This window comes from Chromobacterium sp. CCUG 30098 (assembly GCF_059916605.1).
This window is the reverse complement of the sequence record NZ_JAUCGS010000007.1, coordinates 60831-117887: the sequence shown is the minus strand read 5'-3', so window position 1 is coordinate 117887 and position 57057 is coordinate 60831. Positions and strand designations below refer to the sequence as shown.

The 57057-nt window shown below is 65.2% G+C and carries 48 protein-coding genes (2 of these 48 running past the window's edge); 33 read left to right on the top strand and 15 right to left on the bottom strand.

The window, feature by feature from the left end; genetic code table 11:
* A protein-coding gene (locus QUG03_RS16390; protein WP_019100570.1) for an ArsR/SmtB family transcription factor crosses the window boundary here: on the top strand, positions 1-142 show its final stretch. Its footprint begins 155 nt before the window's first position; only the last 142 of its 297 coding nucleotides appear in the window; the start codon falls outside the window, past its left edge; its stop codon occupies positions 140-142.
* 125 nt (positions 143-267) lie between these two features.
* On the opposite strand, the gene QUG03_RS16385 is transcribed toward QUG03_RS16390, so the two are convergent.
* The 3 genes from QUG03_RS16385 to QUG03_RS16375 form a co-directional block, all read right to left on the bottom strand.
* Positions 268-498: a hypothetical protein gene (locus QUG03_RS16385; RefSeq protein WP_199225815.1), complete on the bottom strand. Its 231-nt coding sequence runs from the start codon at positions 496-498 to the stop codon at positions 268-270.
* A gap of 149 nt (positions 499-647) precedes the next feature.
* Entirely contained in the window at positions 648-1520 is an 873-nt protein-coding gene (gene ubiA / locus QUG03_RS16380) for a 4-hydroxybenzoate octaprenyltransferase (protein ID WP_235087302.1), read from the bottom strand.
* Positions 1517-2044, bottom strand: coding sequence for a chorismate--pyruvate lyase family protein (locus QUG03_RS16375; RefSeq protein WP_227104441.1), 528 nt, complete (start codon positions 2042-2044; stop codon positions 1517-1519). Before QUG03_RS16375 ends, ubiA begins: the two co-directional genes overlap by 4 nt.
* 133 nt (positions 2045-2177) lie before the next feature.
* On the opposite strand from QUG03_RS16375, the gene QUG03_RS16370 reads away from it, so the two are divergent.
* The 3 genes from QUG03_RS16370 to QUG03_RS16360 all read left to right on the top strand — a co-directional run bounded on the left by QUG03_RS16370 (position 2178) and on the right by QUG03_RS16360 (position 3813).
* On the top strand, positions 2178-2534 hold the full coding sequence (locus QUG03_RS16370; RefSeq protein WP_486635641.1) for a CidA/LrgA family protein: 357 nt from the start codon (positions 2178-2180) through the stop codon (positions 2532-2534).
* A complete protein-coding gene (locus tag QUG03_RS16365; RefSeq protein WP_235087306.1) occupies positions 2527-3243 on the top strand; it encodes an LrgB family protein in 717 nt (238 codons plus the stop codon). The genes QUG03_RS16370 and QUG03_RS16365 overlap by 8 nt, the downstream gene beginning before the upstream one ends.
* Before the next feature lie 111 nt (positions 3244-3354).
* Entirely contained in the window at positions 3355-3813 is a 459-nt protein-coding gene (locus QUG03_RS16360; protein ID WP_107798500.1) for a SixA phosphatase family protein, read from the top strand.
* 64 nt (positions 3814-3877) lie between these two features.
* On the opposite strand, the gene metE is transcribed toward QUG03_RS16360, so the two are convergent.
* Complete coding sequence (gene metE / locus QUG03_RS16355) at positions 3878-6169, bottom strand: 5-methyltetrahydropteroyltriglutamate--homocysteine S-methyltransferase (RefSeq protein ID WP_500820407.1); 2292 nt, start codon at positions 6167-6169, stop codon at positions 3878-3880.
* Between the two features lie 92 nt (positions 6170-6261).
* Between metE and QUG03_RS16350 the strand changes: the two genes are divergently transcribed.
* Positions 6262-7194 (top strand): LysR family transcriptional regulator, encoded by a 933-nt coding sequence (locus QUG03_RS16350; protein ID WP_199225816.1) that lies wholly within the window; start codon positions 6262-6264, stop codon positions 7192-7194.
* A gap of 114 nt (positions 7195-7308) precedes the next feature.
* Here QUG03_RS16350 and QUG03_RS16345 read toward each other — a convergent pair whose 3' ends face one another.
* The 5 genes from QUG03_RS16345 to glnA all read right to left on the bottom strand — a co-directional run bounded on the left by QUG03_RS16345 (position 7309) and on the right by glnA (position 12796).
* On the bottom strand, positions 7309-8049 hold the full coding sequence (locus tag QUG03_RS16345; RefSeq protein ID WP_500820406.1) for a substrate-binding periplasmic protein: 741 nt from the start codon (positions 8047-8049) through the stop codon (positions 7309-7311).
* A gap of 29 nt (positions 8050-8078) precedes the next feature.
* Complete coding sequence (ntrC, locus tag QUG03_RS16340) at positions 8079-9536, bottom strand: nitrogen regulation protein NR(I) (RefSeq protein ID WP_107801688.1); 1458 nt, start codon at positions 9534-9536, stop codon at positions 8079-8081.
* A 72-nt stretch (positions 9537-9608) separates the two neighbouring features.
* Positions 9609-10661, bottom strand: coding sequence for a nitrogen regulation protein NR(II) (glnL, locus tag QUG03_RS16335; RefSeq protein ID WP_500820405.1), 1053 nt, complete (start codon positions 10659-10661; stop codon positions 9609-9611).
* Between the two features lie 122 nt (positions 10662-10783).
* A complete protein-coding gene (locus QUG03_RS16330) occupies positions 10784-11266 on the bottom strand; it encodes a DUF4124 domain-containing protein (protein ID WP_107798504.1) in 483 nt (160 codons plus the stop codon).
* Positions 11267-11377: 111 nt separating this feature from the next.
* Positions 11378-12796 carry a glutamate--ammonia ligase gene (glnA, locus tag QUG03_RS16325; RefSeq protein ID WP_107798505.1) on the bottom strand — a complete coding sequence of 473 codons (1419 nt, stop codon included), beginning with the start codon at positions 12794-12796 and terminating at the stop codon, positions 11378-11380.
* A gap of 349 nt (positions 12797-13145) precedes the next feature.
* On the opposite strand from glnA, the gene QUG03_RS16320 reads away from it, so the two are divergent.
* The 6 genes from QUG03_RS16320 to QUG03_RS16295 all read left to right on the top strand — a co-directional run bounded on the left by QUG03_RS16320 (position 13146) and on the right by QUG03_RS16295 (position 18640).
* Positions 13146-13598: a rhodanese-like domain-containing protein gene (locus tag QUG03_RS16320; protein ID WP_107798506.1), complete on the top strand. Its 453-nt coding sequence runs from the start codon at positions 13146-13148 to the stop codon at positions 13596-13598.
* 193 nt (positions 13599-13791) lie between these two features.
* Positions 13792-14613 (top strand): shikimate dehydrogenase, encoded by an 822-nt coding sequence (gene aroE / locus QUG03_RS16315; RefSeq protein ID WP_500820404.1) that lies wholly within the window; start codon positions 13792-13794, stop codon positions 14611-14613.
* A 111-nt stretch (positions 14614-14724) separates the two neighbouring features.
* Entirely contained in the window at positions 14725-15411 is a 687-nt protein-coding gene (gene mtgA, locus QUG03_RS16310; RefSeq protein WP_199225817.1) for a monofunctional biosynthetic peptidoglycan transglycosylase, read from the top strand.
* Positions 15412-15612: 201 nt separating this feature from the next.
* Complete coding sequence (mgtE, locus tag QUG03_RS16305) at positions 15613-17052, top strand: magnesium transporter (protein WP_107798508.1); 1440 nt, start codon at positions 15613-15615, stop codon at positions 17050-17052.
* An 8-nt stretch (positions 17053-17060) separates the two neighbouring features.
* On the top strand, positions 17061-17879 hold the full coding sequence (gene prmC / locus QUG03_RS16300; RefSeq protein WP_500820469.1) for a peptide chain release factor N(5)-glutamine methyltransferase: 819 nt from the start codon (positions 17061-17063) through the stop codon (positions 17877-17879).
* Entirely contained in the window at positions 17879-18640 is a 762-nt protein-coding gene (locus tag QUG03_RS16295; protein WP_474454219.1) for a phosphatase PAP2 family protein, read from the top strand. The genes prmC and QUG03_RS16295 overlap by 1 nt, the downstream gene beginning before the upstream one ends.
* A 123-nt stretch (positions 18641-18763) precedes the next feature.
* Here the strand turns inward: QUG03_RS16295 and QUG03_RS16290 are convergent, their stop codons facing one another.
* The gene (locus QUG03_RS16290; RefSeq protein ID WP_107798510.1) at positions 18764-19243 is read right to left on the bottom strand and encodes an FKBP-type peptidyl-prolyl cis-trans isomerase; all 480 of its coding nucleotides are present in this window, start codon (positions 19241-19243) and stop codon (positions 18764-18766) included.
* Positions 19244-19383: 140 nt separating this feature from the next.
* Here QUG03_RS16290 and QUG03_RS16285 point away from each other — a divergent pair, with 140 nt between their 5' ends.
* Complete coding sequence (locus QUG03_RS16285; protein ID WP_107798511.1) at positions 19384-20517, top strand: ribosomal protein uL16 3-hydroxylase; 1134 nt, start codon at positions 19384-19386, stop codon at positions 20515-20517.
* Positions 20518-21212: 695 nt separating this feature from the next.
* On the opposite strand, the gene bamC is transcribed toward QUG03_RS16285, so the two are convergent.
* Positions 21213-22340, bottom strand: a complete 1128-nt coding sequence (gene bamC / locus QUG03_RS16280) for an NlpB/DapX family lipoprotein (protein WP_107798512.1) — start codon at positions 22338-22340, stop codon at positions 21213-21215.
* A 31-nt stretch (positions 22341-22371) separates the two neighbouring features.
* Positions 22372-23247 (bottom strand): 4-hydroxy-tetrahydrodipicolinate synthase, encoded by an 876-nt coding sequence (gene dapA, locus QUG03_RS16275; RefSeq protein WP_107798513.1) that lies wholly within the window; start codon positions 23245-23247, stop codon positions 22372-22374.
* A gap of 175 nt (positions 23248-23422) precedes the next feature.
* On the opposite strand from dapA, the gene QUG03_RS16270 reads away from it, so the two are divergent.
* A complete protein-coding gene (locus QUG03_RS16270) occupies positions 23423-25054 on the top strand; it encodes an ABC-F family ATPase (RefSeq protein ID WP_107798514.1) in 1632 nt (543 codons plus the stop codon).
* Between the two features lie 254 nt (positions 25055-25308).
* Positions 25309-26049, top strand: a complete 741-nt coding sequence (fabG, locus tag QUG03_RS16265; protein WP_043638508.1) for a 3-oxoacyl-ACP reductase FabG — start codon at positions 25309-25311, stop codon at positions 26047-26049.
* Between the two features lie 67 nt (positions 26050-26116).
* On the opposite strand, the gene cysB is transcribed toward fabG, so the two are convergent.
* The gene (gene cysB / locus QUG03_RS16260; RefSeq protein ID WP_107798515.1) at positions 26117-27061 is read right to left on the bottom strand and encodes an HTH-type transcriptional regulator CysB; all 945 of its coding nucleotides are present in this window, start codon (positions 27059-27061) and stop codon (positions 26117-26119) included.
* A gap of 112 nt (positions 27062-27173) precedes the next feature.
* Here cysB and QUG03_RS16255 point away from each other — a divergent pair, with 112 nt between their 5' ends.
* From QUG03_RS16255 to greB, 16 genes are all read left to right on the top strand, one after another.
* Complete coding sequence (locus tag QUG03_RS16255) at positions 27174-27878, top strand: phosphoadenylyl-sulfate reductase (protein ID WP_107798516.1); 705 nt, start codon at positions 27174-27176, stop codon at positions 27876-27878.
* 19 nt (positions 27879-27897) lie between these two features.
* Complete coding sequence (locus tag QUG03_RS16250) at positions 27898-29556, top strand: nitrite/sulfite reductase (protein ID WP_227104418.1); 1659 nt, start codon at positions 27898-27900, stop codon at positions 29554-29556.
* A complete protein-coding gene (locus QUG03_RS16245; RefSeq protein ID WP_227104416.1) occupies positions 29540-30052 on the top strand; it encodes a DUF934 domain-containing protein in 513 nt (170 codons plus the stop codon). Before QUG03_RS16250 ends, QUG03_RS16245 begins: the two co-directional genes overlap by 17 nt.
* A gap of 238 nt (positions 30053-30290) precedes the next feature.
* The gene (locus QUG03_RS16240; RefSeq protein ID WP_107798519.1) at positions 30291-30968 is read left to right on the top strand and encodes an OmpA family protein; all 678 of its coding nucleotides are present in this window, start codon (positions 30291-30293) and stop codon (positions 30966-30968) included.
* A gap of 173 nt (positions 30969-31141) precedes the next feature.
* Positions 31142-32077 (top strand): bifunctional riboflavin kinase/FAD synthetase, encoded by a 936-nt coding sequence (locus tag QUG03_RS16235; RefSeq protein WP_107798520.1) that lies wholly within the window; start codon positions 31142-31144, stop codon positions 32075-32077.
* The gene (ileS, locus tag QUG03_RS16230; RefSeq protein WP_107798521.1) at positions 32074-34851 is read left to right on the top strand and encodes an isoleucine--tRNA ligase; all 2778 of its coding nucleotides are present in this window, start codon (positions 32074-32076) and stop codon (positions 34849-34851) included. The genes QUG03_RS16235 and ileS overlap by 4 nt, the downstream gene beginning before the upstream one ends.
* 132 nt (positions 34852-34983) lie before the next feature.
* Positions 34984-35472: a signal peptidase II gene (gene lspA, locus QUG03_RS16225; protein WP_048412579.1), complete on the top strand. Its 489-nt coding sequence runs from the start codon at positions 34984-34986 to the stop codon at positions 35470-35472.
* Positions 35473-35500: 28 nt separating this feature from the next.
* Positions 35501-36442: a 4-hydroxy-3-methylbut-2-enyl diphosphate reductase gene (ispH, locus tag QUG03_RS16220; protein WP_107798523.1), complete on the top strand. Its 942-nt coding sequence runs from the start codon at positions 35501-35503 to the stop codon at positions 36440-36442.
* 161 nt (positions 36443-36603) lie between these two features.
* Positions 36604-38499 carry a molecular chaperone HtpG gene (gene htpG, locus QUG03_RS16215; RefSeq protein ID WP_500820403.1) on the top strand — a complete coding sequence of 632 codons (1896 nt, stop codon included), beginning with the start codon at positions 36604-36606 and terminating at the stop codon, positions 38497-38499.
* Between the two features lie 128 nt (positions 38500-38627).
* Positions 38628-40133 (top strand): cyclic-di-GMP receptor FimW-related protein, encoded by a 1506-nt coding sequence (locus tag QUG03_RS16210; protein ID WP_107798525.1) that lies wholly within the window; start codon positions 38628-38630, stop codon positions 40131-40133.
* Positions 40134-40197: 64 nt separating this feature from the next.
* Entirely contained in the window at positions 40198-41046 is an 849-nt protein-coding gene (locus QUG03_RS16205; protein WP_474454212.1) for a segregation and condensation protein A, read from the top strand.
* 77 nt (positions 41047-41123) lie between these two features.
* Positions 41124-41657: a GNAT family N-acetyltransferase gene (locus tag QUG03_RS16200; RefSeq protein ID WP_107798527.1), complete on the top strand. Its 534-nt coding sequence runs from the start codon at positions 41124-41126 to the stop codon at positions 41655-41657.
* 67 nt (positions 41658-41724) lie between these two features.
* A complete protein-coding gene (gene scpB, locus QUG03_RS16195) occupies positions 41725-42357 on the top strand; it encodes an SMC-Scp complex subunit ScpB (RefSeq protein ID WP_500820402.1) in 633 nt (210 codons plus the stop codon).
* A gap of 354 nt (positions 42358-42711) precedes the next feature.
* Entirely contained in the window at positions 42712-43803 is a 1092-nt protein-coding gene (locus tag QUG03_RS16190) for a pseudouridine synthase (protein WP_371926296.1), read from the top strand.
* Positions 43804-43805: 2 nt separating this feature from the next.
* Entirely contained in the window at positions 43806-44306 is a 501-nt protein-coding gene (locus QUG03_RS16185) for an NUDIX domain-containing protein (RefSeq protein ID WP_158274240.1), read from the top strand.
* A gap of 32 nt (positions 44307-44338) precedes the next feature.
* Positions 44339-44893 carry a transcription elongation factor GreB gene (gene greB / locus QUG03_RS16180; RefSeq protein WP_107798531.1) on the top strand — a complete coding sequence of 185 codons (555 nt, stop codon included), beginning with the start codon at positions 44339-44341 and terminating at the stop codon, positions 44891-44893.
* 69 nt (positions 44894-44962) lie between these two features.
* Here the strand turns inward: greB and QUG03_RS16175 are convergent, their stop codons facing one another.
* Both QUG03_RS16175 and QUG03_RS16170 read right to left on the bottom strand, forming a co-directional pair.
* Positions 44963-45226: a TFIIB-type zinc ribbon-containing protein gene (locus QUG03_RS16175; RefSeq protein WP_107798532.1), complete on the bottom strand. Its 264-nt coding sequence runs from the start codon at positions 45224-45226 to the stop codon at positions 44963-44965.
* Positions 45227-45323: 97 nt separating this feature from the next.
* The gene (locus QUG03_RS16170) at positions 45324-45791 is read right to left on the bottom strand and encodes a MarR family winged helix-turn-helix transcriptional regulator (protein ID WP_199225819.1); all 468 of its coding nucleotides are present in this window, start codon (positions 45789-45791) and stop codon (positions 45324-45326) included.
* Positions 45792-45877: 86 nt separating this feature from the next.
* Between QUG03_RS16170 and QUG03_RS16165 the strand changes: the two genes are divergently transcribed.
* The 3 genes from QUG03_RS16165 to QUG03_RS16155 all read left to right on the top strand — a co-directional run.
* Positions 45878-47035, top strand: coding sequence for an aminotransferase-like domain-containing protein (locus tag QUG03_RS16165; protein ID WP_500820401.1), 1158 nt, complete (start codon positions 45878-45880; stop codon positions 47033-47035).
* A gap of 1090 nt (positions 47036-48125) precedes the next feature.
* Positions 48126-53213, top strand: a complete 5088-nt coding sequence (locus tag QUG03_RS16160) for an acyl carrier protein (RefSeq protein WP_500820400.1) — start codon at positions 48126-48128, stop codon at positions 53211-53213.
* On the top strand, positions 53213-57057 hold the 5' portion of the coding sequence (locus tag QUG03_RS16155) for an SDR family NAD(P)-dependent oxidoreductase (RefSeq protein ID WP_500820399.1). The gene runs 823 nt beyond the window's last position; 3845 of the gene's 4668 nt are visible here — the first part of the coding sequence; it begins with the start codon at positions 53213-53215; its stop codon lies beyond the right edge, outside the window. The genes QUG03_RS16160 and QUG03_RS16155 overlap by 1 nt, the downstream gene beginning before the upstream one ends.

The following is a 57057-nucleotide window of genomic DNA, read 5'->3' as shown; positions in this document are numbered from 1 at the left end:
TCAGCATTTGGCCATTATGCGCGACAAGGGCGTGTTGCGCACGCGTAAGGACGCCAACCGCGTTTATTACCGCGTCGGCGACATCCGCACGCTGGAAGTCTTGAAGATGATGCGCGAGGTGTTCTGTGGCTTCGGCGAATAATTCTCCGCCCGGCTGACGCCCGCCGCCGGCCTCCGGCCGGCCTTTGATCGTACCCGGATATGAAAACGCCGCGGCGCATGGCGAGCCGCGGCGTTTTTGCGTCGGGCCCTCGGCCCGGCGATCAATTACTTGGCGGCGGAAGCCGCTTTGTGTTCAGCTTTCTTTCCCGAATGCTTGTGGCCGGATTTCTTGTGGTGCGCGGCGCCCGAAGCATGCTTCTTGTGGTGCTTTTTGCCGGCCTGCTTGTGTTCGGCCTTATGCTCCATTTTCTTTTCGGCGGCGGGCGCGGACGCCGGGGAGGCGGCCAGGGCGCTAGTGGCGAAAGCAGCGGCGATCAGAGCGGAAATCAGTTTCATGATATGTCCTTTCTTGTGTGAAGCCGGTGGTGCATGTCGGCTGCAATTCCAAATGGGTGGAATATGCCTTCTCTGGGATTGAACCCTTCTCGAAAAGTTCACAGGAATTCACAAAGTATCGCTGCGCCGCAAAATGATGACATTGGGTTTTACGGCAACCAGTAGCTGAGCGCCACGCCGACGAGGATGGCCGCGCCTACGCGATTATTGTCGAGAAAGGCTTTGAAGCAGGCGGCGCGGTCGCGTTCCCTGATGTCCTGATATTGCTTGGCCATCAAGACGACGGCCACGAGCAAGGACAGGTAAAAAGGCCAGGCCAGCGCCAGATGCAGGCCGATACCGGCCATCAGCGCGAGGAAGACGGCGTGGAACAGCATGATGGCCAGCACGTCGTAGTCGCCGAAGGTGATCGCCGAGGTCTTGATGCCGATCTTGAGATCGTCCGGCTTGTCGCTGATCGCGTAGGCGGTGTCGTAAGCCAGCGTCCAGCTGGCGTTGGCCAGCAAGAGCAGCCAGGCCAGCGCCGGCACCTCGCCGGTCTGGGCGGCGAAGGCCATCGGGATGCCGAAGGAGAAGGCCAGGCCCAGATAGGCTTGCGGCACCGGGAAGAAGCGCTTGGTGAACGGATAGCTGGCGGCGATGAACAGCGCCGGCACGCTCAAGAGCAGGGTCAGGCCGTTCAGCGGCAGGATCAGCAGCAGCGACAGCAAGGCCAGACCTGCTGCCAGCAGCAAGGCCTCCTTCTTGCCGACCGCGCCGCGGGCGAACGGCCGTTGCCGGGTGCGCGCCACGTGGCCGTCGAAGTCGCGATCCGCGTAGTCGTTGATCACGCAGCCGGCCGAGCGCATCAGAAAGGTGCCGACGACGAAGATCAGCACGATCAGCGGGTCGGGCCGGCCCTGGCCGGCGATCAGCAGCGCCCACAGCGTAGGCCACAGCAGCAGGAAAGTGCCGATGGGCTTGTCCATGCGCATCAGTTGCATGTAAACCGTCAAACGTTCATTGAGGCGGGTGGCGTTCATCGCAGGAAATTCTCCAGCTCCGGCAAAAAGAGTTCGCAAACCAGCAAGGGCGCCTGCCGCAGCAGAAAGCGGCAGCGCCGCGCCGGGTAGCTGGCGTGCGGGCTGAGTCGGGCCGCCGGCGCGAACAGCGGATGATCGGCGGCGATGAGGCGGTAGCGCAGCGGGTCGCGGAGCAAATCGGGCAGACCGCCGAACAATGTCAGACCCAGCGAGCGGCTGCCGCGGTCTAGAATGGGCTGCCAGGCCGCGCAGTCCAGACGGGTGACGCTGCGGGCGAACACCACCGGGGTGTCGTCCAGAGTCAGCGCCACCTCGCGGGCCTGCAGCGGCGCGCCGGCGGCCAGGCCGAGCGGCTGCGCCTCGTCTTCCAGGCAGGCGTCGGGGCCTTGCCGCAGCACGCGCACGGCGAAGCGGCGGCCGGTGCTTTGCAGCCGTTCGGTCAGCGAGCCGGCTTCGGTGAGACAGGATTGCGCGGCGGCGGACAGCGCCGGCGGTTCCGGCAGCCAGATTGGGGGATTGGGCATGGCGCGCATTATGCCAAAGCCGGCGGGGGCTTGTCCCGCCCCTTCTGCGACGCGACGCGCGCCCATCTGTCTATCCCCAAGCGCAAGCCGGCGGATTATCATGTCGTCATCAAGGGGAAGGAGGAATGATCGCATGATGGAGACTGCGCTGTGGCTGCTGGGCTATCAATTGGCGGGGGAGGTCTTGTCGCGCGGTTTGGGCGTGCCGGTGCCGGGACCGGTTCTGGGCATGCTGCTGCTGTTCGTCACCTTGTGCGCGCGCCGCGGGGCGCCGGCGACGCTGCAGACCCATGCGCCGCGTTTTCTGGCGCATATGTCCTTGCTGTTCATCCCGGCCGGCGGCGCGGTGCTGGCGTATCAGGCCTTGCTGGCCGATTACGGTGCGCGCCTGGCGGCGGTGCTGGTCTTGTCGACCTTGATCACCTTGCTGGTGCCGGGGCTGGCCTTGCATTGGATGCTGGCGCGGCGGCGAGGAGGCGGGCATGACTAGCGTCGGCGTATTGTCCGCGCTGAGGGAGTCGCCGCTGACCGGGGTGTTCATCACGCTGCTGGCTTACCGGCTGGCCTTGGGGTTTAATCGCCGTTGCCGCGGCCATCCGCTGTCCAACCCGGTCTTGATCGGGGTGTTGCTGGTGCTGGGCTGGCTATTGCTGACGCGCACCGATTACCGGCAGTACATGCAGGGCGCGCAGTGGATACAGATGTTGCTGGGGCCGGCGACGGTGGCTTTGGCGGTGCCCTTGTACGGCAATCTGAGCCGGCTCAAGCGCGCGGCCGGGCCGCTGGCGCTGAGCATCGCCTTGGGCGGCGTCACCGGCGTCGTCAGCGCCGTGGGCCTGGGCTGGCTGTTCGGCTTGCCGCGCGAGGTTTTGCTGTCGCTGAGCACGCGGGCGGCGACCACGCCGATCGCGATGAGCGTGTCGCAAAGCATAGGCGGGGTGCCGGAGTTGGCGGCGATGTGCGTGATCCTGTCCGGCGTTTTCGGCGCGGTGGCGGCGCGGCCCTTGTTCAACGGTCTGCGCCTGCGCGACGATATGGCGCTGGGCGTGGCCGCCGGCATTTCCGCGCACGGGATTGGAACGGCGCGGGTGTTTCAGCTGTCGGAGACTGCGGGCGCCTTCGCCGGCCTGGCGATGGGCTTGAACGGGGTGCTCACCGCCTTGTTGGTGCCCTTGCTGCTGGCGCTGTTCCCGTTGTAGCGCGCCGGCGGTTTTCATTTCGCAGTCGCGCCAAGCCGCGCATCCCGCCCTGGGCGGGTGCCCGACTTGGCTCGCTTGCGCCGAATTAAAAATATTTGACGAGGGGTGTGTATGGATTTGATTTTGTGGCGCCACGCCGAGGCCGAGGACGGCTCCGATGATCTGGCTCGCGCGCTGACGCGGCGCGGACAGCAGCAGGCCAGCCAGATGGCGTCCTGGCTGCGGGTGCGCCTGCCGCGCGATTATCTGCTGCTGGCCTCGGAGGCCAAGCGTTCGCAGCAGACGGCGGCCTTGCTGGCGAAAAGCTTTCAGACCTTGCCGGCGCTGAACCCGACGGCGTCGCCGGAGGAGGTGCTGGAGGCGATAGGCTGGCCGGAGACGGACCGCACCGTGGTGCTGGTCGGCCATCAGCCCTATATCGGCTGGCTGGCGTCCAGCCTGTTGTCCGAGCAGCAGCAGTTGTGGAGCGTGAAGAAGGGCTCGATCTGGTGGTTGAGCCACCGCGAGCGCCACGGCATAGAGCAGACGCGTTTGAAGGCGATGATGACGCCGGGCATGTTGCAGCCTTGAGTCGGAACGAAAAAAGGCCCCTCGATCGAGGGGCCTTTTCTATTGTGCCGACAGATTGAACGCTTCAAACGACGGCGTCGGCCTCCTGCGCCAGACGCCGGCGCAGCGTCTTGCTGACCTTGACCATGCTGGAGAGCGCGGCCTCCACCTCCGGCCAGCCGCGGGTTTTCAGGCCGCAGTCGGGGTTGACCCACAGTTTTTCCGGCTCGATCACCTGTAGCGCCTTTTCCAGCAGCTGCTGGATTTCCGCTTCCGGCGGCACCCGCGGGCTGTGGATGTCGTAGACGCCGGGGCCGATGGCGTTGGGATAGCGGAAGTGGCCGAAGTCCTGCAACAGCTCCATGTCCGAACGCGAGGTTTCGATGGTGATCACATCGGCGTCCAGCGCGGCGATGGCCGGCAGGATGTCGCCGAACTCCGAATAGCACATATGGGTGTGGATCTGGGTGGCGTCGGCCACGCCGTGGCAAGACAGCCGGAACGCCTCGCCGGCCCAATCCAGATAGGCGGCGCGGTCGGCGCGCTTCAGCGGCAGGCCTTCGCGGATGGCCGGTTCGTCGATCTGGATCACGCGGATGCCGGCGGTCTCCAGGTCGCGCACCTCGTCGTTCAGCGCCAGGGCGATCTGGCGGCAGACTTCGCCGCGCGGCAGGTCGTCGCGGACAAAGCTCCATTGCAGGATGGTGACCGGGCCGGTCAGCATGCCCTTGACCGGACGCGGGGTCAGGCTTTGCGCGTACTCCGCCCATTCCACGGTCATTGCTTGCGGCCGCGCCACGTCGCCGAACAAAATGGGCGGCTTCACGCAGCGGCTGCCGTAGCTTTGCACCCAGCCGCCCGCTGTGAACACGAAGCCGGACAATTGCTCGCCGAAGTACTCCACCATATCGTTGCGTTCGGCCTCGCCGTGCACCAGCACGTCGATGTCCAAAGCCTCCTGACGGCGGATCGCCAGCTCGATTTCCTGCCGCATCGCCTGGCGGTAGGCGTCGGCGGACAGCTCGCCGCGTTTGAAGGCGGCGCGAGCGCCGCGGATGGAGGCCGTCTGCGGGAAGGAACCTATGGTGGTGGTGGGCAGCAGCGGCAGCTTGAGCCAGGCTTGCTGCGCGGCGGCGCGCGCCGGATAGGCGCTGTGGCGGCGGTCGGCGTCGGCCGGCAGCGTGGCCAGGCGCTGTTGGACTTCGGGGCGGTGGATCAGCGGGCTGGCGGCGCGCTGCTGACGGGCGTAGTCGCTGCCGGCCAATTCATTGGCGATGGCTTCGCGGCCTTGCTCCACGCCGCGTTTCAGCACTTTCAGCTCATTGAGTTTTTGCACCGCGAAGGCGAGCCAGGTTTTGACGTCGACGTCGAGCTGGGTTTCCGCGGCCAGGTCGAAGGGCGCGTGCAGCAGCGAGCAGCTGGGGGCGATCCACAGACGCTCGCCCAGATCGGCGGCCAAGGGTTGCAGGCTGGCCAGCACGCGGGACAGATCGGCGCGCCAGATATTGCGTCCGTCGATGACGCCGGCGGACAGCACCTTGTCCTGCGGCCAGCCGTCGGCGAAGGCCGCCAGTTGCAGCGGCGCGCGCACCAGGTCCAGGTGCAGGCCGGCCACCGGCAAGCGTTGCAGCAACTCGGCGTGTTCGGCGACGCTGCCGAAGTAAGTCGCCAGCAGCAGGTTCAAGGAACCGTCCTGCAATTGCCGGTAGGCGGGTTCGAAGGCGGCCAGCCATTCCGGCGGCAGGTCCAGCGCCAGGATGGGCTCGTCGATCTGCACCCATTCCACCTTGGCCGCCGCCAGCGCGGCCAGCACGTCGCGATAAGCCTGCAGCAGGGCGGGCAGCAAGGACAGCCTGTCCAGGCCGGCGTGCTTGGCCTTGCCCAGCCACAGCAGCGACAGCGGTCCCAGCAGCACCGGCTTGGCGCGCAGGCCCAGGGCCTGGGCTTCGCGCACTTGCGCCAGCAGGCGCTCCGGCTGCGCCTGGAAGGCGGTGTCCTCATGCCATTCCGGCACCAGGTAGTGGTAGTTGGTGTCGAACCATTTGGTCATTTCCAGCGCTGGCTGGCCGGCGTTGCCGCGCGCCAGTTGGAAATATTGCTCGGTGCTCAGCCGGGCGGCGTCGAAGCTGAAGCGCGGCGGAATAGCTCCCACCAACAGCTGTGCGTCCAGCACGTGGTCGTACAGGGAGAAGTCGCCGACCGGGGACAGTTCCACGCCGGCGCCTTTTTGCAGCAGCCAGTGGCGCTGGCGCAGTTCGCGCGCGCCGCTTAGCAGCGCGGCTTCGTCGATTTCGTTTTTCCAGTAGTTTTCCAGCAGGGTCTTCAGTTCGCGCTTGGCGCCGATGCGGGGAAAGCCGAGCAGGTGCAGGGTGGTCATGGCGGACTCCTTGGTTCGTGATGTCCCTAGCATTGCGCAAGCTGTTGTATGATACAAACTCATTATTTTGCCAGTTAACATGAAATGAATTCATGATGAGCTTTTTGGAGATCCGACATCTGCGCACCCTGCTGGCGCTGGCCGAAACCGGCAGCGTGTCTTTGGCGGCCAGCCGCCTGTTCCTGACCCAGTCCGCGCTCTCGCACCAGTTGAAACAATTGGAGCAGGGCTATGGCATGAGCTTGTTCGAGCGCAAGACCCAGCCGTTGCGCTTCACCGCCGCCGGCGAGCGGCTGCTGGCGCTGGCGCACGACCTGAACGCCCGGGTGGCGTCGGCGGAGCGCGATCTGGCGCGGCTGCGCCAGGGGGAGGCCGGCGAGTTGCGGGTGGCGGTGGAGTGCCATACCTGCTTCGATTGGCTGATGCCGGCGATGGACGCATTCCGCCAGCATTGGCCGGGCGTTGAACTGGACATCGTGTCCGGCTTCCACACCGATCCGGTCAGCCTGCTGTTGAGCCATCGCGCCGATCTGGCCATCGTGTCGGAGGCGGAGCCGCAGGCCGGCGTCGATTACCAGCCGCTGTTCGCTTATGAGATGGTGGGCATCGTGGCGCGGGATCACCCGCTGGCGAACAAGCGCTGCTGGCTGGCGGAGGACTTCGCCGGGGAAACGCTGATCCATTACCCGGTGCCGGACGAGATGCTGGATCTGGTGCGCAAGGTTTTGCGTCCGGCGGGCGTCAACCCGGCGCGGCGCAGCAGCGAGCTGACCATCGCCATCATCCAGCTGGTGGCCAGCCGCCGCGGGGTGGCGGCCTTGCCCTACTGGGCGGTCAAGCCCTATCTGGAGCGCGGCTACGTGGTGGCGCGGCCGATAGGCGAGAGCGGTTTGAGCAGCGAGTTGTACGCGGCGGTGCGCAGCGACGACGGCGGCCTCGCCTATATGCAGGATTTTCTGGTCACGGTGAGAGAGCAGAGCTTCGCCACCTTGCCGGGGCTGACGCCGCTGGGCGCGGCCGCCTGACTGGGAAGCGGTTTACGATCGGCTGCGCGCCGTCTGCGACATGCTCATGCGCCACGAGTAGATTCCGCTTTCTCCGCTGGTCTCGCCCTTGCTCAAGAGACTGTGAACCGGCTCTTAGGGCAGGTCCAATTGCCGGCGCAGCGACGGCAATTGATTCCAGACGCAGCGCATGCGTTCCGGATGCGCCTGGCCGTAAGCCTTGCCGAACACCAGATAGCTGTTTTCGGTCTTCAGCGGCGGCAGCAGCTTTTTCATGCGCAGCTGCGGGTGTTGCGCCAGGTAAGCGTCGCCGCCGGGTTCGTGCATGGCGAAGGCGGCGATGCGGCCCGCCTGCAGCTTGGCGAAATTTTCTTCCAGATCGGCGCCGGCCTCGGTGGGAATCCGGCGGGCTTTCAATACGCGGATGACCGACCAGCCGCGATTGACGCCGACGCTGTCGTCCTCGGGCAGGTCCAGCCGGTGGCCGTCCCAACGCAGTGTTGAAGCTTGCGGAACGTAGAGCACGTAGGACAGCGCGGTCAGCCTCAGCCGGCTGTCCGCCAGCTCGCCGCGCATCGGATAGAGCATCTGCTTGGCGCGGTCAGTCTGGAAGGAGAGCATGGCGGCGGCGTCGGCCTGGTTCAGCGCCAGGCTGCGCAGCAGGCGTCGCGCCGGCAGCTGTCGGAACTGGGCGTGCAGGCCGCAGTGTTCCGCCGCTTGCCGGGCGAGGTCGATGACGGGGCCGGACAGTTGCGAGGAGGTCTGTTGGATGAAGGGCGCCGGTTCGGCGCTGCCGACGACGATGCGTAGGACGGGAGCGGCGTGGACCCACCCGCCGGCCAGCAGGGTGAGCAGCGCCAGCGCGGATTTGGACATGGGCGGGTCCTTGCGGAATGATCATGGATTCATTTTATGAGCCCGAGATCGGCCTTGTCATGGCTTTCATCGGCATGGGCTTCCAAACCCAGTTCCTGGATCTTGCGGGTCAGGGTGTTGCGGCCCCAGCCCAGCAGGTGGGCGGCCTCCACTTTGCGGCCGCCGGTATGGGTCAGGCCGCTGCGGATGCAGCTGGTTTCGAAGCGCCGGGTCAGCTCGTCGATGATGCCGGCCTCGCCGGCGCGCAGGCGGCGGCTGACCTCTTCGGCCAGCAGCTGCGGCCAGTCAAGCTGTCCCGCTTCCGCGCCGCCGGCATGGCGCGCGCCGGCGGCCGGGTCGCGCAGTTCCTGCGGCAGATCGGCCACTTCCACGGTCTGGCCGGGCGCCATCACGCTGATCCACTGGCACAGGTTTTCCAGTTCGCGCACATTGCCGGAGAACAGGCTGTGCTTGACCACGTCCATGGCGGCGTCGCTGAGCCGCTTGGGTTCCACGCCCAGCTGGGTGGCGCTCTTGGCCAGGAAGTGGCGGGCCAGCAGCGGGATGTCCTCGCGCCGTTCGCGCAGCGGCGGCAGCCGCAGGCGGATTACGTTCAGGCGGTGGTAGAGGTCTTCGCGGAACTGGCCGTCGCGCACGCGCTGTTCCAGGTTTTGATGCGTGGCGGCGATGACGCGGACATTGGCCTTGATCGGGGTGTGGCCGCCGACGCGGTAGAAGTGCCCGTCGGACAGCACGCGCAGCAGCCGGGTTTGCAGCTCGGTGGGCATGTCGCCGATCTCGTCCAGGAACAGCGTGCCGCCCTCGGCCTCCTCGAAGCGGCCGCGACGGGTGGCTTGCGCACCGGTGAACGCGCCTTTTTCATGGCCGAACAGTTCCGACTCCAGCAAGTCCTTGGGAATGGCGGCGGTGTTCAGCGCGATGAAGGGTTTGCCCGCGCGCACCGAGTGGCGGTGCAGGGCCTCGGCCACGCGCTCCTTGCCGGTGCCGGATTCGCCGGTGATCAGCACGGTGACGTTGGATTGGGACAGCCGGCCGATGGCGCGGAACACGTCCTGCATCGCCGGCGCCTGGCCCAGCAGCACCGGCATCGCTTCCGGATGATCGCTGACCGCGATGTCCGGCCGGCTTTCCGCCAGCGCGCGCTCGATCAGCAGCACCGCCTGATCGACGTCGAAGGGTTTGGGCAGGTATTCGAAGGCGCCGCCCTGGAAGGCCGCCACCGCGGAATCCAGATCGGAGTGCGCGGTCATGATGATGACGGGCAGCGTCGGGTGCTCGGACTTGACCTTGGACAGGAATTTCAGCCCGTCGGTGCCCGGCATGCGGATGTCCGAAATGATGACTTGCGGGGCGCGGTCGTAGAGCGCGTTCAGCGCGTCGTCGGCGCTGGCGAAGCTGTCGAAGCCGATGCCGGCGCGCCCCAGCGCCTTTTCCAGCACCCAGCGTATCGCCTTGTCGTCGTCAATAATCCATACCGCTTGGTTCATCGCGAAATCCTTGTGCTCGGCGCCGCCGGCGTGAGCGGGCGGCGGCAATGTGTTTGGGGTGGACGGGTCCGCTCAATCCGTGGCGAAAGGCAAGGTCACGGTGAAGCAGGTCTGTCCCGGCCGGGAGTCGAATTCGATATTGCCGCCGTGCTGGTGGACGAAGGCCTGGGCCAGGGTCAGCCCCAGGCCGGTGCCTTCGGCGCGGCCGGTGACCAGCGGGTAGAAAATATGGTCCTTGATCTCGTCGGGGATGCCGGGACCGTCGTCGATGATCTGCAATTTCAATGCCAGGGTGTGGCGCTTGCGCGCCAGCGTCACCTGGCGCGCCACCCGGGTGCGCAGAATCAATTGGCCGCGGCCCTTCATCGCCTGAACGGCGTTCTTGACGATGTTGAGCGCCACCTGGATCAGCTGTTCCTTGTCGGCCACCAGCTGGGGCAGGCTGGTGTCGTAGTCGCGGCGAATCTGCAGGCCCTGCGGATATTCGGCCAGCGCGATGCTGCGCACGCGTTCCAGCACTTCGTGGATATTGATCTCGCCGCGCACATGGCTGCGGTGCGGCGCCAGCAGCCGGTCGACCAGCGATTGCAGCCGCAGCGCCTCCTCCTTGATCACCGCGGTGTATTCCTTCAGCTCCGGGCGGTCCAGCAACTCGTGCTCCAGCAATTGCGCCGCGCCGCGGATGCCGCCCAGCGGGTTCTTGATCTCATGGGCCAAGTTGCGGATCAGCTCCCGATTGGCCTGGTGTTGCAGCAGCAGCCGTTCCTCGTTGGCGATCTTCAACTGCTGATCCAGCGGCCGCAGTTCGATCAGCGCCAGTCCGCCGTCCGCGTCCACCGGCGCCACCGACAGCGCGATGTGCAGCGCCTGCTCGCTGTGCTGCGGGATCAGTTCCAGATCGTGCTCGATGAAGCTGGCGTTGTGGCGCAGCGCGGTGGACAGCGCCTGGCGCAGCGCCGGGCAGGGCTGGAACAGATCGAACAGGCTGTGGCGGCGCAGCTCGCGGCAGCCCAACGCCAGCAGGTTCTCGCATGCGGGATTGACGAAATGCAGCGCGCCGTCGGCGTCGACGATCAGCACGGGGGTGTCCAGCAGTTCTAGTCCGGCAAAGCTGGTCGGCGGCATGGTGCGGTGTGTCCTGTAGGCTGAGGCGGAGGGCTTGCGCAGGCTGAGCAAAATTCGGGCCATGCCCGCGCGCCCGGGAATGGCCCATTTCTTTTCAGTATGCACCATGATGGTGCGTCAAACTAGTTCTGCCCCAGCTCGCGGCGCAAGGCTTCCACGTTTTTCTGGCGGTCGGTGACTTCGTCCTGCAGCTTCTGCACCCGGTTCAGGTATTTCTGGTAATTGCGGGTTTCGTCGCCGTTGCGCGTGGCCTTGCCGTCGGTCAGCGCCTTTTCCGCCTCGCTCAGCGCTTTTTGCTCATTGGCCAGCTCCTGCTCCAGGATCTTGCGGCGGCCGTTGTCGCGCTGCTTCTGGGTGCCGGGGTCGACGCTGGGGTAGCTGCCGGAGGGCTTGGCGTCTCCGTTGCCGCCGCTGCTGTTGGCGGGGGAGGCGCTTTTCTTGTGCTGGCTGGGATAGGAGGAGAGCGGGTTGAGCCGGATCGCCTGCGCGCCGCGTATCGGCACATTGGTGAAAGTGACGTTGCCGTCTTTGTCCACGTACTTGTAAACGGTGGCGTGAGCGGAGGCGCTCAGCAACAGCAAGAGACAAAGCGATAGAGTTTTCATGGGCGGCGTGTCGAGTTCCGGGTTTCAGCTCTGCAATGATATGCAAATCCGCCGGACAAGTCATATATGAAAACGGCAGCCCGGAGGCTGCCGTTTTTCCATGCGCCGGTATTACAGCGAGTAATACATCGCGAATTCCACCGGATGGGTGGTCATGCGGGTCAGGTTGACCTCCTGCATCTTCAGCTCGATGTAGGCGTCGATCCAGTCATTGGAGAACACGCCGCCGCGGGTCAGGAACTCGCGGTCCTTGTCCAGAGCGGCCAGCGCCTCGTCCAGGCTAGCGCACACGGTCGGGATCAGCTTGTCTTCTTCCGGCGGCAAATCGTACAGGTTCTTGTCCGCGGCGTCGCCCGGGTGGATCTTGTTCTGGATGCCGTCCAGGCCGGCCATCAGCAGAGCGGAGAAGCACAGATAGGGGTTGGCCAAGGGGTCCGGGAAGCGCGCTTCGATGCGGCGGCCTTTGGGGCTGGCCACATGCGGAATGCGGATGGAGGCGGAGCGGTTCTTGGCGGAGTAGGCCAGCTTCACCGGCGCTTCATAGTGCGGCACCAGGCGTTTGTAAGAGTTGGTGCCCGGGTTGGTGATCGCGTTCAGCGCCTTGGCGTGCTTGATGATGCCGCCGATGTAGTAGAGCGCGGTTTCGGACAGGCCGGCGTAGCCGTCGCCGGCGAACAGGTTCTTGCCGTCCTTCCAGATGGACTGGTGCACGTGCATGCCGGAGCCGTTGTCGCCGACGATGGGCTTGGGCATGAAGGTGGCGGTCTTGCCGTAGCTGTGGGCCACGTTGTGCACCACGTATTTCAGGATCTGGGTCCAGTCCGCGCGCTGGGTCAGGGTGCTGAACCTGGTGCCGATCTCGTTCTGGCCGGCGGTGGCCACTTCGTGGTGGTGCACTTCCACCGGGATGCCCAGCTCTTCGAGCAGCAGCACCATGGCGGAGCGGATGTCTTGCGAGGAATCCACCGGCGGCACCGGGAAGTAACCGCCCTTGATGCCCGGGCGGTGGCCCATATTGCCGCCTTCGAACTCTTCGGCGGACGCCCAGGCGGCTTCTTCGGCCTTGATCTTGACGAAGCAGCCGGACATGTCGGTGCCCCAGGTCACGCTGTCGAAGATGAAGAATTCCGGTTCCGGGCCGAAATAGGCGGTATCGCCCAGGCCGGAAGCCTTAAGATAGGCTTCGGCGCGTTTGGCGATGGAGCGCGGGTCGCGGTCGTAGCCCTTGCCGTCGGCCGGATCGATCACGTCGCAGTGCAGGAAGACGGTGGGTTCGTCGTAGAACGGGTCGATGCGGGCGGTGGCCGGGTCGGCCATCAGCAGCATGTCGGATGCCTGGATGCCTTTCCAGCCCGCGATCGAGGAACCGTCGAAAGCGTGGCCGTGTTCGAACCATGCGTCCGGATCGTCCAGCAGCACATGGGCCGGAATCGACACGTGTTGTTCTTTGCCGCGGGTATCGGTAAAGCGCAGGTCGATGAACTTGACATCATTTTCGGTAATCAGCTTGACTACGTCTGCAACCGCCATGGTTTTCTCCTGAAAGGCTACATGCATCATGTGCGAATGAGTGGATGGCAGGCTCTTAAGCATTAAGCGTGCCAGCTTTGAAATCGCTGAGATTCCATTGTGTCATAGCCCAAAACCGGGCGCTAGCGGAGTTGAATGAACCAGGGTGGTGCCTGGATTCGGCTTATGCACCAAAACAGGGCGTTGACGGCATTGCGGCCGTCTTCGTCGATATGGATAATCCGTATATACCGTATATAAGGTAACGAGAGCGGCTGACAAAACCCCGCTAAGACGCTGAGGCCGGCCGGCGCAGCGTCAAGGGGTGTCGGCGGTTCGACAAGGCGGCCGGGCCGCGGGGAGAGCTTGCATGGATCAGATGACGCGGCTATTGCAACAGGCGCGGCGCCGGGCGGAAGAACAGGGCCTGCCCTATCGCGGTGCCTTGACGCCGCAGGAAGCGCACCAGCTGAAGCAGGCGATGCCGGAAGCGGTGCTGCTGGACGTGCGCAGCGCGGCGGAATGGCAGTTCGTCGGCGTGGTGCCCTATGCCCAGCGGCTGGAGTGGCGGAGCTTTCCCGGCATGCAGCCCAATCCGCGTTTCATCGAGCAATTGCAGGACATGCTGCCCAAGGACGGCGTGCTGATGCTGATGTGCCGTTCCGGCGTGCGCTCGGACGAAGCGGCGCGCATGGCCGCCGCCGCCGGTTACACCGAAGCCTACAACGTGCTGGAGGGGTTTGAGGGCGACAAGGACGCCGACGGCCACCGCAACACCGTGGGCGGCTGGAAAGCGCGCGGCCTGCCCTGGCAACAAGGCTGAGCCGGGGCCGGCGCGGCGACGTCGTGGTTGAAGTTTGGCGTATTCCACGGCAAAGTGTCATAGCGCCGCCGGCAGGGCGGCGCGGACGCGACGAGAGCCGCCAACAAAGCCAAGCGCGACGCGGCGCCGGGGCTTTATTAGCCACTCTCTATCCGAATACCGAAAACATAGCCAAATCTTGGAAAGCTGACTCATGACCGACCGTTACGCCGTTATCGGCAACCCTGTTTCGCACAGCCAGTCGCCGTTCATCCATAACGAATTCGCGACGGCCACCGGCCAGGATATCGCTTACGACAAGTTGTTCGCCGAACTGGGGCGTTTCAACGAGGTGGTGGCCGAGTTCGTCTCCGCCGGCGGCAAGGGCCTCAATATCACGCTGCCGTTCAAGGGCGACGCCTACCGTTTCGCCAATGAGCTGACCGAGCGCGCCCGCGCGGCGGAGGCGGTCAACACCCTGTGCTTCCGCGACGGCAAGATCTACGGCGACAATACCGACGGCGTGGGCCTGGTGCGCGACATCGTGGACAATCTGGACTACCCGATCGCCGGCGCCAAGGTGCTGATCCTGGGCGCGGGCGGCGCGGTGCGCGGCGTGCTGGAACCCATCCTGGCGCAAAAGCCGGCCTCCTTGACCATCGCCAACCGCACGCTGATCAAGGCTGAGGCGCTGGCGCATCACTTCGCGCCCTGGGGCAAGGTGGAGGCCATAGGCTACGAGCAATTGAAGGGCCGCAGCTTCGACATCGTGATCAACGCCACCTCGACCAGCCTCAGCAATGAATTGCCGCCCATCCCCTACGGCCTGTTCACCGCGCGCACCCTGGCTTACGACATGGTGTACAGCAAGGGCCTGACGCCTTTCTTGCAACGCGCGCAGGCGGAAAACGCCGGCATGCTGGCCGACGGCCTGGGCATGCTGGTGGAGCAGGCGGCGGAGTCCTTTGCCATCTGGCGCGGCGTGGAGCCGACCACCCGCAAGGTGACCAATATGCTGCGGGAAGTGCTGGCCTGACGCTCGCCGGGTCCGGCGGGTCCGGACCCATCAACAAGGCGTCGCTTTCCCCTCCCGCGGTTTGAATCCCAATCCCCCTTGCTCTGCGAGGGGGCTCGCTTCGCGAGTCAGATGATGCGTCTCTTCCTGAAAGTACTGGCGGCCCTGATGGCCGCCTTTCTGCTGTATAACCTGTGGATCTTCGGCCATATCGTTTATTGGCGCGGCCACAATCCGTCGGCCAGCGCCTTCATGAACGAACAGCTGGCCAAGCTGCAGCAGGACGATCCCGAGGCGGAGCTGCGCCACAAATGGGTGAGTTACGAGCAGATCTCGCCCAATCTGAAGCGCGCGCTGATCGCGTCGGAAGACGCCAAGTTCGTCGATCACGAAGGTTTCGATTGGGACGGCATCGAGGCCGCTTTCGAAAAAAATCTGAAGAAGGGCAAGATCGTCGCCGGCGGCTCCACCATCAGCCAGCAGCTGGCCAAGAATTTGTTCCTGTCCAGCAGCAAGACGCCGTGGCGCAAGGTGGAGGAAGCCTTGATCACGGTGATGCTGGAAACGGTGTTGGACAAGCGGCGCATTTTCGAGATTTACCTGAACGTGATCGAGTGGGGCAACGGGGTTTTCGGCGCGGAGGCGGCCTCGCGCTATTACTACCGCTCCAGCGCGGCGCGGCTGTCTTCGTCGCAGGCGGCCAAGCTGGCGGCGATGGTGCCCAATCCGCGCTATTACGACAGCCATCGCGGCGCGCCGGGCCTGGCGCGCAAGACCCGCATCATCCAGCGGCGTATGGGCTATGTGGAACTGCCGTGAGCGCCCGGGGGCCGGATTGGAGCGGCGCAGGCGGCATGTTACAATCGCGACTTTCTTTGAGTGCGCCATGCGCGAGGCATGGCGGCTACGCAATGGACTTACCCAGTTACCCCGTAATCCAATCCCGATTTACCGTTAGAGAATAACGCCCGCCTCAGACCGCCCGCGCCGCGCGCGCCATCTGGGCGGAAGGAGACGTGCATGACGGTTGCCTTCAAGCAACAATCCGCCGATCGTCTGCAAGAAAGCCTGGCCCTGGTGCAGCGCCTGATCGAGCGCCAGCGGCAGTTGGAAGATCTTGTATCCCGTCAGGAGGCGTCCGAGCCGCCGACGGACCCGCTGGCCCCGCATTACAATCTGGAAGCGCTGCGGCTGAAGCTGGAGCAGCTGCACCCGGCCGACGTCGCCCATATCCTGGAAGCCTTGCCGCTGGAAGACCGCCTGCTGGTCTGGGACCAGGTGGGCGGCGCGCGCGACGGCGCCATCCTGCTGGAAGTGTCCGACGCGGTCAGGGAATCGCTGATCGAAGTGATGGAGCACGGCGAGCTGGTCAACGCCGCCGAGCAACTGGACGCCGACGAACTGGCCGAACTGGCGCCGGACATGCCGCGCCAGGTGGTGTACGAAGTGATGGGCGGCCTGGACGAGGAAGAGCGCGCCCAGCTGCAATCCGCGCTGTCCTACGATGAGGACAAGGTCGGCGCGCTGATGGACTTCGACCTGGTCAAGATTCGCGCCGACGTCAGCTGCGAAGTGGTGCTGCGCTATCTGCGCCGTTTCGACGAACTGCCGGCGCATACCGACAAAATCTTCGTCATCGACGACTTGGGCCTGCTCAAGGGCGTGCTGTCCATCCGCAAACTGCTGGTGTCCGACCCCGACGCCTTGGTGGCCGAAGTGATGGCCACCGAGCTGGTCAGCTTCAGCCCGGACGAGGACGCCGCCGACGCGGCGCTGGCCTTCGAGCGCTACGACTTGATCACCGCGCCGGTGGTGGACGAGGCCGGCAAGCTGATCGGCCGGCTGACCGTGGACGAGATGGTGGACGTGATCCGCGAGGAATCCGACAGTGAAGTGCTGAATCTGGCCGGCTTGAAAGAGGAAGAAGACCTGTTCGCGCCGGTGATCGACTCGGTGAAGAACCGCTGGGCCTGGCTGGCGATCAATCTGTGCACCGCCTTCATCGCCTCGCGGGTGATCGGCGTGTTCGAACATTCCATTTCCCAATTGGTGGCCCTGGCCGCGCTGATGCCCATCGTCGCCGGCATCGGCGGCAACTCCGGCAATCAAACCATCACCATGATCGTGCGGGCGCTGGCCATGGGGCAGATGCAGCTGAGCCAGGCCTGGCGTTTGTGGCGCAAGGAGTTGCGAGTCAGCATGATCAACGGCGTGCTGTGGGGCGGGGTGATAGGCAGCGTGGCCTGGCTGTTGTACGGCAGCTTTTCGCTGGGTCTGGTGATGCTGGGCGCGATGCTGCTCAATCTGATGCTGGCCGCCACCATGGGCGTGTTGATTCCCTGCCTGATGCAGCGCTCCGGCCGCGACCCGGCGCTGGGCTCCAGCGTGCTGATCACCGCCTGCACCGACTCCGGCGGCTTTTTCATTTTCCTGGGTCTCGCCACCCTGTTCCTGTTGTGACGACCATGCTGACGATAGCCGAGGCGCTGCGCCTATACCCCTTGCCCCGCCTGGAAGCCCGCATGTTGTTGCAGCAGGCGGCGCCGGAGCTGACTCACGCCCGCATCGCGGCCTACCCGGAACAGACGCTGAGCGCGGAACAGGAGGCGTGTTTCCGCGCGCTGGCCGCCCGGCGCGCCGCCGGCGAGCCGGTGGCCTATCTGATCGGCCGGCGAGAATTCTACGGCCGCGATTTCACCGTGGGCCCGCAGGTATTGATCCCCCGGCCGGAAACCGAGCACTTGATCGAGGCGGCCTTGCAGCGGTTTGGCGACCGCGCCGCCCGCGTCGTCGACCTGGGCACCGGCAGCGGCGCCATCGCCGCGACGCTGGCGCTGGAGGCGCCGGCATGGCGGGTCTGCGCCGTTGATCTGTCGCCGGAGGCGCTGGCCATCGCGCGCGGCAACGCGGAACGCCTGGGCGCGCGCGTCGATTTTTATCAGGGCAGCTGGTATCAAGCCTTGCCCGAGAACGCGGTCTTCGATCTCATCGTGTCCAATCCGCCGTATATACAGCGTAACGACGAACACCTGGGGCAGGGGGATGTGCGCTTCGAGCCGCGGATGGCGCTGACCGACGAGGCCGATGGGCTGGACTGTCTGCGCGCCATCGCCGCCGACGCGCCGCGACGGCTGGCGCCGGGCGGCGGCTTGATCGTCGAGCACGGCTACGACCAGGGCGCGGCGGTGCGCGGGCTTTTCGCCGACGCGGGTTTGCTGCAAGTGGAAACCATTGTCGATCTGGCGGGTCTGGATCGAATCACCCTTGCAACGATGAAAGCTGACTGATGTGGTTTAAGTTGTCCTGTTTGCGCCGGCTGTGGCCGGCGTTGTTGTTATTGCCGCTGGCGATTCCGCTGGCGGCGTCTCCGGTCTTCAATCGCGATTTATTCCTGATTTTGCATGAAGCCGGCCGCGTCGCGCCCGGCGCGTTCTGGCGTCTGTTGAGCGTGCTGGGCGACTGGCCCACGGTGCTGGCCCTGCTGCTGGCCTTGAGCTGGCGGCGGCCGGACAAGCTGCCGGCCTTGTTGGCGGGCTGCGGCGTCGGCGTGTTTCTGGCCATCGCGCTCAAGGCGGGCTTCGCCGTGCCGCGACCGCCGTTGGCGCTGCCGCCGGGCTCGGTGCAATTGCTGGATGATTTGCCCGGCAACGGCTCTTTCCCCTCCGGCCATGCGATGGCATCCGCCACGCTGGCGAGCTTTCTTTATTATTCAGGCGTCTTGCGCCGCGGAGCCTTGCTGACGGCGGCCGTGGCCTTGGTGATGCTGTCGCGCTTGGCGATAGGCGTGCACTGGCCGCTGGATGTGACGGTGGGCGCCTTGCTGGGATGGGCGTCCATGAGCGCCGCTTGCCGCTGGGCCTGGCCTCGGGGATGGCCGGCGGGCTTGAGCGCGCGGCTGCAGTCGCTGATGCTGCCGGCCTTGGCGCTGCAGCTGCTGTGGCTGTTGTACAAGCCGGGCAGCCATGAGGAGTACGGCCTGAGGCTGGCGGTGTGCGCGCTGGTGCTGGCCGCAGGTTGTTGGCGCTGGCGGCGCGCGCGCTTGGGATAGCGCCGGAGCGTTCGCGCTCAGGCATGACAAAGGCGGCCCAATGGGCCGCCTTTGTCGAAATCAGGCCGGCGCGCCGGCAAAAGCATTACAATGACGCCGGTGCCGGCAGGGCCGGATGCCTGATCAATGGTGGTGGCCGTGCTCGCCGTGGGCGTGACCATGGCTGACTTCATCGGCGCTGGCGGCGCGGATTTCCACTACCTTGGCGGTGAAGCGGATGCTCTGGCCGGCCAGCGGGTGGTTGGCGTCGACCACGGCCTTGCCGTCGGCGATGTCGGTGACGCGGAACAGCAGCACGTCGCCGGTTTCCGGATCGTCGGCTTCGAACATCATGCCGACTTCGACGTCAGCCGGGAACACGTCCAGGTCTTCCAAGCGGATCAGTTCTTCTTCCGGGTCGCCGAAAGCGTCGTCCGGCGTCATCTTGACGTCGATGGCGTCGCCAACGGCCTTGCCTTCCAAAGCTTCTTCCACCAGCGGGAAGATGCCGTCGTAGCCACCGTGCAGATAGCTGATCGGCTCTTCGGTCTTGTCGAGGAGGTTGTTGTCAGCGTCGAACATCTCGTAGTGGAGGGTCACGACGGTGTTTTTGGAGATTTGCATGAGTGCGGATCCGTGAAGGAAGGTAAATAAAGCGGATGGCGGCGCAAGCCGGCCATCGAAAACGATTTTCAGATGCGCCGCCAATTGCGCGCATCCCATATTGTAAACCATTGCCGGGCGTTTCAGCCCGTGAAACTGCCATGAACACAACAACTTTGCTGGGCGGGATGTCGCCCGAACAGTTCCTCGCCGAGTACTGGCACAAGAAGCCTTTGCTGATCCGCGGCGCCCTGACCGAGGTGGGGCCGCTGGCGGATTTTTCGGTGCTGTCGCAACTGGCGACCCGCGAAGACGCGGAGTCGCGTCTGATTGAATGCCGCAACGGCCGCTGGAGCCTGGAGCGCGGTCCGTTCCGCCCGGCGCGTTTCCGCCGGCTGCCGGAGACGGACTGGACCTTGCTGGTGCAGGGCGTTAACCAGCATCTGCCGCATATCGACGAGCTGCTGTGGCGTTTCAATTTCATTCCCTATGCGCGGCTGGACGATCTGATGATCAGCTACGCGCCGCCGGGCGGCACCGTGGGGCCGCATTTCGACGCCTATGACGTGTTCCTCTTGCAAGTGGGCGGGCGCAAGCGCTGGCAGATCTCCACCCAGCACGACGACGACTTCATCGAAGACGCGCCGATCCGGGTGCTGAAGGACTTCCGTTGCGAGCAGGAGTTCGTGCTGGAGCACGGCGACATGCTCTATCTGCCGCCCAAGTGCGCGCATCACGGCGTGGCGCTGGACCCGGGCATGACTTATTCGATCGGCTTCCGCGCGCCGCCGGCGCAGGAACTGGCGACGCAATTCCTGGTGCATCTGCAGGACCGCATCTGCGCGGAAGGCGTGTACGCCGATCCCGGGCTCAAGCTGCAGCAGGACCCGGCGCGGATCGGCGACGAGATGGTGGAGCAGGTCAGCCGTCTGCTGGAGCAGATCCGTTGGGACAAGGCCGCGGTGGGGGACTTCCTGGGCCACTATCTGACCGAACCCAAGGCGCATGTATTTTACGACGCGCCGGAAGAGGAGTTGGATGAGGCCGAATTCGAGAGCGAAGCGACATTGCGCGGACTGGAACTGGACCGCAAGAGCCAGATCCTGTTCTGTGGCGATAGTTTCTATTGCAACGGCGAGAAACTGGAGGCCGCGGAAGAGGATTTCGCCGCTTGGCGCGCCTTCGCCAATGCCAGGAGCATTGCCGGCGCGGCGCTTGGGCCTGGCATGCAGGAATGTTTGTACGAGGGATACCTGGCAGGCTATTGGCATTTGGCGACGAATGTAGCAAAATAACCACAGAAATTGTTCGGATGCGCAAGTGAGATCGACAAATTCTGGCCTCAACGACAGGGGTAAACGCCCGTTTTTGTGGCTATGCTGCTTTGCGGAAGAGGATTATGGGCAAAGGTGTTTTTTTGGAATTTTGCCCCCTATACAGCCTTTTTTTTCGTGATACAATTTGCGCACTGATGGATTTTCAGTCGCCCGGCTTATTTCGAAGACCGTGCGATAACTGACGTCTTGTTCAACTTATCCTCAAAGGTAATGAAAAAATGAAACAGTCGCTCCTCGTTGCTGCCCTGCTGGCTGTAGCCCTGTCCGCTTGCGGTAAGAAAGCTGAAGCTCCGGCTGAAGCTTCCGCTCCTGCTGTTGAAGCATCCGCTCCGGCTGCCGCTCCGGCATCCGCTCCGGCTGCTGAAGCTTCCGCTCCGGCTGCTGCTTCCGCTCCGGCTGCTGAGGCTTCCGCTGCCAAGTAATTCTTGGCCTGCGACAAAAAAACCGGCTATGGCCGGTTTTTTTGTATCTGTAGCAAATGGAACAAGGGGTGTTGCAACATGAAAACAACACAATTGTCTGTTCGCTACAAAGCGTTACATTTCGCCTGATAACGGATGGCCGGATTCATTGACCGGCCATTGGGAAAACAAGGCGCAAAGAAAAGCCCGCGACAGCGGGCTTTATCTTTTGGGACGCGTTGATTTCGCGTTTTATTGCAGCTCGGTTTGCAGCTTGGACAGCGCGGCCTTGCTGAAGGCGTCCGACAGCGGCTTGCCTTGTTTGTCCTGGATGGACACCGTGCTGGAGCCGGGCGCGGTTTCCTTGATCTGCACGCGGTATTCCTGCTCCGTGGGTTTGGCGGATTTGCCGTCGTCGCTCTTCCAGAAGGCGAGGCCGGACCAGAAGCCGCCGGACTCGTTCTTGTCAGTTTCGCTCTTGGCCGGTTTGACGAAGTAAACGCCCTGGGAACGGTCGCGGTCGCTGACCACCAGGCCGACGCGGTCCAGCGCCAGGCCGACGCGGCGCCAAGCGCGGTCGAACTCGTCGCTGAGCAGCAACTGGCCGTCGACGATGGGGGTTTGCGGCTTGGCCGGCGCGCTCAGCGTCTGCTTGACCTGTTCGCGGGCTTTATCTTCCGCCATGCCCAGATTCATCATGAAGCGGCCCAGCAACTCGGCTTCCAGGCCCGGGTCGGTGGCGCGCGGCTGCCAGATGGTATTGGTCTTGGTGGTGTCGGCATAGACTTCTTCCATGCCGCGGTGGGAGAAGTAAACTTCCGTGCCGTTGGCGGTCTTTTCCAGACGAATGCGGAACTTGTCGCGCTCGCCGGTGGAGTAGACGCTGCCGAGGCCGACGGTTTCCAGCAGCTTGCGCAGACCGTCGTTGGGCAGTTTGGCGCGGTTTTCCGCCCAATCCGTTTCCATCACGCCCACGGCCGGGTCTTCGCTCTTGATCACGAAGCCGTTGTCCTGCCAGAAGGCTTTCAGCGCGGGCCACAGCTGTTCCGGGCTCTTGCCGGATACAACCAGCCAGCGCTGGGTGCCGGCGCGTTCCATCTTGACGTTGTCCAGCTGGTTCAGCGCGACCGAGCTGCCGGCCGCCGGTTGTTGCGCCGGCGCGTCGGTCTTGGCGCCCTGGGCGGCGGCGCTGGCAGCGCCTGGGATGGTGTATTTGTTCTGGACTTGCGGCGCGGTCAGATCCGGCGGCACTTCCAGAGTGTTGACGGTTTTGGGCTTGTCGGACTGGTAGTCCAGCTTTTTGGTCAGCGGCTGTTGCGAGCTGCAACCGGCGATAATGCCAGTTGCCAGCAGAATCGCGGCGGGCGCGGTTCGTTTCATGCGGTCTCCCATCGTTTCGGCAGGGGAAGGGTTAAAGGACGTCGGCTTGTTTCATCGCCGCTTCCACGGCCGCTTGCGCGTCGGGGGAGAGCGGAGTCAGCGGCAGGCGGATGCCGGAGGGAATCCGGTTCATCCGCGTCAGCGCCCACTTGGCCGGAATCGGGTTGGGTTCGATAAACAGCTGCTTGTGCAGGCCTTGCAGCTTGTCGTTGATCTCGCGAGCCAGCTTGGCGTTGCCGCTGGTGGCGGCTTTGCACAGCTCGCTCATGGATTTGGGGGCGATGTTGGCGGTGACCGAGATCACGCCGTGGCCGCCGCACAGCATGAAGGCCATGCCGGTGGCGTCATCGCCGGAATAAAGGGTGAAGCCGTCCGGAACGCGCATGACCAGATCGCAGGCGCGGCCGATGTCGCCGGTGGCGTCTTTCAGGCCGACGATGTTGGGGTGGGCGGCCAGGCGCAGCGCGGTGTCGTTGCTCATGTCGGCAACGGTGCGGCCGGGCACATTATAAAGAATGACCGGCAGCTTGCTGGCGTCGGCGATCGCTTTGAAATGCTGGTACAGACCTTCCTGAGTGGGCTTGTTGTAATAAGGCACGACGGACAGCACGTAATCGGCGCCAACCTCCTGGGACAGGTGGCTCAGCTCGATCGCTTCGGCCGTGGAGTTGCCGCCGGCGCCGGCGACGACTTTGACGCGGCCTTCAGCGTATTCGACAACCGCCTTGACCACGGCGATATGCTCGGTCACGTTCAATGTGGCGGATTCGCCCGTGGTGCCAACCGCGACAATGCCGTCGGTGCCATTCTCAATATGGAAATCGACGAGTCGTCGCAGTGCCTCGTAGTCCACCGAGCCGTCTGCGGACATCGGGGTGACCAGGGCGACCAAGCTGCCGGTAAGCATAGTTCAGCCTATCTCAGGGAATAGAAAACAAGGCTTACGATTGTAGCGGAATTCCAGATGCTGGCAAAAGGTAGGCGGCGTTTCCGTGACGGACGGCTCGGGAAAACGCCGGCACTGTGCTAGAATCCCACGTTTTTCCGATACTTACGGCTATTTGGCTGAAGGATCCCTAAGCGTGATTACCACAAGCAACATTACCATGCAGTTTGGCGTCAAACCTTTGTTCGAAAAGGTTTCCGTCAAATTTGGCGAAGGCAACCGTTACGGCCTGATCGGCGCCAACGGTTCCGGCAAATCCACTTTTATGAAGATTCTGGGTGGCGACCTGGAGCAGACCAGCGGCGAGGTGGCCATCGAGAACGGTCTGCGCCTGGGTAAGCTGCGTCAGGATCAGTTCGCCTATGAAGATCAGCGCGTCATCGACGTGGTGATGATGGGCCACACCGAGATGTGGGCTGCGATGAGCGAACGCGACGCCATCTACGCCAACCCGGAGGCCAGCGAAGACGACTATATGCACGCGGCCGAACTGGAAGCCAAGTTCGCCGAATACGACGGCTACACCGCCGAGGCGCGCGCGGGCGAGCTGCTGATGGGCGTGGGCATTCCGGTGGAACAGCACGCCGGCCCGATGAGCGAAGTGGCGCCGGGCTGGAAGCTGCGCGTCTTGCTGGCGCAAGCCCTGTTCTCCAATCCGGACATCCTGTTGCTGGACGAACCGACCAACAACCTGGACATCAACACCATCCGCTGGCTGGAACACGTGCTCAACGAGCGCAACGCCACCATGATCATCATTTCGCACGACCGTCACTTCCTGAACTCGGTGTGCACCCATATGGCGGACTTGGACTACAACACCATCCGCATCTACCCGGGCAACTACGACGACTATATGATCGCGTCGGCTCAGGCAAGAGAGCGTCAGCTGTCGTCCAACAGCAAGGCCAAGGAACGCATCCAGGAACTGCAGGAGTTCGTGGCCCGCTTCTCCGCCAACAAATCCAAGGCGCGCCAGGCGACCAGCCGACTGAAGCAGGTGGACAAGCTGAAGTCCGAAATGGTGGAAGTGAAGCCGTCCAGCCGTCAGAACCCGTTCATCCGTTTTGAAATGGACGACAAGTTCAAGCTGCACCGTCAGGCGGTGGAGGTGGATCACCTGAACAAGGCTTACGACGCCAAGGTGCTGTTCAAGGATCTGAGTCTGATCCTGGAAGCCGGCGCCCGTCTGGCCGTCATCGGCCCCAACGGCGCGGGCAAGACCTCGCTGGTCAAGCTGTTGGCCGGCGCCTTCAACGCGCCGTTCGCCGAAGGTCTGAGCGCCGACCGCGGTTCGATCAAATGGGCGGAAAAAGCCCAGGTCGGCTATTTCGCCCAGGACCATGAAGCCGATTTCGACAGCGATATGACGCTGACCGAATGGATGCGCGAATGGGGCCAGGAAGGCGACGACGAGCAGGTGATCCGCGGCACGCTGGGCCGTCTGTTGTTCGGCGGCGACGAAGTGGGCAAGCCGGTGCGCGTGCTGTCCGGCGGCGAGAAGGGACGCATGCTGTACGGCAAGCTGATTCTGCAAAAGCCCAATGTGATGATCATGGACGAACCGACCAACCATATGGATATGGAATCGATCGAGTCCCTGAACATGGCGCTGGAGAAGTACAAGGGCACCCTGGTCTTCGTTTCCCACGATCGTCAGTTCGTCAGCTCGCTGGCGACGCACGTGCTGGAACTGGACGGCAAGGGCGGTTACGACTACTACACCGGCAACTACGAAGACTATCTGGCCAGCAAGGGCCTGGAGTAAGCCTCGGCTCTTGGTCGGTTACACGCGGTAACTGACCTGTAGAGCAGTTGCTTTACCGGCGGGAGTCAGTGCGCTATATTGCAGTGCGTCTTGTGCGCTGCAATGGCTGCAGCGCACAAACTCCCGCTTTTCTTTTTTGCTTTAGAAAATAACCAATAAAAACAGGTGTTTGGCCATAGGTGGTCGATGGTGGAGTTGTAAGTCCGGCCTCCGGGCGGATTGCCTGTCATCTACAAAGTCAGTAAGGAAAATCCATGCGCTTGAAAGGTAAAGTCTCCATCATCACCGGGGCCGCCAGCGGCATCGGCAAGGCGACCGCCGAGAAATTCGTCAAAGAAGGCGCAGTCGTCGCCGTTTGCGACCTCAATCTGGACGCGGTCAACGCGGTGGTCGAGGAGTTGCAGCAGGCCGGCGGCGAAGCCATAGGCTATAAGGTGGACGTGACCAATAAGGGCCAGATCGCCGACATGGTCGCCGACCTGAAAAACCGCCGCGGCCGCATCGACGTGCTGGTCAACAACGCCGGCATCGTCATGGACGCCCAGTTGATGAAAATGACCGAAGACCAGTTCGACAAGGTGATCGACATCAATCTGAAAGGCGTTTACAACTGTGCCCGCGCGGTGATCGACACCATGGTGGAGCAGGGCGGCGGCGTGATCCTGAACGCGTCCTCGGTGGTGGGCGTCTACGGCAACTTCGGCCAGACCAACTACGCGGCGTCCAAGTTCGGCGTCATCGGCTTCGTCAAGACCTGGGCCAAGGAGCTGGGCAAGAAGGGCATCCGCGCCAATGCGGTGTGTCCGGGCTTTGTCGCCACTCCCATCCTGCAATCGATGCCGGAAAAAGTGATCCAGGCGATGGAAGACAAGGTGCCGATGCGGCGCATGGCCGACCCGACAGAGATCGCCAACGTCTACGCCTTCCTGGCGTCCGACGAGGCCAGCTACATCAACGGCGCGGCCATTGAGGTGACAGGCGGCCTGACGCTCTGATCCGGCGCCCCTGTACGCGAAAACGCCCCGATATCGGGGCGTTTTGTTTTGTCTGGCCGGAAGCGGCTCAATCCTCGCTGTCCGGGTCGCGCGCCAGCAGCGCGGCTTCGACTTCGCGCCGGTGCAGATGGGGCGCGAACAGTTCGATGAAGGTGTAGGCGAAGCCGCGCAGATAGGCGTCCTTGCGGATACCGATCTTGGTGGTGGACGGCTCGAACAGATGGCCGGCGTCCAGCAGCTGCAGATTGATATCGCGCTCCGGCTCGTAGGCCATGCTGGCGATGATGCCGATGCCCAGCCCCAGGCTGACATAGGTCTTGATCACGTCGGTGTCTATCGCGGTCAGCACCACATTGGGCGCCAGGCCCTGATCGGCGAAGGCCTTGTTGATCTTGGAGCGGCCGGCGAAGGCGAAGTCGTAGGTGACGATGGGGTAGCGTGCGATGTCCGCCAGCGTCAGCGGGCGATCCAGCTTGGTCAGCTCGTGCCCTTCCGGCACCACGATGGAGCGGTTCCATTCATAGCAGGGCAGCATCGCCAATTCCTTATACAAGGCGATGCCTTCGGTGGCGATGGCGAGGTCGGCTTCGCCGGACACCACCATTTCGCAGATCTGGGTGGGGCTGCCCTGCTTGATCGACAGCCTCACCTTGGGATAACGTCGAACGAACTCGGCGATGGCCGGCGGCAGCGCGTAGCGCGCCTGAGTGTGCGTGGTGGCGATGGTCAGCGCGCCTTCCGCCTCCTTGGAGAATTCGTCGCCCACCCGTTTCAGATTCTGCGCTTCGCGCAGAATGCGCTCGGAAATGCGCAGCACCTCCTTGCCCGGCTCGGACACCGAGACCACCCGCTTGCCGTTGCGGATGAAAACCTGGATGCCCAGCTCGTCCTCCAGCAGCCGGATTTGCTTGGAAATGCCCGGTTGCGAGGTGTGCAGCTTTTCCGCGGCCTCCGAGACGTTCAGCCCTTGCTTGGCCACCTCGACCAAGTAACGCAGTTGTTGCAGCTTCATGCGACGCCATCCTCTATAAAACCTGTAGTAATTAAATACTAACACAATATTCTTTTCGGTTTATAAGCGGCTTGGGTAGGATTGTCATGAAATTTCCTGCCTGGAGCCTTTGATGAGCCTGGAAGCAAAACTGGACGCCACCGTCGCCTGCCTCAGGACGATCGCGGCCGAGCATCCGGACGCCGTGCTGGCCAACAGCTATGGCGCCGAGGACATGGTGCTGACCGATCTGATCGCCCGCCTGGGCCTGGGCATCGCGGCCTTCAGCCTGGACACCGGCCGCCTGCCGGCGGAAACCTACGACCTGATGCAGCGGGTGGAAGAGCGTTATCCCAGCCACCCCGTCGCCGTGTATTTCCCGCAGTCCGCCGCGGTGGAGCAGTATGTGGCCCTCCACGGCATCAACGGCTTTTACCGCAGCGTGGACGCGCGCAAGTCCTGTTGCCAGCTGCGCAAGCTGGAGCCGCTAAGGCGCGCGCTGGCCGGGCGGTCCGCCTGGATCACCGGGCTGCGGCGCGAACAGTCGCCGACGCGCCAGGATCTGCAGGTCAGCGAATACGACGCCGACAACGGCCTGCAAAAGTTCAGCCCGCTGCTGGACTGGAGCGAGGGCGAGGTCTGGGACTATCTGCGCGCGCACGAAGTGCCCTACAACGCCCTGCACGACCGCCATTACCCCTCTATCGGCTGCGCGCCCTGTACCCGGGCCATTTCGGTGGGCGAGGACGTCCGCGCCGGACGCTGGTGGTGGGAAAACCCCGATTCCAAGGAATGCGGCCTGCATGTCAAGGCCAGTCCGTTGAAACGCCCGGCATAGCGCCGCCTGAAAGAGCACCATGTATCAATATGATGAAGTCGATCACCGCATCGTGCGCGAGCGCGTGGTTCAGTTTCGAGATCAGACCCGGCGCTATCTGGCCGGCGAACTGAGCGAGGACGAGTTTCGCCCGCTGCGGCTGATGAACGGCCTGTACGTGCAGCGCCACGCGCCCATGTTGCGCGTCGCCATTCCCTACGGCCACCTGCGCAGCGGCCAGCTGCGCAAGCTGGCCGACATCGCCCGCCGCTACGACAAGGGCTACGGCCATTTCACCACCCGCCAGAACATCCAGTTCAACTGGCCGGAGCTGGCGCGGGTGCCGGATATCCTGGAAGAGCTGTCCACGGTGGAAATGCACGCGATCCAGACTTCCGGCAACTGCGTGCGCAACACCACCACGGACGCCTTCGCCGGCGTGGCCGGCGACGAGCTGCTGGACCCGCGCCCCTGGTGCGAGATCATCCGTCAGTGGAGCACGCTGCACCCCGAGTTCACCTTCCTGCCGCGCAAATTCAAGATCGCGGTGTCCGGCAGCGTGGAAGACCGCGCGGCCACCCGCGTGCACGACATCGGCCTGCACGTGGTGCGCAACGAGGCCGGCGAAGTCGGTTTCCGCGTGATGGTGGGCGGCGGACTGGGGCGCACGCCCATCGTCGGCGACGTGGTCAAGGATTTTCTGCCCACCCCGCATCTGCTGACCTATCTGGACGCGGTGCTGCGGGTCTATAACCGCTTCGGCCGCCGCGACAACAAATACAAGGCGCGCATCAAGATCCTGGTCAAGGCGATGACGGTGGAGGGCTTTGCCGCCAAGGTGGAGGACGAATGGCTGCATATCAAGGGCGGTCCGGCCACGCTGCGCGACGAGGACGTCGCGCACTACGCCAGCTTTTTCACCGATCCGCCGTATCAGACGCTGCCGGCCAATCCGCCCGAGCTGCGGACCTGGCTGGAGGAAGACAAGGGCTTCGCCCGGTGGGCGGAGCGCAATACCCGCGCTCACAAGCGGCCGGGTTATCGTTCGGTTGTGCTGTCGCTGAAACGCGCCGGCGTGCCGCCCGGCGACATCAGCGCGGAACAGATGGACGCGGCGGCGGAATTGTCCGAGCGCTTCGGATTCGGCGAACTGCGCGTCGCCCATGAACAGAACCTGGTGTTGCCGGACGTGCCGGAAAAGGATTTGCACGCCTTGTGGCAGCTGGCGCGCCAGCACGGCTTCGCCACTCCCAATATCGGCCTGCTCACCGACATCATCTGCTGTCCGGGCGGCGACTTCTGCTCGCTGGCCAACGCGCGCTCGATTCCGGTGGCCGAGGCCATCCAGCAAACCTTCGAGGACATGGACTATCTCTACGACCTCGGCGACATCGACTGCAATTTCTCCGGTTGCATGAATGCCTGCGGCCACCATCACATCGGCAATATCGGCATACTCGGCGTCGACAAGAACGGGGAGGAGTGGTACCAGATCACGCTGGGCGGCAGCCAGGGCAGCGCCACGAGCATAGGCAAGGTGATCGGGCCCTCGTTCGCCCAGGCCGACGTGCCCAAGGCTTTCACCACCATCATGAGCGTCTATCTGGAGCAACGCGGTCCGGGCGAGCGCTTCATCGAAACCGTGCGCCGCATCGGCATCGAACCCTTCAAGGAGCGGGTGTATGCCAAACATCATTAAACAGGGACAAGTCCGGCCCGACGATTGGAATCTGCTGCGCCAGGATGAAAACGGCCAGTTGCCGGAAACCGCCGCGGGCGGCAATGTGATCGTGCCGCTGTCCGATTGGCTGGAACGACGCGCGTTCTGGCGCAGCCATGCGGCGCGGGTGGGCGTCTGGCTGGGACCGGAGGACGATCCGGCGCGGCTACTGGCCGATTTGCCAGAGCTGGAGCTGATCGCCGTCGATTTTCCGGCCTTCACCGACGGGCGCGGCTACAGTCATGCGCGCTTGCTGCGCGAGCGCTACGGCTATCGCGGGGAACTGCGGGCGATCGGGGATGTCTGGCAAGACTTGCTGCATTCCATGGCGCAAGTTGGTTTTGATGCATTTGCCATCAAGGACGGCAAGACACTGGAATCTTCGCTGGATGGTTTCAATACTTTTAGCGAAAACTATCAGGCTACCGTGCTGAACCCGCTGCCACTGTTTCGTAGGCGCGTCACATCGGTGTAATGTGTGGCTTATGCGAGACAGAGGCTGAAAAAAAACGCTTTTTTTGACGTTTTTTTGCAACGGATTGCTCGCAATCTGTGGCGCCTCAAGTTGACATGGGATTGCAGCGTTTCTATAGTGCGGGTTAACTGCATAAACACAGTTTGCAGATCACCCTGTTGTTTGCAGTAAAATTGTTCGTGTGGTCTTTGCGTCAGCCCGCATTGCTACCCATTTTATAGATTAAAGAGGGAATAACATGACTAAACAGCTGAAACTGAGCGCCCTGGTTGCTGCTCTGTTGGTTTCCGCTAGCGCTTTTGCTGCTAAACCTGGCTATGCCGTTGACCAGTCCACCGAATCCGTGACTCGCAACAACTACGGCGAGTGCTGGAGAACCAACTTCTTCGACAAGGCCAAGGACGGCCTGGTTGAATGTGGCGACCGCGAAGCTGCCAAGCCGGTAGCCGAAGCTCCGAAGCCGGTGCTGGTTTCCGAAAAAGAAAAAGTCACCCTGTCCGCTAAAGTGCTGTTCGACTTCGACAAGGCCAAGCTGCGCGCCGACGCCAAGAACGAACTGGACCCGCTGGTTGAAAAGCTGAAAGCCAACGCCGGCAAAGGCTACCTGAAGTCCGTTGAAGTTGCTGGCTACACCGACTTCATGGGTTCCGCCGCTTACAACAACCGTCTGTCGCAAGAGCGCGCCGACGCTGTTAAAGGCTACTTCATCGCTGCTGGCGTTCCGGCTGAAAAAGTGACCTCCGTAGGTCGCGGCTCCGCTGAAGCCAAGATGACCGCCGAGTGCAAGGCCAAATTCCCGAAATACCAGAAGAAAGGTTCCAAGCAGAACCTGGCTATCAAGGAATGCATCGAGTCTGATCGTCGCGTTGAGCTGACCATCGACGCGGTTAAAGAGTCCCTGGTTGAGAAGAAGTAATCTCGATTAGTCGCTCTGTTCAAAAAGCCCCGCAATCTTGCGGGGCTTTTTGCATTGGACGGCGGAGGGCGGGCTCCTTTCGCCGTCGCCGCCCCAATTGCGTTTCATGTCTGGACGCTATCCGTGGCTGGCAGATACAATCGAAGGTTTTCAGGACGCAATAAGACCAGCACATGCAGGTATTTTTTGGAGATCCGCGGCGTTATCAGCTGCCAGCCTGCGCCTTGACCATCGGCAATTTCGACGGCGTGCACCTTGGCCATCAGAAAATGCTGCAGCGCCTGCGGCTGGAAGCCGACGCGCGCGGCTTGCCGACGGCTCTGTTGACCTTTGAACCCCATCCGCGGGAGTTCTTCGCGCGCGACAAGCCGCCCGGCCGCCTGTCCACGCTGCGCGACAAACTGGCTTTCTTGCAGCGGCTGGGCCTGGTCGACTATGTGTTCGTCTATCGCTTCAACCACGGTTTCGCCGGCATGTCGGCGCAGGACTTCATCGACAAAGTCCTGGTGCAGGGCCTGCAGACCAAGTATTTGCTGATCGGCGACGACTTCCAGTTCGGCGCCAAGCGGCAGGGCCACTTCGAAATGTTGAGCTCCTGTCCCCATTTCGTCACCGAGGCGATGCCGACGGTGCTGGCCATGGGCGAGCGAGCGTCCAGCAGCCTGGTGCGCGAGCGGCTGGCCGCCGGCGACTTGAGCGGCGCGGAAAGCCTGCTGGGGCGCGAGTACCAGATTTCCGGCCGTGTGGTGCACGGCAAGAAACTGGGCCGCACCATAGGTTTCCCCACGGCCAACATCCATCTGCCGCATTTGCGTCCGGCCTTGCAGGGCGTGTTCGTGGTGCAGGCGGAGACCGACGCCGGCGTGCTGGGCGGCGTGGCCAGTCTGGGTTTGAACCCGACGGTCAGCGATACCCCGGACTACAAATTGGAAGTGCATCTGTTCGATTTCGCCGGCGATCTCTACGGCCAGCGGCTGACGGTGCGATTCCTGAAGAAACTGCGCGATGAGGCGCGGTATGATGATTTATCGGCGCTGATCGCTCAGATCGAAAAAGACGCGGCCAGCGCCAAGACCTATTTGACAAGTTTGCAGCGAGAGCAGGCATGAGCATCGATTATCGAAAAACCGTAAACCTGCTGGATACCCCCTTCGCCATGCGCGGGGATCTGGCCAAACGCGAACCGGCCTGGGTCAAGCGCTGGCAGGAGGAGAAGCGCTACGAGAAGCTGCGCAAGCTCTCCGCCGGCCGTCCCAAGTTCATCCTGCACGACGGCCCTCCGTACGCCAACAACGACATCCACCTGGGCCACGCGGTCAACAAGGTGCTGAAGGACATCATCGTCCGCTCCAAGACGCTGGCCGGTTTCGACGCGCCCTATGTGCCGGGCTGGGACTGTCACGGCCTGCCCATCGAGCTGATGGTGGAGAAGCTGCACGGCAAGGACATTCCCGCCGCCAAATTCCGCGAGCTGTGCCGCGAATATGCGAAAGAGCAAGTGGCGCGCCAGAAGAAGGGCTTCATCCGCCTGGGCGTGCTGGGCGATTGGGACAATCCCTATCTGACCATGGATTTCAAGACCGAGGCCGACATCGTGCGCACCCTCGGCAAGATCTTCGAGAACGGCTATCTGACCAAGGGCGAGAAGCCGGTGCACTGGTGCATCGAGTGCGGCTCCTCGCTGGCCGAGGCCGAAGTCGAGTATGAGGACAAGCTGTCGCCGGCGATCGACGTCGGCTTCAAGGTGGTGGACGCGGACAAGGCGGGCGAAGCCTTCGGCGCCGACGCTTCCGGCGCGATGGCGGTGATCTGGACCACCACGCCGTGGACCTTGCCCGCCAACCAGGCGGTCGCCGCCGGCGCCGAACTGGTTTATCAATTGCTGGATACGCCCAAGGGCAAGCTGATCCTGGCCAAGGAGCTGGCCGAGGCGGCGCTGAAGCGCTACGGCGTCGAGAGCTGCCAGGTGTTGGGCGAGGCCAAGGGCCGGGCGCTGGAGCTCTTGCAGCTGCAACACCCGTTCTACGCGCGCCAAGTGCCGGTGATCCTGGGCGATCACGTGACCACCGACGCCGGCACCGGCCTGGTGCACACCGCGCCGGCCCACGGTCTGGAAGACTTCCAGGCCGGCCTGCATTACAAGCTGCCGGTGGCCAACCCGGTGGCGGACAACGGCCGTTACAAGACGGGCACCGAGCTGTTCGCCGGCCTGCTGGTCTGGGACGCCAATCCGCGCATCATCGAAACGCTGGAAGAGCACGGCGCGCTGGTGCACAAGGCCAAGCTGGAGCACAGCTACCCGCATTGCTGGCGCCACAAGACCCCCATCATTTTCCGCGCCACGCCGCAGTGGTTCATCGGCATGGACAAGGCCGGCCACGGCGGCGAGACTCTGCGCTCCATCAGCCAGCGCGCGGTGGACGCCACCGAGTTCTTCCCGGCCTGGGGCCGCGCGCGCCTGGATGCGATGATCAAGAACAGCCCTGACTGGTGCGTGTCGCGCCAGCGCAATTGGGGCGTGCCGATGACCTTCTTCATCCACAAGGAAAGCGGCGAGCTGCACCCGCGCACGGCGCAATTGCTGGAAGAAGTGGCGTTGCGCATCGAGCAGCAGGGCATCGAAGCCTGGTTCAGCCTGGACGCCAAGGAGTTGCTGGGCGAGGAGGCCGAGCAGTACCGCAAGCTGTCCGACACCCTGGACGTGTGGTTCGATTCCGGCTCCACCCATTTCGCCGTGCTCAAGCAGCGCGCCGAACTGGCCTGGCCGGCGGACCTGTACCTGGAGGGTTCCGACCAGCATCGCGGCTGGTTCCAGTCCTCGCTGAAAACCGGTTGCGCCACCATAGGCCGCGCGCCGTACAAGCAGTTGCTGACCCACGGCTTCACCGTGGACGACAAGGGCTACAAGATGTCCAAGTCGCGCGGCAACGGCATTGCGCCGGAAGAGATCTGCGGCACCCTGGGCGCCGACATCCTGCGCCTGTGGGTGGCCAGCGCCGACTACTCCGGCGATATGTCGCTGTCGCAGGAAATCCTGAAGCGCACGACGGAAAGCTATCGCCGTCTGCGCAACACCATCCGCTTCCTGCTGTCCAATCTGTCGGATTTCGATCCGCTGGAACACGCCGTGCCGCTGGCCAATATGGTGGAACTGGACCAGTACGCGCTGCTGCGCGCGCGCGAAGTGCAGGAAAAGGCGGCGGGCGAACTGTACTCGCGCTACGCCTTCCACCATGTGGTGCAGGAGGTGGTGGGTTATTGCTCCGAGGATCTGGGCGCCTTCTACCTGGACGTGATCAAGGACCGTTTGTACACCACCAAGGCGGACAGCCACGCGCGCCGCAGCGCTCAGACCGCGCTGTACCACATCACCCGCAGCCTGCTCTTGCTGGTGGCGCCCATCCTGTGCTTCACCGCCGACGAGGCGTGGAACGTGCTGGTGGACAGCGAGGAAGAATCGCCGCTGTATCACGTCTGGCATGAGTTCCCGGCCCAGTCCGCCGAGCGCGAAGCGGCCTTGTCCGCCAAGTGGCAGGCCATCCGCGAGCTGCGCGCCCAGGTCAACAAGCAGATCGAAGCGCTGCGCAGCGCCGATCAGCTGGGCTCCTCGCTGCAGGCGGAGATCGAAATCGAGGCCGACGGCGAGCTGTCGCAGTGGCTGAACGCCTTGGGCGATGAACTCAAGTTCGTGCTGATTGTCTCTAAAGCCAGCGTCAAGCCAGGCGAGCAAACCCGCGTCAGCGTGGCGTCGTCTGCGGAGCAGAAGTGCGAGCGCTGCTGGCACTACCGCGCCGACGTCGGCAGCCACGCCGGCCACGGCGCGGTGTGCGGCCGTTGCGTGGACAATATCGACGGCAAGGGCGAGACGCGCCGCTTCGCCTGATCCGCGTCGACGACGCGGCGGCACGGCCGGGCCGGAAGCATGGGAACGCTTAGCGTTCCGGGCTTCCGGCGCTTTGATATCGAGTGCGCGGAGTTCCGCTTCGCGTCGTGGAAAGGTCTGATGGAATCTGCAATGACTATGCCCAAGGCCAAGCAATGGCCGAAGTGGTTTGCGCTGGCCGCGGTGATCGTGCTGCTGGATCAATTGACCAAGATCTATTTCAACGGCAATTACCAGTACGGCGAAGTCCGGGAAATCATTCCCGGCTTTTTCGGGTTTACCTTGCTGTACAATCCGGGCGCGGCGTTCAGCTTCCTGCACGACGCCGGCGGCTGGCAGAAGTATCTGTTTTCCGGTCTGGCTTTCGCGGTGTCCGGCTGGCTGGGCTGGAATATCTTCAAGAACCGCTTCAGCGGACTGATGAACCTGGCCGCGGCCTTCATCATGGGCGGCGCGCTCGGCAATGTGATAGACCGTATCGTCCATGGCCATGTGATCGATTTCATCCAGGTGCATTACTACAGCAGCTGGTCGTACCCGGCCTTCAATCTGGCTGACTCCTTCATTTGCGTGGGAGCCGCCTTGATGGTGCTGGACAGTTTCAGAAAGCCGCGCGCCTGAGCGCTGCGGCTTGAGCAAGGATTGAGTGATGACGAAGACCATCATGCTGGCCAACCCGCGCGGCTTCTGCGCCGGGGTGGACCGGGCCATCGCCATCGTCGAGCGGGCGATCGAACTCTACGGCGCGCCGATCTACGTGCGCCACGAAGTGGTGCATAACCGCTTCGTCGTGGAGAACCTGCGCGCCAAGGGCGCGGTGTTCATCGAAGAATTGAAAGATGTGCCCAGCGGCAGCACCCTGGTGTACTCCGCTCACGGCGTGCCGCTGTCGGTGCGGGAAGAGGCGGCGCTGCTGGGCCTGCAGGTGTTCGACGCCACCTGTCCGCTGGTCACCAAAGTGCATGTCGAAGTCAAGCGCATGAACAAGGCTGGCATGGAGATCGTCATGATAGGCCACGCCGGCCACCCCGAGGTGGAGGGCACCATGGGCCAGGTGGACGGCGGCATGTATCTGGTGGAAAACGTCGCCGATGTCGCCAAGCTGCAAGTGCGCAACCCGGCGGCGCTGTCCTACGTCAGCCAGACCACGCTGTCGGTGGACGAGACCCGAGACATCATCGCCGCGCTGAAAGCGCGCTTCCCCGAGATCTCCAGCCCGAAAAAAGACGATATCTGCTACGCCACGCAAAACCGGCAGGACGCGGTGAAGGTGCTGGCCGACGAGTGCGACATCGTGGTGGTGGTGGGATCGCCCAACAGCTCCAACTCCAACCGCTTGCGCGAAGTGGCCGCGCTCAAGGGCGTGGACGCCTATATGGTGGACAACGCCGGCCAACTGGTGGAAGCCTGGTTCGTCGGCAAGCGGCGCGTCGGCGTCACCGCCGGCGCCAGCGCGCCGGAAGTGCTGGTGCAGGCGGTGATAGACCAGATCAAGGCTTTCGGCGCGGACAGCGTCAGCGAACTGGACGGCGTGGAGGAAAACACCGTGTTCGCGCTGCCGCCGGCCCTGCGCGAAGACAAGCGCGCCTGAGCCCGCCCGGCGGGTCCAAAGGCCAAACCGCCCCGCGATTTCGTCGCGGGGCTTTTTCATGTTCGCGCGGCTACGATCCTGGGTTGCGGGCAGGGGTATTGAAAACCCCGGGACAGCCCTTATCTGATGCGCATCGTTGACCAACTCTTGTTTAAGTCACCATGAGCGCATTGAAAGAAACCCTGGGTTTTCAGACCGAAGTCAAGCAGCTGCTGCAGCTGATGATCCACTCCTTGTACTCCAACAAGGAAATCTTCCTGCGTGAACTGATTTCCAACGCCTCGGACGCCGCCGACAAGCTGCGCTTCGAAGGTCTGGCCAAGCCCGAGCTGTTTGAAAACGAGCCGGAGCTGAAGATCACCATCGGCTACGACGCCGAGGCGCGCACGCTGACCATCGCCGACAACGGCATCGGCATGAGCCGTGACGAAGTCATCGCCAATATCGGCACCATCGCCAAGTCCGGCACCAAGGCCTTTTTCGAGCAGCTGTCCGGCGACGCCAAAAGGGACGCCAATCTGATCGGCCAGTTCGGCGTCGGCTTCTACTCCGCCTTCATCGTGGCGGACAAGGTCACGCTGACCACCCGCCGCGCCGGCGCCGCCGCCGCCACGCGCTGGGAATCCCAGGGCGCCGGCGAATACACGCTGGAACAGGTGGAAAAGGCCGGCCGCGGCACCGAGATCGTGCTGCACCTGAAAGAGGGCGAGGACGAGCTGCTGAACGACTGGAAGCTCAAAGGTATCGTCCGCAAGTACTCCGACCACATCTCGATCCCGATCGAGATGAAAAAGGGCAATAGCTACGGCGAAAACGGCGAAGTCATCGTCAGCGACGAAATGGAAGCGGTCAACTCCGCCTCCGCGCTGTGGACCCGCGGCAAGAGCGAGATCAGCGAAGAGCAGTACAAGGAATTCTACAAACACGTCGCCCACGATTTCACCGACCCGCTGGCCTGGAGCCACGCTCGCGTCGAGGGCCGCCAGGAATACACCGAACTGCTCTACATCCCGTCGCGCGCGCCCTTCGATCTGTTCGACCGCGAGCGCAAGCAGGGCGTCAAACTCTATGTGCGCCGCGTCTTCATCATGGAAGACACCGAGAAGCTGATGCCGCACTACCTGCGCTTCGTGCGCGGGGTGATAGACAGCAACGACCTGCCGCTGAACGTGTCGCGCGAGATCCTGCAGGAAAGCAAGGACATCGACGCCATCCGCAACGGCTGCGTCAAGAAAGTGCTGGGCCTGCTGGAAGACCTCGCCGCCAATCAGCCGGAAAAATACACCGAGTTCTGGCAAGAGTTCGGCCAGGTGCTGAAAGAGGGCGTCGGCGAGGACATGGCCAATAAGGAGCGCATCGCCAAGCTGCTGCGCTTCGTCTCCACCGCGTCCGAAGGCGCCGAACCGGCGGTAACGCTGGGCGACTACGTCGGCCGGATGAAGGAAGGCCAGGACAAGATCTACTACATCACCGCCGACACCCTGGCCGCGGCCAAGAACAGCCCGCATCTGGAAGTGTTCAAGAAGAAGGGCGTCGAGGTGCTGCTGCTGACCGACCGCGTCGACGAATGGGTGGCGGGTTCGCTGTTCGAATTCGACGGCAAGGCGCTGCAGTCCGTGGCCAAGGGCGCGCTGGATCTGGGCGCGCTGGAGGACGAAGCCGACAAGGAAGCGCAAAAGCAGGTGGAGGAAAGCGCCAAGCCGGTGGTGGAGAAAGTGCAGAAAGCCCTGGCCGACCGAGTCAAGGAAGTGCGCGCCACCGCCCGCCTGACCGAGAGCCCGGCCTGCCTGGTGGCCGGCGAGCACGATATGAGCGCCCATCTGGAGCGCATGCTGAAAGCGGCGGGCCAGCCGGTGGAAGCCAGCAAGCCCACGCTGGAGATCAACCCCGAGCACGTGCTGGTGAAACGACTGGCCGAGGAGGCCGACGAGGCGCGCGCCGGCGATCTGGCCCAGGTGCTGTACGACCAGGCCCTGCTGGCGGAGGGCGGCAAGCTGGAAGACCCGGCCGCCTTCGTCAAGCGCATCAACAAGCTGATGCTGGAGCTGTCGGCTTAAGCCGGACGCCGCTTCCGCGGCAATGCCCCGCCGAGCGCGGGGCATTTTTTTTGCGCTGGCAATAATGCCGCGCCAAAAATCATGGCGGGGCGTATCATCGGCGGCTTCTCTCTCGCTATGACCTGGTCATGATGGAACTGTCGCTGATTCACGCCTTGCCGGATGGCCCTTGGCTGGCACTGGACCTCAAGGCGGTCCAGGCGCAACTGGAGGCGTTGGCGGCGCAGCCGGCCGCCCTCGCCGCGGACAAGGCCGGCCAGTGGCTGGCGCAATGGCGGCGTTCGGCCTTGGCGCCGGCGGAACGCCTGCAACTGCTGCAGGCGTTGAGAGCGCCGTTGGCCGCGCTGGCGGCGCGGCTGGAGCGCGGCGCGGCGCGGCAGGATCTGTCCTGCACCCCGGAGGCGCGCGCGGCCTTGCAGTCGGCCCGCCATGTGCTGCGGCAATGGCATGAGCAGTGCAAGCTGCTGGCCCAGACGTTCAGCGCGCAGGAGACCGGCCGTTTTTCCAGTTCGCGCCCGCGGCTGGAGGCTCTGCAACTGGCGCTGGCCAGCGGCTACGATTTGCTGGCGCTGCACGCGCGCAGCTACGCGCCGCTGCACAAGGGCTTCTGGCGCGATTGCCACCGTCTGTACGCCTACGCGCTGGCCCAGGGCTGGGAGGGCCGGCAGGCGCAGGGCGGCGCGGCGGCGCCGGGGCTCAGCTACCGCCGGCTGATGTTGTTGGGCATGACCGCCAGCAACCGGCTGGAGGCGGCCAAGATCGCCCTGCTGCTGCAATGGCTGGAGCAGCACGCCGGCCTGCTGCGCGTGGAGCAGCTGGATCAGCCGCTGGGCGAGGACGGCGCGCTGGCCTTCCGCGCCGACGCCGACCGGCCGGCGCGCTTCTGCGCCGAACTGGACCTGGACGGCGACGGCGTGTGGTGGCGGCTGGACGCCGGCCGCTTGCTGGAGCGCCTGGACGAATTGGGCCGTCAGCGCCAGCGACAGGGCCTGGACGACGGCCACGAAGCCTGGCTGCTGGCGCGTCTGCGTCAGGAGTGGGGCGCGCCGCCGCGTCGGCGCCATGTCCGGCTGCGCCGGCTCAGCGTCGAAACCGTAGAGCTGGTCAGCCTGCTGCCGCGCTGCTGGCGGCTGGCCGCCGGCGAGCCGGCCGACGGCGAACTGGAGCCCTGCCGCTTGCAGATCAGCAATCTCAGCGCTTCCGGCCTGTTGCTGCAGGGCGAATCCTTGCGGCAGCCCTTGCGCGCCGGCGAGGTGGTGATGCTGCGCCGCCGGGGCTTCGGCTGGCAGCTGGGCCTGGTGCGCTGGGTCAGCTTCGGCGGCGAGGACATGCAGACCGAGTGCGGGATAGAGTTCATCGGCAAGCGGCCGCAGGCGGTCGAAGTCGCCGCGGTCACCAGCCACGCGGCCGGCGGCTTCGAGCCGGCGCTGCGCATGCAGGCCGAGCGCCATTTCCGCCATTCCGGCATCCTGGTGTTGCCGGGCCGCCTGTATCAGGCCATGCGGCCGTTTCATCTGCGAGGCGCAGACGGCGAGTGCCGGGTGCGCGCGCTGCGCTTATTGCAGCAGACCGCGCATTATCAATTCGTGGAAATCAAGATAGACGAGCTGCTGCCCGCCGACGCGGCCGTTTGAGCGGCGAGCCCGGCGGCGGACAAGTTCCGCCACGCAGCCTGCCAGTGCTGGTATCCTTGCCGCCATGAGCAACGCCCCCCTTCCCGAGGCCGGATCTTCGGCCGACGATTTTCAGCTGACCGCGCCGGAATTGCCGCCCAGCGTGCCGATCGCGCACGTGTTCGGCCAGCCGGTGCTGGAGGTGCCGCAGGATTTGTTCATCCCGCCGGACGCGTTGCAAGTGATTCTGGACAGCTTCGAAGGCCCGCTGGACCTGCTGCTTTATCTGATCCGCAAACAGAATCTGGACGTGCTGAACATCCCGATGGCGGACATCACGGTCCAGTACATGGCCTATATCGACGCGATGCGCGACGGGCGTCTGGAACTGGCCGCCGAATACCTGCTGATGGCGGCGCTGCTGATCGAGATCAAGTCGCGCTTGCTGCTGCCCAGGCCGCAGCTGGACGAGGAGGGCGAGCCGGACGATCCGCGGGCCGAGCTGGTGCGCCGCCTGCTGGAATACGAGCAGATGAAGCTGGCGGGGCTGGAGCTGGACAAGCTGCCGCAGGCCGACCGCGACTTCGCCTGGCTGGCGGTCTTGATCGAGCAGTCCGCCGAGCAGCGGCTGCCCGACGTCAGCCCGGTGGATCTGCGCCAGGCGTGGATGGCGATTCTGTCGCGCGCGCGCCACCATCGCCACCACAAGGTGGAGAAGGACGAACTGTCGGTGCGCGAGCAGATGAGCTGGATTCTGCGCTATCTGGACGGCCGCGAGTACGTGCCTTTCGAAGAGCTGTTCGACGCGGACAAGGGCGTCGCCCATCTGGTGGTCAACTTCATCGCGGTGCTGGAACTGGTGAAGGAGGGGATGGTCAAGGTCAGCCAGGAGGCGCCGTACCAGCCCATTTATGTCAGGATTGCGCTGGTCTGAGGCGGGCGCGCGCCGATTTGCACTTGATGTTGGCGCGGCAGCGATTAGGATACAGGTATCCATTGCGAGAGCATGCCATGCACATCGAAGCGGCCGACCAGAAACATCTGCCAGCCTATCGGCCTTTTTTTCAGGCCTGCCACGAGGAAGGGCTGGACTATTACCGCCGCGCCGGCGCGGACCCCGACGCCTGGCTTGGGCAATTGCTGGAACACGCCGAAGGGCGGGCGCTGCCCGAGGGCTGGGTGCCGTGCCGCACCTGGTTCCTGATCAACGGCCGCACCGAGATCATAGGCGCGATCCGCCAGCGCTTGGCCGACAGCGCGCTGATCGTGGAGCGCATCGGCCACATCGCCTTCGAAGTGCTGCCGGCCTGGCGCGGCCACGGCTACGGCAGGGTGCTGCTGCAATACGTGCAGACGCTGGGCGAGAAGCCGGCGCACGGCAACTGGGTGCTGGTCTGTCCGGCGGACCGGCCGGCGGCGGTGCGCACGGTGGAGGCCTGCGGCGGCCAGTTGCTGGAAACGATGGAGCACGGCGGGCGGGCGTTCCGACGTTACAGCCTGACCGCGCTGGCGGCCTGGGACGACATGGCGGAAGGATTAATTTAGCTCCGGACGGAGAGTTCATGTAGAATGTCCGGTTTCCTGCGCAAACGTGTTTCGGCTTCACGGCTCAATGTCCACCATCACCGACCTAAAATATCTGAAGATCGTGCTGGAGACGGCGTTACTGACCGCGCAGGAACCTCTGTCGGTTGCCATGCTCAAAAAGCTGTTCACCGAAGAGGTGAAAGCCGCGCTGATCAACGACATCCTTGACGATATCCAGAGCGACTGGAGGGGCAAGGGCGTTGAACTGGTCAAATTGGCGTCGGGATGGCGCTTTCGCGCCCGAGCGGAGTTCACGCCATACTTGAACCGCTTGAACCCGGAAAAGCCGCCGCGATACTCGCGCGCGGTAATGGAAACCTTGGCGATCATCGCCTACAAACAACCTGTGACCCGTGGCGATATCGAAGCGATACGCGGCGTATCGGTGTCCGCCGGCGTGATGCAGACTCTGCTGGAACGCGGCTGGATCGAAGTCATCGGCCACAAGGACGTACCCGGCAGGCCGGGCTTGTATGCCACTACCCGAAAATTCCTGGACGATCTGGGCTTTGTCTCGCTCAAGGATCTGCCGCCGTTGGCGGAGCTGGGAAGCCTGGTAGTGCCCGAGGCGATGCCTAGGGATCAAGGCCCGGCAGCGGCCACAGACGACATCCCCCTCGACGATGAGGCGGATAATTTCGAGCCCATCGCAGAATAACATCGACATTCTGCCGGTTGCTCGCACGGAAAGAGCAAAGCACATATGTCTAAAGGACAACGCAATCACGCCCGCCAGCCGGTGGCGCGTGTCAAAGGTCGCGAAACATCCCAAGCGCGCCAGCCGGGCACCGGCGGCGTTCAGCCGCGCGGCAAGACCCAGGGCGGCATGATCAAGAACCGCAACGGCCAGCCGGCCGAGGCCAACGCCCGGCAAGGCCAAGCCCGCGCCAACGGCGGCAAGGGCCGCGCGCCGCAGAACGGCCGCGCCGCGCGCGACGCCTACGGCAACCCGCTGATGCACGAAGGCACGCCGCTGTTCAAGCTGAGCCGCCGCGAGCAGGAACAGCAGCAGATGCAGCAGGCGCAAGGCCGCAACAAGCCGACCTACCAGCGCGACAGCAACGGCGACGTCAACGGCAACGTGGCCCTGGATCACGAACGCCGCTTCGGCAACAAGAACGCCGCCGCGCCGGCGGGTCAGCCGGCCGCGGGCAAGGGCGGCGCTCAGCCGCGTCAGGGCAAGCCGGAGGGCGGCAGGCCGCAATTGGTGCAGAAGGCCAAGAAGCTGCGCTTGCGCAGCCCCAATCAGGACATCAAGGACAAGGCCAAGCGCCTGCGCGAAGTCCGCGTGGACCTGGACGACATCGAGCCGGTGCGGCTGCAAAAAGCGCTGGCGGCGTCCGGCGTCGGCTCGCGCCGTGAAATGGAAGAGTGGATCGAGGCCGGCCAGGTCACGGTCAACGGCAAGAAAGCCAGTCTGGGCGACCGCGTCGGCCCGCGCGACCGCGTGATGGTCAAAGGCGACCAGATCAAGCTGAAATGGCCGGACCGCCTGCCGCGGGTGATCATGTATCACAAGGAAGAAGGCGAAATCGTCAGCCGCGACGATCCGGAAGGCCGCGTCACCGTGTTCGATCGCCTGCCGCAGGCCAAATCCAGCCGCTGGGTGGCGATAGGCCGCCTGGACGTCAATACCTCGGGCCTGCTGCTGATCACCACCAGCGGCGAACTGGCCAACCGCATGATGCACCCCAGCTTCGAAGTGGAGCGCGAGTACTCGGTGCGGGTGCTGGGCGAGCTGACGCCGGAAATCATGAAGCAGATGGTGGCCGGCGTGGAGCTGGAAGACGGCGACGCGCGCTTTGACCGCATCTTCCAGAAAGGCGGCCCGGAAGAGGCGGCCAATCAATGGTTCAACGTGGTGATCAAGGAAGGCCGCAACCGCGAAGTGCGCCGCATGTTCGAGCACTTCGGTCTGACCGTCAGCCGGCTGATCCGCGTGCGCTTCGGCAATATCGGCCTGCCTCCGCGCTTGAAGCGCGGTCAGTTCTACGAACTGAACTCCGCTGAAGTGGCCGCGGTGATGAAGTGGTCCAATCTGACCGTCACCGGCGGCAAGAAGGCGCCTCCGGTCAAGAAGGCTTCGGCCAAGGCGCACCGCTGAGCGTGCGCGCCCTATTGTGGGGCCTGGCCGCCCGCGCCTGGACGCGCTTGCGCGGCGAGGCGCCGGTCTCCGCGCCGGCTCCGCTTGCGAGCGGCAAACGCGAGCGCGCTTCCATCGCCATCGTCGACGGCGGGCGCATCCTGCTGATGCATCGCCTCAAACCCGGCAAGGACTATTATGTGTTGCCGGGCGGCGGCATCAAGCGGCGCGAGACGGCGGCCATCGCCTGCGTGCGCGAGACGCGCGAGGAAACCGGGCTCAACGTCCGTCTGGGCGGCAGCCTGTGCGTGCTGGACGCCAAGGACAGGGTCGAACACGTGTTCCTGGCGGCCAGCCACGCCGGTGAACTCAGGTTGGGCGGGCCGGAGCTGGCCAAGATGGGGCCGGACAATCATTACGCGCTGGAATGGCTGGATCGCGAGCAGTTGCAGCGGATCAAGCTGAAGCCCAAGGGGCTGCTGCCGCATTGCCTGGCCTTGTTGGAACCCGCCGCCGGCCGTTGAGGCTGGCGTTTTTCATGGATGGATGGACGAAGATGAGCAAAGCGTTTACCAGGGAAAACGACGAGGCGGAAGAGGATCTTCCGGTTGAGCGGCGTCTGCCCGCTTCCACCAAGAACTACATCACGCCCGGCGGCTGGCAGCGGCTGAAGGACGAGCTTTATCATCTGGTCAACCGCGAGCGGCCGGAAATGGTGCAGGTCGTGAACTGGGCGGCCAGCAACGGCGACCGCTCCGAGAACGGCGACTATCTGTACGGCAAGCGCCGCTTGCGCGAGATCGACCGCCGCATCCGTTTTCTGACCAAGCGCTTGGAAATCGCCGAGGTGGTGGACCCGGAAACCCGGGAAGCGACCGATCAGGTGTTCTTCTCCGCCACCGTGTTGATAGAGCGCGGCGACGGCAGCGAGCAATTGCTGCGCATCGTCGGCGTGGACGAGATTGATCTGGCGCGCGGCCGCATCAGCTGGATCTCGCCTATCGCGCGGACGCTGTTGAAGGCGCGCGAGGGCGATTCAGTGCTGTTTCGCGGGCCGGACGGCGACGAAGACATCGAGGTGCTGGAAGTGCGTTACGAACGCATAGACTGAATCTTCGAGCAAGAGCAGGGCAAGACGGCCCGGACATGAGTCCGGGCCGTTTTTGTATCCGGGGACGGATCAGTCCAGCAGCTTGCGCAGCCAGCCATGCTTGCCGCCGTGATGGCCTCCGTGGCGGCTGTCCCGACGGTGTTCGTCGTCATGGCCGCGACCGTGCGCGGACGGCGCGTAAGCGGCGGCGGGGGCCGCTGGAGCCTGGGTTTGCAGCAGGCGCTCCAGCTGGCCGGGCGCCAGCCAGACGCCGCGGCATTGCGGACAGTAATCGATGGCGACGGACAAACGTTCGCCCATCAGCAGGGTGACTTGGCAACTGGGACAATTCATGGCGTGCTCCTCGGCGCGCCGGACTGGCGCGGTAGGTCGGGAAAATGCGATGGACGAGCCTCGCCAGCGCATTGCAAACCATGAAGCGGCTACAGGGTCAAGCTTTGCCGCGCGAGGGCGCGTCGTCGGGGCGCGAGTGCGAGGCCAGGCTGCGGTTGATCTGCATCCAGCCGGCGGTGGCCGGCTTTCCCGTCTGCTCAAACGCCGTCTGCAGCAGTTTCAGCTGCTCGCGGTGCAGGGCTTCCTCCAGCTTGCGTCCCTCCGAAGTCAGCGTCAGCTGTTTGACCCGTTTGTCGTGCTGTGCGGCCACGCTTTGCACCAGCGCCATTTCCAGCAGTTGGCGCAGCGGCATATTGATGGCCTGCTTGGTCACGCCCAGCGCGGCCAGCAGGTCCTTGACCGACAGGCCGGGGTAGCGGGCGACGAAGAACAGGATGCGGTGGTGCACGCGCGCCAGGCCGCGTTTGGCCAGCATTTCATCCGGTTTATCGGTGAAAGCCTTGTAGGCATGGAAGAAGGCTTCCATGGCGGCGCGCATGTCGTCGGACGGAGATAGGTCAGCCATGTTGACGGAACCTGCTGTGGTCGGTAGATTGAGTCAATATTATTGACATTAGTAAGAAAGTTGCGGACAAGCTTATGCAGAGTACCATGTTTTCTGAGCGCATCGAACGGCTCAGCGGATCGCTGATCCGGGAAATCCTGGCGGCGGCGCAACAGCCGCAGATGATTTCCTTCGCCGGCGGCCTGCCGGCCGGCCAATGCTTGCCGCAGCTCGATTTCACCGATATGCCGGCGGGCCTGGCGCAATACGGCGCCAGCGAAGGCGAGCCGGAATTGCGCGGCTTGATCGCGGAGCAGGCGCGGCGCATGGGCATCGCTTGCGAGGCGGAGCAGGTGTTGGTGCTGTCCGGCTCGCAGCAGAGCATCGATTTATGCGCCAAGCTGTTCATCGATCCCGGCACGCCGGTGGTGACCGAAGGGCCGACCTATCTGGCGGCCTTGCAGGCTTTCAAGTTGTTCGGCGCCCGCGTTCACGCAGTGGCGCAACGGGAAGGCAGGCTGGAGCCGCAGGCGCTGGCCGCCGCCTTGAGCGAGTCTCAGGCGCGCTGCTCTTATCTGATTCCCAGCTTTCAAAATCCGGCGGGCAGCTGTTACAGCGCCGAAGACCGGCAGGCGCTGGCGGCTGTCATCGACGCCGCCGGCGTGCCCTTGATCGAGGACGATCCTTATCGCGCGCTCAGCTACGACGGCGAAGCGCCGGCGCCGCTGGTCAGCCATTTGAAGCGCGCGCCGTGGATTTACTCCGGCTCCTTTTCCAAAACCCTGGCGCCTGGGCTGCGCGTCGGCTTCCTGATCGCCTCGCCGGAGCTGTATCCCTATCTGATGCGGCTGAAGCAGGCGACCGATCTGCACACCAACCGCCCGGCGCAGTGGTTCATCGCCCGCCAGCTGAGCGACCCCGGCCATGAGCAACGGATGTTGGACTTGCGCGAGGTGTATCGCGCCGGCCGCGACGCGATGCAGGACTCGCTGCAGCGGCATTTCGGCGATCTGGCCGATTGGCAGTTGCCGCGGGGCGGGCTGTTTTTCTGGCTCAAGCTGAAGCGGGCGAGAGATACCCGCGCCTTGCTGCCGCTGGCCTTGAAGCAGAACGTCGCCTTCATGCCGGGCGAGGCCTTCTTCCCCGAGCCGGAACAGAACCTGGGCTATCTGCGCCTGAATTTCAGCCATGCCTCGCCGGAGCGGATCGAGATCGGCATCGCCAGACTGGCGGCCTTGCTGCGGGATACCGCCGCCGCGGAGTAAGCCGCCGCTCCAGGTCTCCGCGCAGTCCGCGCCTTAAGCGGAACCGCGCCGCCTCGTCCTTGAGGCGGCGCTTCACACTCTCTTCCCGCCATCCGGCCCCGGTTCGCTTTCCCCCTCTATCCTTCCGTCTGTCCGCCCAGATCGCATTATTAAGAAAATTTAATATGTCATAAGCATTGGTTGATGTCCGAACATTATGACAATGCTACCTGCGCCGGATGTTTCGTTACCGAACGTCATCCTTATATTTATTTTCTTTAATAAAAGATTTTCCGGTATTGGATCAATTAATTGAACAATTGCCTGTTGTTTATGCCGTAATTGTCAGGTCGATTGAAATTTAATTGATCGGCCTCGGCGCTCTTTTTATAGGCCAGTTCGCGGCGCTTAAATCTTTGATATTGCCGCGAAAATTCGTGTTTCAAAAAATATAAGCCGTAAATCGGCTGAAGTTGTAACTGGCAGTTCGGGGGATGCTTTTCCTAGAGGTCTTTCAGTATAGTGCTGACGCTTAATTCTTCCCGTGCGGGATTTTTAGAATTAACGCGATCAAATAAATCTATACGAAAACAATTTGAGCGTCAATATTCATTGCGTTTTCCTGGTTTTGGACGACACGGGGAAATAGGAATGCAAAGCGTAAAGCAATGCTGATTCGCAATGGTTTGATCGCTGAAATGATATCGAATCATCTCAAAAGAAAGTCCGATTACGGCGCATGAGACACATTGGCAATTCTATTCTCTTGATTCAAACGCTGCTTAGGCAAACCGCCGCGCACGCGTCACGCATCCTTACGTGAAAACGAAGGGATGATCCTCGCCAACCTGTCGAAGAAACGGTTTCGATAGGGCGGAATATATCAAAAACAGCATGGCTGCTTCTTGAATGGGGCGGGCTACGGCCCGGCCTGTATTTAAGGTTCTCGCGATCGTCGCGGCATTCCGTCGCGGCTGAGCGCGTGACAGGGCGACGGCGCAAGCCGGCCCGATTAGGGCGACGCGACGACTCGAGCCATGTCATATGGGTGGATTCGATGGGCGCGCGCCCGGCATACCCGGAGCAGTTGTCGATACATGGAGGTCATGCAATGTATTCCTCATCCGATGTCGCATCTCGGCGGACGCCCGCCGCCGACAAGTTCGGCCCTCATCAAGCTTTTTCGCATAGCGAAGCGCCTAGCATCGCCCGGCAGTTGCTGTGGCGGGCGGAGGCGAGTCCCGAGCGTCTCGCCTACGCGTCGGCCGATCCGGAGAAAGCGCTCGCGCTAAGCTATGCGGCGCTGTGCGAACGCGCGTCCGGCATCGCCGCGCGCCTGGCGCAAGCGACCGAGGCCGGCGAGCGCGTGATGCTGGTCTATCAGGAGCCGCTCGATTTCCTTCCGGCCTTCTTCGGCTGCTGCCTGGCCGGCGTGATCCCGGTGCCGGTGGCGCCGCGTCACGGCCGCGACACGATGGCGGCGATCGCCCAGGACTGCGGCGCCGCCATCGCGCTGAGCGCGGAGGCGCGGGACGCCTTGCCGGGCCTGCGCTGGATGCGCACCGACGAGGCCGAGCGCGCCGCGCCCTTTTTGCGGGCGGCGAAGGACGCCAGTCCGGCGCTGCTGCAGTACACCTCGGGTTCGACGCGTACGCCGCAGGGCGTGGTGGTCACGCAAACCGGGCTGTGGGCGACGATAGACGATCTTGACCGCGGCGCGATGCACGACGCGGACAGCGCGATGATCAGCTGGCTGCCGTACTTCCACGACATGGGCCTGGTGTACGGCATTCTCACCCCCTTGCAATGCGGCTTTCCCGCCTATCTGATGGCGCCGGAGAAATTCGTCGCCCAGCCCATGTCCTGGCTGCGCGCGATAGCCGCGCGGCGCGGCACCCACACCGCCGCGCCGAATTTCGCCTACGCCTTGTGCGCGGACCGCGCGGGCGATCTCGCGCCGGGCACCGATTTGTCGTCCTTGCGTTATGCGCTGAACGGCGCGGAGCCGGTGCGCTGCGACACGGTGCGCCGCTTCGAGGCGGCCTTCGCGCCGTTTGGGCTGCGTTCTTCGGTGGTGGTGCCGGGCTACGGCCTGGCCGAGGCGACCTTGAAGGTGACCGCCGGCCGTTGCGGCGAGGGCACGCGCGGCGTGCGCTTCGCGCGGGAGGCGCTGGCGCGCGGCCGCGTGTCGCCGCAGACGGACGGCGTCGAATTGGCGGCCTGCGGCGTCAGCCTGATCGATACGCGCGTCCGCATCGTGGACCCGGACACGCGCGCGCCGTGCGCGCCGGACGCCGTCGGCGAAATATGGGTGACCGGGAGCACGGTCGCCGACAGTTATTGGCGCCGCCCGGAGGAGTCGCGCGAGATCTTCGGCGCGCGGCTGGCCGACGGCGACAGCGCATGGCTGAGAACCGGCGATCTGGGCTTTCTGCACGAGGGCGATCTGTTCGTCACCAGCCGCTTGAAGGATTTGATCATCGTCGGCGGCCGGAATGTCTACAGCCACGATCTGGAAGACACCGTATCGGCCTGCCATCCGTCGATTCGGAAGGGGCGCGCCTTCGCCGCCGCCGTCGACGGCGAGGACGGAGAAGGGATTCTGATCGGCGCCGAGGTGCGCGGCGGCTGCGGGGAGGCGGAGGCCCGTGACATCCTGCCGGTGATTCGCGCGGCGCTGGCGCGGGAGCACGGCGTGGCGCCGGCGCGCATCGCGCTGCTGTGGCGCGGCAGCATCCTGCGCACCTCCAGCGGCAAGACCCGGCGCGGCGCCACCCGCGACGCGCTGCTGCGCGGCGAACTGCGCATCGTCGCCGACGACGCGGCCGAGGCGGCCGACGACGCGATTCTGGCCGAGATCGCGCGCTTCGTGCCCGGCGCGGCCGCGTCGCCCGACGCCAGGCTGATCGATCTGGGGCTGGATTCGCTGTCGGCCGCGCGGCTTGCCGCCGCCGCGCGCGCGCGTCATGGCGTGGAATTGTCGTTCGCGGCGCTGTTCGCGCTCTCCGCCCGGCAACTGCGGCGCGAAATCGTCGACGCCCCGCGCCTGGACGCCGCGGCGCCGGCCGCGGCTCGCCGCTATGCGGCGGGGGAGGCGTTCGAACTGTCCGAGATGCAGCAGGCTTACTGGATAGGCCAGCAGGGCGGGGTGCCGCTGGGCAGCGTGTCCCCGCACATCCGCGTGGATTTCGAGATAGACGCCGCGCGCGCGCCGGAACTGGGCCGGCGCCTCGCGCGGCTGGTCGCCCGCCACCCGTCCTTGCGGATGACGGTGGGCGCGGACGGGCGCGGCGCGTTCGACGCGCTGGCCTACGACCCCTTGCTGCCGCCGCAGGATTTGCGCGGGCTGGACGCGGCGGAGGCGGCGGAACGGCTGGAGGCGACGCGCGAGAGCCTGGCCGAGCGCGACGGCCCGCCCGTGCTCGCCGTCGTCTCCCGTCTGACCGAGAGCGCGGCTATCCTGCACCTGCGGCTCAGCCTGCTGGCCGGCGATCTGCGCAGCTTCCTGCAACTGATGGCCGAGCTGGCGCGCGACGCGGCCGAGGAGGCCCCCGCGCAATGCATCACGCCGATGACGCCGCCGGCGGCGACCGAGGCGCAGCGCGAGGCCTGGCTGCGCCGGGTCGAAGCCATCGCGCCGGCGCCGGAGTTGCCGATGAAGATGGCGCTGGCCGAGGTGGCCGAGCCGCGCTTCGCCAACCGCCGCCGGGAGCTGCCCGCCGCCTTGTCCGCGGCGCTGACGGCGCGGGCGCAGGCGCTCGGGGTCACGCTGACTTCGCTGTGCATCGCCGCCTTCGCCGACACGCTGCGGCTGTGGACGGCGGCGCACGCCTTCACGCTCAACGTGACTTGCAACACGCGGGCGGAGCAGGCGGGGCTGGCGATAGGCGATTACACCAGCAACACCTTGCTGTCGCTGAGCGAGCATCACCCCTCGTTCGCCGCCTTCGCCCAAGCGGTGCAGCGGCAAGTGTGGGCCGATCTGGACGCGCCCTGGTGCTCCGGCGTGTCTATCCTGCGCGAGCTGAGCCGGCGCAACGGCGCGCCCGTGCTGATGCCGGTGGTGCTGACCAGCCTGCTGTCCGGCGACCCGGCGGACGATCTGGCCCTGCTGGACGGCGTCGGCCGCGTGGTCGACATGGCCAATCCCACGCCCCAGGTGTCGCTGCACGCCGTCCTGGGCCGGCGCGGCGACAGGCTGGTGCTGATGTGGGAGTCCGTCGCGCAGCTGTTCCCCGACGGCATGGTGGACGCGATGTTCGAGGTCTTCCTCGGCGCGCTGGAAACGATGGCGACGGACGCCGCGGCCGTGGAGCGGCCGACGCTGGCCCGGCTCGCGCCGCAGCAGGCGGCGCGGCGCGCGGCGGTCAACGCCACCGCGGCGGAGCGCGCGCCGCGCAGGCTGGAAACCCCCATCGTCCGGCAGGCGCGGATCGCGCCGGAGGCGGTGGCGGTCAGGCAGGGCGGGACGACGCTGAGCTACGGCGCGCTGCTGCGCGAGGCGGAAGACATCGCCGGCGCGCTGCGGCAAAGCGGCGTGGCGCGCGGCGAGGTGGTGGCGGCCATTGTCGCGCCGGGGCCGCGCGCGGTGGCGGCGCTGCTGGGCATTGTGATGGCGGGCGCGGTCTATCTGCCGATAGAGCCGTCTTGGCCGGCCGCGCGCATAGAAGAACTGCTCGGCGAGGCCGGCGCCCGTCTCGCGCTGCTGAGCGCGGCAGGCCCGGCGCTGCCGGTGCCCGCGCTGCGTCTGGACCAGCCGCTGCCGCGCGGCGACGCGGGTCCGGCCGCGGACCTCGAGACCGGCGACGCGGCCTATGTGATCTTCACCTCGGGTTCCACCGGGCGGCCGAAGGGCGTGCTGATCGCGCACGAGGCCGCGGCGAACACCATAGACGACATCAACCAACGCTTCGCGGTCGGCCCGGCCGATCGCGCGCTGTGCGTGTCCTCGCTGGCCTTTGATTTGTCGGTCTACGACATTTTCGGCCTGCTCGCGGTCGGCGGCGAGGTGGTGTTCCCGGCCCGCTCGCGCGATCCGGACGCGATGGCCCAGGCGCTCTGCGACGGCGGGGTCACCATCTGGAATTCCGTGCCGGCGGTGCTGGAACTGATGCTGGAAGTGTCCGCGCCGCGTTCGCCGCATCTGCGCCTGGCGCTGATGAGCGGCGACTGGATCGCGCCCGGCCTGGCCGGGCGGCTGCGCGACGCGTTTCCGGCGCTGCGGCCGATCAGCCTGGGCGGGGCGACCGAGGTGTCGATCTGGTCGGTGGTGCATCCGATCGCGCCCGAGGACGCCGTGCTGGCGTCGATTCCCTACGGCCGGCCGCTGTCCAACCAGCAATGCTTCGTGCGCGCGCCCGACGGCCGGGAGCGGCCGGACGGCGTGGTGGGTGAGTTGCTGCTGGGCGGCCGCGGCCTCGCGCTCGCCTATCTGGGCAACGAGGCGGAAACCGAGCGCCGCTTCTTCATCGACGCCGAGGGCCGGCGACTCTACCGCACCGGCGATCTCGCGCGCTGGCAGCCGGACGGCGAGCTTGAACTGCTGGGACGGATGGACGGGCAGGTCAAGGTGCAGGGCTATCGGATCGAGCTGGGCGAGATCGAGGCGGCCGCGATGCGCGCCGGCTGCCTGGCGCGCGCCGTGGCCTCGGTGGCCCGGCGCAAGGACGCGACGGTGATCCAGCTGCACGTGGTGGCGCTGCCGGATCATCAAGGCGACGTGGTCGCGGCCGTGCGCACCCAACTGGTGCTGCATCTGCCCGCCTATATGCAGCCGCATCACGTGATGGTGCTGGACGCCTTGCCGCTGACGGCGAACGGCAAGGTGGACCGCGCGCGTCTCGCCGAGCTGGCGGCCCCGGCTCCCGCGCCGGCGACGCCGGCCGCGGCGGCGCGGCGCGACGCTTCGCTGGAGGCCACGATGCTGGCCGCCTTCGCCGAGGTGGTCGGCGTCGAGATAGACCCGCGGCAGGGCTTCTTCGACGCGGGCGCCACCTCGATGCACATCGTGAGGCTGCGCGCGCTGCTGGCGTCGCGCGGCGTCGCGGTGCCCCCGCTGGTCGATTTCTTTTCGCTGGCCACGATACGGGCGCTCGCCGAGCGCGCCGATACGGGCGAGGCGGACCTTTCCCCAATGATGGACGTCGACGGCGCGCGCGCCTATCGACAGCGCGTACGCGCACGCAAGGAGGCTTTGTAATGACTGATGCAACACCCGTAGACGCCGTAGCGATCATCGGCGCGAGCTGCCGCCTGCCCGGCGTCAGCACCCTGGAACAGTTCTGGTCGATGATAGCCGACGGCCGGGTCGCGATCGAACGCTTCGGCGCGGACGCGGCGCGCCGCGAGGGCGTGCCGGAAACGGTGCTGGCCCAGCCCGGCTTCGTCGGCGCCGGCGGTCCGCTGGACGGCGTCGATCAATTCGACGCGGCCTATTTCGGCATTCCGCCGTCGCAGGCGGCGGCGATGGACCCGCAGCAGCGGATTTTCCTTGAATGCGTGCACGAGGCGCTGGAGCGCGCCGGTCACGGCGCGGCGCGCGGCGCGCGCGTCGGCGTCTGGGCCGGCTCGGCCAGCGTCGATTATCTCGTCGACCACGTGCGCGACCGGCTGGATCGCGCGTCGCCCAACCGCTATCTGCAGCAATGGGTGGGCGTGGACAAGGACTATCTGGCCACCCAGGTCGCCTACCGGCTCGATTTCGGCGGCCCGGCCATCAGCTTGCAGACCGCGTGCTCGACTTCCCTTGTCGCCGTGGTTCAGGCGATGCAGGGACTGCTGAGCTTCCAGTGCGACTTCGCGGTGGCGGGCGGCGTCAGCGTCGCCTTGCCGCAGCGGCAGGGCCATGTGTACGAGGAGGGCAGCATTCTGTCCGCGGACGGCGCCTGCCGTCCGTTCACCACGGACAGCAGCGGCACCGTCTTCGGCAACGGCGCGGGCGTGGTGGTGCTGCGCCGCCTGGAGGACGCGCTGGCCGACGGCGACCCCATCATGGCGGTGATTCGCGGCGGCGCGGTCAACAACGACGGCGCGGCCAAGGTGGGCTTCACCGCGCCCGGCGGGCGCGGGCAGCAGGACGTGATCCGCCAGGCGCTGGCGCTCAGCGAGGTGGACGGCGCGTCGATAGGCTATGTGGAGACGCACGGCACCGGCACGGCGATCGGCGACGAGGTGGAACTGGCGGCGCTGGGCGCGGCCCTGGGCCAGCGTTCCGACGCCGACGCGCGCTGCGCGCTGGGCACGCTGAAGGCGAACGTCGGCCATCTGAACGCGGCGGCGGGCGCTTGCGGGCTGATCAAGGCCGCGCTGGCGGTGGAGCATGGGCGGATTCCGGCCGCCGTCGGCGCGGAACGCGCGATAGATGCGCTGCGCGGCGACGCCGGCTTCTACCTGCCGACGGAAACCGCGCCTTGGGACGCGCCGCAGCGGCGCGCCGGGGTCAGCTCCTTCGGCATCGGCGGCACCAACGCCCACGTGATCCTTGAAGCGGCGCCGCCGCGCGCGCCGCGCACGCCGGACGTCGCGCCGCTCTTGCTGCTGTCGGCGCGCGGCGAGGTCTTGCCCGCGTTGTGCGCGGACTACGCGGACTTTCTCGACGGCCATCCCGAGCTGAGGATAGAAGACGTTTGCCTGACGGCGGCGCTGGGGCGGCGGCATTGGGAGCAGCGCGCGGCGTTCCGCGCCGAATCCCGCGAGGCCTTGATCGCCGCGCTGCGCGCCTTCGCCGCCGGCGAGCCGAGCGCGGAGACGATCGCGGCGGAAGTGCCGGCGCGCGCGCCGGAGCTGAGCTTCGCCTTCGGCGGCGCCGAGGATCTGGACGCGGTATTGACCCGCGTGCAGCTGTGGCAGGCGAGCGGCGTCGTGCCGGCCAGCGTGTGCGCGACGGGGAGCGGGGTGTTCGCCGCGGCCTTCGCGGCGGGCGCGCTGAGTCTTGAGGATGCGCGGCAGCGCCGCGCAGAGCGCGCCGTCGCGCCGTCGCTATTGTGGATCAGCGCGGCCTCGGGCCTGCCGCTGGACAGCGCGGAAGCGGTGCGCGAAGAACTGGCCGGCGCGGGCACGGCGCCAGGCGCGGCGGACGCCGCCGAGGCGCTGGAAGCGGCCGGCGCGGAATGGGTGCTGGACTTCGGCGACACGGCGCTGGGCGCGGGCGCTGCCGGCATGGTGTCGCTCGATCCGGCCTCGCCGGACGCGCTGGCGCGGCTGTGGACCGCGGGCCTGACGCTGGAGCTGTCCCAGCATTACCGCGACGGCAACCGGGTGGCGCTGCCGACCTATCCCTTCCAGCGCCAGCGTCACTGGATAGACCGCGCGCCGCGCTTCCTGGCGGCGGGCGCGATGCCCTTCCTTGGACGGCGCACCGACGCGCCGGCCTTGGGCGCGACTTTCTTCGACGCCGAATGGAGCGTGGCCGTCTTGCCCTTCCTGCAGGATCACGTGATTTACGACAAGGTGGTGGTGTCCGGCGCGGCGCTCGCGGTGATGATGGCCGACGGCGCGCGCGCGCTCACCGGATCGGACGGCTGCGTGCTGAGCGATCTGCGCTTCCCGGCCGCGCTGGTGATTCCGTCGGGCGCGGCGCGCAAGGTCCAGCTGCAATTGGTGCGCGACGGCGACGGTTTCGAAGCCACGGTGTTGACGCTGGAGTCCGCCGACGTCCACGCGACGGCCAGGGTGGACGCCGGCGAGGCGCCGGGCGCCGCGCCGGCGGAGCCGGTGCGCGGAGAAGCGATCTCCACCGAGCTGATGGATAGCTGGCTGCGCGCGCGCAGCGTGGTGATGGGACCGACCTTCCGGCGTCTGTCGGACATCGTGGTCGGGGACGGCGACGCGTCTTGCGATATGCGGGACGACGCCGACGACGCCGGCTGGTTGCTGCACCCCGGGGTGCTGGATTCGGTGCTGCAACTGGTGGCCGCCGCCGCGCGGCCCGAGGGCAGCAAGGCTTTTGTGCCGACGCGTATCGCGCGGCTGGCGCTGCACGGGCGGACCGGCGCCGGGATGCGCTGTCACGCGTCGGCCGAGCGGGGGCAGGCCAGCCTGTTCGACGCCGGCAAGGTGCTGCTCGAAATGACCGGCCTGGAGTCGCGCGAGGTGACCCGCAATGAATTGCTGCGCGTCGAACCGCTGCGCGAGGGCTATGCGGTGGAATGGCGCGACGCGGCGGGCGGCGAGGCCGCCGAGTTGCCGGCGACCATCGCCATCCTGAGCGACGCGGGGCAGGCGGCGGCCGGGCTGGCGGCGATGCTGCGCGACGAAGGCAAGGAGGCCGTCGTGGTGGCGGCGGTGAACGATATTCCCTTCGACAAGGCGGGCCTGATCGTCGATTGCCGCGGGCTGGAGGCGCGCGGCGACGCGCCGGCGCCGGCGGTTTACGCCGGGGCGCTGGAACTGTTCGCCACGGCCGCGCGACGCGAGCGGCCTTGCCGCATCGCCTTGGCGCTGGCGCCGGACGCGCCGGCCTCGGCGCCGCTGCAGGCGCTGTCGCGCGCGGTGGCGATGGAAACGCCGCATCTGCAGACGCTGGCGCTGCACGCGGGCGACGCGCGGGCGATCCGCCGCGGCCTGGATTACTTCGAGCGCGAGACCGAAGTCGCGGTCAAGGGCGAGGCGGTCGCCGCGCCGCGCTTCGACGAGCGCGCGCTGCCGCTCAGAGCGGACCTCGCGCTCTCGGCGGACGCCACTTGGCTGATCACGGGCGGGCTGGGCGAACTCGGCTTGCGCGTCGCGGGCTGGCTCGCCGCGCTGGGCGCGCGCGCCTTGGTGCTGACCGGCCGCCGGCCGGCCGCCGCCGCGGCCGAGGCGGCGCTGGCCGCGCTGCGCCGCGACGGCGTGGAGGTGAAGGTGTGGCAGGCCGACGTGGCGGCGGAAGCGGACGTCGACGCGCTGCTGGCCGAGATCGACGCGACCATGCCGCCGCTGCGCGGCGTCTGCCATCTGGCGGGCGTGGTGGAGGACTGCCTGGTCGGCGACGTCACGCCGGCGTCGCTGGCCGCCACCCTGGCCGGCAAGGCCCGCGGCGCCTGGCTGCTGCATGAGCGCACCCT

Excerpts from the sequence above, each read along its gene's own strand:
- QUG03_RS16200 (WP_107798527.1), top strand. The coding sequence starts at position 41,124 with ATGCACATCGAAGCGGCCGACCAGAAACATCTGCCAGCCTATCGGCCT.
- QUG03_RS16175 (WP_107798532.1), bottom strand. The coding sequence starts at position 45,226 with ATGAATTGTCCCAGTTGCCAAGTCACCCTGCTGATGGGCGAACGTTTG.
- QUG03_RS16160 (WP_500820400.1), top strand. The coding sequence starts at position 48,126 with ATGTATTCCTCATCCGATGTCGCATCTCGGCGGACGCCCGCCGCCGAC.
- QUG03_RS16345 (WP_500820406.1), bottom strand. The coding sequence starts at position 8,049 with ATGTCCAAATCCGCGCTGGCGCTGCTCACCCTGCTGGCCGGCGGGTGG.
- mtgA (WP_199225817.1), top strand. The coding sequence starts at position 14,725 with ATGATGCGTCTCTTCCTGAAAGTACTGGCGGCCCTGATGGCCGCCTTT.
- QUG03_RS16320 (WP_107798506.1), top strand. The coding sequence starts at position 13,146 with ATGGATCAGATGACGCGGCTATTGCAACAGGCGCGGCGCCGGGCGGAA.
- QUG03_RS16285 (WP_107798511.1), top strand. The coding sequence starts at position 19,384 with ATGAACACAACAACTTTGCTGGGCGGGATGTCGCCCGAACAGTTCCTC.
- ispH (WP_107798523.1), top strand. The coding sequence starts at position 35,501 with ATGACGAAGACCATCATGCTGGCCAACCCGCGCGGCTTCTGCGCCGGG.
- QUG03_RS16235 (WP_107798520.1), top strand. The coding sequence starts at position 31,142 with ATGCAGGTATTTTTTGGAGATCCGCGGCGTTATCAGCTGCCAGCCTGC.
- QUG03_RS16360 (WP_107798500.1), top strand. The coding sequence starts at position 3,355 with ATGGATTTGATTTTGTGGCGCCACGCCGAGGCCGAGGACGGCTCCGAT.
- QUG03_RS16205 (WP_474454212.1), top strand. The coding sequence starts at position 40,198 with ATGAGCAACGCCCCCCTTCCCGAGGCCGGATCTTCGGCCGACGATTTT.
- lspA (WP_048412579.1), top strand. The coding sequence starts at position 34,984 with ATGACTATGCCCAAGGCCAAGCAATGGCCGAAGTGGTTTGCGCTGGCC.
- QUG03_RS16295 (WP_474454219.1), top strand. The coding sequence starts at position 17,879 with ATGTGGTTTAAGTTGTCCTGTTTGCGCCGGCTGTGGCCGGCGTTGTTG.
- QUG03_RS16245 (WP_227104416.1), top strand. The coding sequence starts at position 29,540 with ATGCCAAACATCATTAAACAGGGACAAGTCCGGCCCGACGATTGGAAT.
- QUG03_RS16385 (WP_199225815.1), bottom strand. The coding sequence starts at position 498 with ATGAAACTGATTTCCGCTCTGATCGCCGCTGCTTTCGCCACTAGCGCC.
- metE (WP_500820407.1), bottom strand. The coding sequence starts at position 6,169 with ATGACCACCCTGCACCTGCTCGGCTTTCCCCGCATCGGCGCCAAGCGC.
- QUG03_RS16250 (WP_227104418.1), top strand. The coding sequence starts at position 27,898 with ATGTATCAATATGATGAAGTCGATCACCGCATCGTGCGCGAGCGCGTG.
- QUG03_RS16370 (WP_486635641.1), top strand. The coding sequence starts at position 2,178 with ATGATGGAGACTGCGCTGTGGCTGCTGGGCTATCAATTGGCGGGGGAG.
- QUG03_RS16350 (WP_199225816.1), top strand. The coding sequence starts at position 6,262 with ATGATGAGCTTTTTGGAGATCCGACATCTGCGCACCCTGCTGGCGCTG.
- fabG (WP_043638508.1), top strand. The coding sequence starts at position 25,309 with ATGCGCTTGAAAGGTAAAGTCTCCATCATCACCGGGGCCGCCAGCGGC.
- glnL (WP_500820405.1), bottom strand. The coding sequence starts at position 10,661 with ATGCCGCCGACCAGCTTTGCCGGACTAGAACTGCTGGACACCCCCGTG.
- QUG03_RS16330 (WP_107798504.1), bottom strand. The coding sequence starts at position 11,266 with ATGAAAACTCTATCGCTTTGTCTCTTGCTGTTGCTGAGCGCCTCCGCT.
- bamC (WP_107798512.1), bottom strand. The coding sequence starts at position 22,340 with ATGAAACGAACCGCGCCCGCCGCGATTCTGCTGGCAACTGGCATTATC.
- QUG03_RS16290 (WP_107798510.1), bottom strand. The coding sequence starts at position 19,243 with ATGCAAATCTCCAAAAACACCGTCGTGACCCTCCACTACGAGATGTTC.
- ubiA (WP_235087302.1), bottom strand. The coding sequence starts at position 1,520 with ATGAACGCCACCCGCCTCAATGAACGTTTGACGGTTTACATGCAACTG.
- QUG03_RS16255 (WP_107798516.1), top strand. The coding sequence starts at position 27,174 with ATGAGCCTGGAAGCAAAACTGGACGCCACCGTCGCCTGCCTCAGGACG.
- ileS (WP_107798521.1), top strand. The coding sequence starts at position 32,074 with ATGAGCATCGATTATCGAAAAACCGTAAACCTGCTGGATACCCCCTTC.
- QUG03_RS16375 (WP_227104441.1), bottom strand. The coding sequence starts at position 2,044 with ATGCCCAATCCCCCAATCTGGCTGCCGGAACCGCCGGCGCTGTCCGCC.
- scpB (WP_500820402.1), top strand. The coding sequence starts at position 41,725 with ATGTCCACCATCACCGACCTAAAATATCTGAAGATCGTGCTGGAGACG.
- QUG03_RS16165 (WP_500820401.1), top strand. The coding sequence starts at position 45,878 with ATGTTTTCTGAGCGCATCGAACGGCTCAGCGGATCGCTGATCCGGGAA.
- QUG03_RS16240 (WP_107798519.1), top strand. The coding sequence starts at position 30,291 with ATGACTAAACAGCTGAAACTGAGCGCCCTGGTTGCTGCTCTGTTGGTT.
- mgtE (WP_107798508.1), top strand. The coding sequence starts at position 15,613 with ATGACGGTTGCCTTCAAGCAACAATCCGCCGATCGTCTGCAAGAAAGC.
- htpG (WP_500820403.1), top strand. The coding sequence starts at position 36,604 with ATGAGCGCATTGAAAGAAACCCTGGGTTTTCAGACCGAAGTCAAGCAG.
- dapA (WP_107798513.1), bottom strand. The coding sequence starts at position 23,247 with ATGCTTACCGGCAGCTTGGTCGCCCTGGTCACCCCGATGTCCGCAGAC.
- QUG03_RS16190 (WP_371926296.1), top strand. The coding sequence starts at position 42,712 with ATGCAGCAGGCGCAAGGCCGCAACAAGCCGACCTACCAGCGCGACAGC.
- glnA (WP_107798505.1), bottom strand. The coding sequence starts at position 12,796 with ATGGCGGTTGCAGACGTAGTCAAGCTGATTACCGAAAATGATGTCAAG.
- greB (WP_107798531.1), top strand. The coding sequence starts at position 44,339 with ATGAGCAAAGCGTTTACCAGGGAAAACGACGAGGCGGAAGAGGATCTT.
- cysB (WP_107798515.1), bottom strand. The coding sequence starts at position 27,061 with ATGAAGCTGCAACAACTGCGTTACTTGGTCGAGGTGGCCAAGCAAGGG.
- aroE (WP_500820404.1), top strand. The coding sequence starts at position 13,792 with ATGACCGACCGTTACGCCGTTATCGGCAACCCTGTTTCGCACAGCCAG.
- QUG03_RS16170 (WP_199225819.1), bottom strand. The coding sequence starts at position 45,791 with ATGGCTGACCTATCTCCGTCCGACGACATGCGCGCCGCCATGGAAGCC.
- QUG03_RS16210 (WP_107798525.1), top strand. The coding sequence starts at position 38,628 with ATGATGGAACTGTCGCTGATTCACGCCTTGCCGGATGGCCCTTGGCTG.
- QUG03_RS16365 (WP_235087306.1), top strand. The coding sequence starts at position 2,527 with ATGACTAGCGTCGGCGTATTGTCCGCGCTGAGGGAGTCGCCGCTGACC.
- ntrC (WP_107801688.1), bottom strand. The coding sequence starts at position 9,536 with ATGAACCAAGCGGTATGGATTATTGACGACGACAAGGCGATACGCTGG.